Source organism: Proteus myxofaciens ATCC 19692 (genome assembly GCF_001654855.1).
GTDB classification, from domain to species: Bacteria; Pseudomonadota; Gammaproteobacteria; order Enterobacterales; family Enterobacteriaceae; genus Proteus; species Proteus myxofaciens.
In genome coordinates this window covers 1-51,285 of sequence record NZ_LXEN01000041.1, presented here as the reverse complement: position 1 = coordinate 51,285, position 51,285 = coordinate 1, and the positions used below count along the sequence as shown (strand labels likewise).

Annotated in this window: 45 protein-coding genes, 1 tRNA gene and 1 pseudogene; 17 read left to right on the top strand and 30 right to left on the bottom strand. The window is 34.9% G+C overall.

All coding sequences use genetic code 11. The features are described from left to right. Positions 1–197: 197 nt before the first annotated feature. Positions 198–3,161, bottom strand: a complete 2,964-nt coding sequence (copA, locus tag M983_RS05070) for a copper-exporting P-type ATPase CopA (RefSeq protein WP_066748017.1) — start codon at positions 3,159–3,161, stop codon at positions 198–200. A gap of 136 nt (positions 3,162–3,297) precedes the next feature. Here copA and cueR point away from each other — a divergent pair, with 136 nt between their 5' ends. Continuing rightward, a complete protein-coding gene (gene cueR / locus M983_RS05065; protein WP_066748015.1) occupies positions 3,298–3,711 on the top strand; it encodes a Cu(I)-responsive transcriptional regulator in 414 nt (137 codons plus the stop codon). Here cueR and M983_RS05060 read toward each other — a convergent pair. From M983_RS05060 to tesA, 5 genes are all read right to left on the bottom strand, one after another. Then, entirely contained in the window at positions 3,704–4,153 is a 450-nt protein-coding gene (locus tag M983_RS05060) for an NfeD family protein (RefSeq protein WP_066748012.1), read from the bottom strand. The genes cueR and M983_RS05060 overlap by 8 nt on opposite strands. A 2-nt stretch (positions 4,154–4,155) precedes the next feature. Continuing rightward, the gene (locus tag M983_RS05055) at positions 4,156–5,079 is read right to left on the bottom strand and encodes an SPFH domain-containing protein (RefSeq protein ID WP_066748009.1); all 924 of its coding nucleotides are present in this window, start codon (positions 5,077–5,079) and stop codon (positions 4,156–4,158) included. A 41-nt stretch (positions 5,080–5,120) separates the two neighbouring features. After that, positions 5,121–5,978 (bottom strand): co-chaperone YbbN, encoded by an 858-nt coding sequence (locus tag M983_RS05050; RefSeq protein WP_066748006.1) that lies wholly within the window; start codon positions 5,976–5,978, stop codon positions 5,121–5,123. 81 nt (positions 5,979–6,059) lie between these two features. Then, on the bottom strand, positions 6,060–6,845 hold the full coding sequence (locus M983_RS05045) for an SDR family oxidoreductase (RefSeq protein WP_066747997.1): 786 nt from the start codon (positions 6,843–6,845) through the stop codon (positions 6,060–6,062). A gap of 82 nt (positions 6,846–6,927) precedes the next feature. After that, positions 6,928–7,557 carry a multifunctional acyl-CoA thioesterase I/protease I/lysophospholipase L1 gene (gene tesA, locus M983_RS05040; protein ID WP_066747995.1) on the bottom strand — a complete coding sequence of 210 codons (630 nt, stop codon included), beginning with the start codon at positions 7,555–7,557 and terminating at the stop codon, positions 6,928–6,930. On the opposite strand from tesA, the gene ybbA reads away from it, so the two are divergent. Continuing rightward, a complete protein-coding gene (gene ybbA / locus M983_RS05035) occupies positions 7,528–8,214 on the top strand; it encodes a putative ABC transporter ATP-binding protein YbbA (RefSeq protein WP_066747993.1) in 687 nt (228 codons plus the stop codon). The genes tesA and ybbA overlap by 30 nt on opposite strands. Next, positions 8,211–10,652, top strand: coding sequence for a putative ABC transporter permease subunit YbbP (gene ybbP, locus M983_RS05030; RefSeq protein ID WP_066747991.1), 2,442 nt, complete (start codon positions 8,211–8,213; stop codon positions 10,650–10,652). The genes ybbA and ybbP overlap by 4 nt, the downstream gene beginning before the upstream one ends. Before the next feature lie 100 nt (positions 10,653–10,752). On the opposite strand, the gene M983_RS05025 is transcribed toward ybbP, so the two are convergent. From M983_RS05025 to ppiB, 7 genes are all read right to left on the bottom strand, one after another. Continuing rightward, complete coding sequence (locus tag M983_RS05025; RefSeq protein WP_066747988.1) at positions 10,753–12,909, bottom strand: ornithine decarboxylase; 2,157 nt, start codon at positions 12,907–12,909, stop codon at positions 10,753–10,755. 205 nt (positions 12,910–13,114) lie between these two features. Next, entirely contained in the window at positions 13,115–14,143 is a 1,029-nt protein-coding gene (locus M983_RS05020; protein ID WP_066747985.1) for a mechanosensitive ion channel family protein, read from the bottom strand. 40 nt (positions 14,144–14,183) lie between these two features. Further along, positions 14,184–15,443, bottom strand: coding sequence for an MFS transporter (locus M983_RS05015; RefSeq protein WP_066747982.1), 1,260 nt, complete (start codon positions 15,441–15,443; stop codon positions 14,184–14,186). A 122-nt stretch (positions 15,444–15,565) separates the two neighbouring features. Then, positions 15,566–16,633 carry a 5-(carboxyamino)imidazole ribonucleotide synthase gene (gene purK, locus M983_RS05010; RefSeq protein ID WP_066747979.1) on the bottom strand — a complete coding sequence of 356 codons (1,068 nt, stop codon included), beginning with the start codon at positions 16,631–16,633 and terminating at the stop codon, positions 15,566–15,568. Continuing rightward, on the bottom strand, positions 16,630–17,151 hold the full coding sequence (purE, locus tag M983_RS05005) for a 5-(carboxyamino)imidazole ribonucleotide mutase (protein WP_066747976.1): 522 nt from the start codon (positions 17,149–17,151) through the stop codon (positions 16,630–16,632). Before purE ends, purK begins: the two co-directional genes overlap by 4 nt. A 128-nt stretch (positions 17,152–17,279) precedes the next feature. Further along, a complete protein-coding gene (gene lpxH / locus M983_RS05000; protein WP_066747973.1) occupies positions 17,280–18,002 on the bottom strand; it encodes a UDP-2,3-diacylglucosamine diphosphatase in 723 nt (240 codons plus the stop codon). Between the two features lie 11 nt (positions 18,003–18,013). Continuing rightward, the gene (gene ppiB / locus M983_RS04995) at positions 18,014–18,508 is read right to left on the bottom strand and encodes a peptidylprolyl isomerase B (protein WP_066747970.1); all 495 of its coding nucleotides are present in this window, start codon (positions 18,506–18,508) and stop codon (positions 18,014–18,016) included. 381 nt (positions 18,509–18,889) lie between these two features. Between ppiB and cysS the strand changes: the two genes are divergently transcribed. After that, positions 18,890–20,281 carry a cysteine--tRNA ligase gene (cysS, locus tag M983_RS04990; RefSeq protein ID WP_066747967.1) on the top strand — a complete coding sequence of 464 codons (1,392 nt, stop codon included), beginning with the start codon at positions 18,890–18,892 and terminating at the stop codon, positions 20,279–20,281. Between the two features lie 88 nt (positions 20,282–20,369). On the opposite strand, the gene fruK is transcribed toward cysS, so the two are convergent. From fruK to folD, 3 genes are all read right to left on the bottom strand, one after another. After that, positions 20,370–21,311 (bottom strand): 1-phosphofructokinase, encoded by a 942-nt coding sequence (fruK, locus tag M983_RS04985; protein ID WP_066747965.1) that lies wholly within the window; start codon positions 21,309–21,311, stop codon positions 20,370–20,372. A 522-nt stretch (positions 21,312–21,833) separates the two neighbouring features. Further along, the gene (gene ybcJ, locus M983_RS04980; protein WP_066747961.1) at positions 21,834–22,046 is read right to left on the bottom strand and encodes a ribosome-associated protein YbcJ; all 213 of its coding nucleotides are present in this window, start codon (positions 22,044–22,046) and stop codon (positions 21,834–21,836) included. Positions 22,047–22,049: 3 nt separating this feature from the next. Continuing rightward, entirely contained in the window at positions 22,050–22,922 is an 873-nt protein-coding gene (gene folD, locus M983_RS04975) for a bifunctional methylenetetrahydrofolate dehydrogenase/methenyltetrahydrofolate cyclohydrolase FolD (protein ID WP_066747958.1), read from the bottom strand. A gap of 185 nt (positions 22,923–23,107) precedes the next feature. Between folD and M983_RS04970 the strand changes: the two genes are divergently transcribed. After that, a tRNA-Arg gene (locus M983_RS04970) sits at positions 23,108–23,184 on the top strand. Between the two features lie 15 nt (positions 23,185–23,199). Here M983_RS04970 and M983_RS16990 read toward each other — a convergent pair. Next, positions 23,200–23,373: pseudogene (locus tag M983_RS16990) on the bottom strand (integrase); the annotation flags it as partial. 866 nt (positions 23,374–24,239) lie between these two features. Between M983_RS16990 and M983_RS04965 the strand changes: the two are divergent. From M983_RS04965 to M983_RS04910, 12 genes are all read left to right on the top strand, one after another. Then, positions 24,240–24,965: a S24 family peptidase gene (locus M983_RS04965; protein ID WP_066747955.1), complete on the top strand. Its 726-nt coding sequence runs from the start codon at positions 24,240–24,242 to the stop codon at positions 24,963–24,965. Positions 24,966–25,383: 418 nt separating this feature from the next. After that, a complete protein-coding gene (locus M983_RS04960; RefSeq protein ID WP_066747953.1) occupies positions 25,384–26,514 on the top strand; it encodes a lipase family protein in 1,131 nt (376 codons plus the stop codon). Between the two features lie 380 nt (positions 26,515–26,894). Then, a complete protein-coding gene (locus M983_RS04955) occupies positions 26,895–27,671 on the top strand; it encodes an N-acetylmuramoyl-L-alanine amidase (protein WP_066747950.1) in 777 nt (258 codons plus the stop codon). A 333-nt stretch (positions 27,672–28,004) separates the two neighbouring features. Next, on the top strand, positions 28,005–28,520 hold the full coding sequence (locus tag M983_RS04950) for a lipocalin family protein (RefSeq protein WP_066747947.1): 516 nt from the start codon (positions 28,005–28,007) through the stop codon (positions 28,518–28,520). A 961-nt stretch (positions 28,521–29,481) separates the two neighbouring features. Continuing rightward, entirely contained in the window at positions 29,482–29,757 is a 276-nt protein-coding gene (locus M983_RS04945; protein ID WP_066747944.1) for a helix-turn-helix domain-containing protein, read from the top strand. A 185-nt stretch (positions 29,758–29,942) separates the two neighbouring features. After that, on the top strand, positions 29,943–30,488 hold the full coding sequence (gene fimA, locus M983_RS04940; protein WP_066747935.1) for a type 1 fimbrial major subunit FimA: 546 nt from the start codon (positions 29,943–29,945) through the stop codon (positions 30,486–30,488). A gap of 17 nt (positions 30,489–30,505) precedes the next feature. Beyond that, on the top strand, positions 30,506–31,039 hold the full coding sequence (locus tag M983_RS04935; RefSeq protein WP_066747933.1) for a fimbrial protein: 534 nt from the start codon (positions 30,506–30,508) through the stop codon (positions 31,037–31,039). Between the two features lie 19 nt (positions 31,040–31,058). After that, positions 31,059–31,757 carry a fimbrial biogenesis chaperone gene (locus M983_RS04930; RefSeq protein ID WP_066747931.1) on the top strand — a complete coding sequence of 233 codons (699 nt, stop codon included), beginning with the start codon at positions 31,059–31,061 and terminating at the stop codon, positions 31,755–31,757. Between the two features lie 33 nt (positions 31,758–31,790). Continuing rightward, positions 31,791–34,325 carry a fimbria/pilus outer membrane usher protein gene (locus M983_RS04925; RefSeq protein WP_066747928.1) on the top strand — a complete coding sequence of 845 codons (2,535 nt, stop codon included), beginning with the start codon at positions 31,791–31,793 and terminating at the stop codon, positions 34,323–34,325. Positions 34,326–34,345: 20 nt separating this feature from the next. After that, positions 34,346–34,873, top strand: coding sequence for a fimbrial protein (locus tag M983_RS04920; protein WP_167348672.1), 528 nt, complete (start codon positions 34,346–34,348; stop codon positions 34,871–34,873). Between the two features lie 11 nt (positions 34,874–34,884). Further along, positions 34,885–35,391 carry a fimbrial protein gene (locus M983_RS04915; protein WP_066747922.1) on the top strand — a complete coding sequence of 169 codons (507 nt, stop codon included), beginning with the start codon at positions 34,885–34,887 and terminating at the stop codon, positions 35,389–35,391. A 21-nt stretch (positions 35,392–35,412) separates the two neighbouring features. Beyond that, positions 35,413–36,432 (top strand): fimbrial protein, encoded by a 1,020-nt coding sequence (locus tag M983_RS04910; protein ID WP_066747919.1) that lies wholly within the window; start codon positions 35,413–35,415, stop codon positions 36,430–36,432. A gap of 310 nt (positions 36,433–36,742) precedes the next feature. Here the strand turns inward: M983_RS04910 and M983_RS04905 are convergent, their stop codons facing one another. From M983_RS04905 to ecpA, 13 genes are all read right to left on the bottom strand, one after another. Next, on the bottom strand, positions 36,743–37,684 hold the full coding sequence (locus M983_RS04905; protein ID WP_066747916.1) for a fimbrial protein: 942 nt from the start codon (positions 37,682–37,684) through the stop codon (positions 36,743–36,745). An 8-nt stretch (positions 37,685–37,692) separates the two neighbouring features. Continuing rightward, positions 37,693–38,175, bottom strand: a complete 483-nt coding sequence (gene fimG, locus M983_RS04900; RefSeq protein ID WP_245684013.1) for a type 1 fimbrial minor subunit FimG — start codon at positions 38,173–38,175, stop codon at positions 37,693–37,695. A gap of 42 nt (positions 38,176–38,217) precedes the next feature. Continuing rightward, positions 38,218–38,754, bottom strand: coding sequence for a type 1 fimbrial adaptor subunit FimF (gene fimF, locus M983_RS04895; protein WP_425415166.1), 537 nt, complete (start codon positions 38,752–38,754; stop codon positions 38,218–38,220). A gap of 10 nt (positions 38,755–38,764) precedes the next feature. Beyond that, positions 38,765–41,401, bottom strand: a complete 2,637-nt coding sequence (locus tag M983_RS04890; protein WP_066747911.1) for a fimbrial biogenesis usher protein — start codon at positions 41,399–41,401, stop codon at positions 38,765–38,767. An 85-nt stretch (positions 41,402–41,486) separates the two neighbouring features. Further along, complete coding sequence (locus M983_RS04885) at positions 41,487–42,212, bottom strand: fimbria/pilus periplasmic chaperone (RefSeq protein WP_245684012.1); 726 nt, start codon at positions 42,210–42,212, stop codon at positions 41,487–41,489. Between the two features lie 36 nt (positions 42,213–42,248). Next, positions 42,249–42,785, bottom strand: a complete 537-nt coding sequence (locus M983_RS04880) for a fimbrial protein (RefSeq protein WP_066747899.1) — start codon at positions 42,783–42,785, stop codon at positions 42,249–42,251. A gap of 80 nt (positions 42,786–42,865) precedes the next feature. After that, on the bottom strand, positions 42,866–43,414 hold the full coding sequence (gene fimA / locus M983_RS04875; RefSeq protein WP_066747896.1) for a type 1 fimbrial major subunit FimA: 549 nt from the start codon (positions 43,412–43,414) through the stop codon (positions 42,866–42,868). Between the two features lie 154 nt (positions 43,415–43,568). Then, positions 43,569–43,838 (bottom strand): helix-turn-helix domain-containing protein, encoded by a 270-nt coding sequence (locus tag M983_RS04870; protein ID WP_066748023.1) that lies wholly within the window; start codon positions 43,836–43,838, stop codon positions 43,569–43,571. Between the two features lie 1,019 nt (positions 43,839–44,857). Then, positions 44,858–45,535, bottom strand: a complete 678-nt coding sequence (locus M983_RS04865) for a fimbrial protein (RefSeq protein ID WP_066747894.1) — start codon at positions 45,533–45,535, stop codon at positions 44,858–44,860. Between the two features lie 96 nt (positions 45,536–45,631). Next, positions 45,632–47,248 carry a fimbrial protein gene (locus M983_RS04860; protein WP_066747892.1) on the bottom strand — a complete coding sequence of 539 codons (1,617 nt, stop codon included), beginning with the start codon at positions 47,246–47,248 and terminating at the stop codon, positions 45,632–45,634. A gap of 24 nt (positions 47,249–47,272) precedes the next feature. Further along, positions 47,273–49,768 (bottom strand): CS1-pili formation C-terminal domain-containing protein, encoded by a 2,496-nt coding sequence (locus tag M983_RS04855; protein WP_066747889.1) that lies wholly within the window; start codon positions 49,766–49,768, stop codon positions 47,273–47,275. Between the two features lie 19 nt (positions 49,769–49,787). Then, a complete protein-coding gene (locus M983_RS04850; RefSeq protein WP_066748020.1) occupies positions 49,788–50,471 on the bottom strand; it encodes an EcpB family pilus assembly chaperone in 684 nt (227 codons plus the stop codon). 92 nt (positions 50,472–50,563) lie between these two features. Continuing rightward, positions 50,564–51,178, bottom strand: coding sequence for a common pilus major fimbrillin subunit EcpA (gene ecpA / locus M983_RS04845; protein WP_066747886.1), 615 nt, complete (start codon positions 51,176–51,178; stop codon positions 50,564–50,566). Positions 51,179–51,285: the final 107 nt, after the last annotated feature.

Below are 51,285 nucleotides of genomic sequence, written 5' to 3'. Positions count from 1 at the left end.
ATAATATATTGTTATTCTAGGGTTAAGAGGGCAAAGTCATGACTCTCTTGTATAATGAAAAATTCCTCTTTGACTGGCCGATAGTGATATCGGCTATTTTTTTATCTAAAATTATAAAAATCAATAAGTTATTAATATAAAAAATCACTTTTACCTATGGATAAAAGTGATTTTAAGAAACTCATTATTTGTTTATGCTACTGTTTAGGTTTGAATCGTAATAAACGGTTTGCATTGCTGACCACCGTAATGGAAGACAATGCCATGGCAGCACCTGCAACTACAGGATTTAACAATGTACCCGTGAAGGGATATAAAATACCTGCTGCAATAGGAATACCTAAAGTGTTATAGATAAAAGCACCAAATAGATTTTGCTTCATATTGCGTAACGTCCCTTTGGAAATCTCTAGTGCATCAGCTACACCATGTAAACTATGGCGCATTAAAGTTATTGCCGCGGTTTCTATAGCAATATCACTCCCACCCCCCATCGCGATACCAACATCTGCTTTAGCAAGAGCAGGGGCATCATTTATCCCATCACCTATCATCGCAACACGGCGCCCCTCTGATTGCAATTGAGTAATCGCTTGAGCTTTGCCTTCTGGCATCACACCAGCAATAACCTGGTCTATACCCGCTTCTTTAGCAATTGCATTCGCAGTAATTGGATTATCACCCGTTAACATAACTAAGCGATAGCCTTGACGATGTAAGCGTTGTAATGCGCTGATAGTATCTTCTCTTAATGGATCGCGAATAGAAAGAATACCGGCTATTTTGCCTGATTGCGCTAATAATACTGGTGTAACACCTTTAGCGGCTTGTTTATCAATTAATGTTTTGGCTTCACTGATATCAATCCCTGATTCATCCATTAATTTAGGGTTACCTAAGAGTACTTTTTTACCCGCAATTTCACCACTTAAGCCCATCCCTGCTAAAGTACGGAATTGTTTTACTTCAGGTAAATCAAGGTGTTCAGCACGGCTTAAAATCGCTTTTGCTAATGGATGATTAGAGCCATTTTCAAGAGCAGCAGCAAGTGTTAATACGTCATCTTCACTAACTTGGTTAAAAATATGAATATCAGTTACTTGTGGCATGCCTTCTGTTAAGGTGCCCGTTTTATCAAACACTAATATATCAAGTTGACTTGCTTGTTGTAGCGCGTCAGCATCACGAACTAATACACCATATTCAGCAGCGCGCCCTACACCTGAAATAATAGACATTGGTGTTGCAAGGCCTAATGCACAAGGGCATGCAATAATAAGTACTGTTGTGATAATAACTAAAGCATAAGTAATTTGTGGAGCAGGTCCCCATATATACCAAATAGCACCCGAAATTAAGGCAATTATAACGACAACGGGTACAAATATACTTGAGATTTTATCAGCAATTTGACCTATTTCAGGTTTACTACTTTGTGCTTGTCGCACTAGTTTGATGATGCGTGCTAAGGTTGTTTGACTACCTACTGCGGCTGCTTTAAATAAGATAGAACCGTCTTGAACGGTAGTCCCTGCGTGAATAGTATCACCCTGAGATTTTTGTTGTGGAATTGGCTCACCAGTCAGCATTGCCTCATCCATCCACACTTCACCTTGCGTTATTTCACCATCAACAGGCACTTTATCACCTGTTGCTAAACGTAAAATCATGCCTCGCTTAACATCAGCAAGTGGCATTTCAACTTCACCGTTATCAGTAACAACCCTAGCTGTTGGTGGAGTGAGATCTAACAAGCGCTCTAGTGCTTTTGAAGAGCGTTGTCTTGCTCTTTGTTCAAGCATATGACCTAGGTTAATTAAACCAATAATCATCGCACTGGCTTCATAATAAAGGTGCCTGGCTTGCGATGGGAAGATATCAGGCCATAAGTTTACGGTAATTGAATAGATCCAAGCAGCACCTGTACCTAGTGCAACTAAGGTATCCATGGTTGCGCTACCGTTTTTTAAGCTTTTCCATGCACTGCGGTAAAAGTGACCACCCGCGATAATCATAACAGCCAATGTTACCATACCAATGGTTAACCAGATATTATGATTAGACTCACTGAGCATCATATTATCGCCAAGCATTCCCCAAATCATTACAGGAATACCCACGGCTAAGGCGAGTATTGCTTGCCAGCGAAAACGCTTCATATTAGCAACAGCAACTTCTTGTTGGCGCTCACGACGTTTAGTATCATCTTGAATGATTTCAGCCCCGTAACCCGCTTTTTCGACAGCACTAACAAGGGCATCATGAGAAACATCACCAGTGACTAATGCACTGCGTTCAGCAAGATTAACGCGTGCATTTTCAACACCATCAACGCTTTGTAATGCCTTTTGTACTTTGCTCACACAGCTCGCACAGGTCATGCCATCGATTAATAACTGAACGCTACCATCATCATTGATGTCCATATTGGTATCTGTGTCATTATTTAACGTAACTTTATCAACTGGAATATCACATACAGCCGCTGACGATGCTTCCAGTTGAGTATTATCTTGCGTCAGCGGCTTAGTTTTTGGGGAGTCACCACTTGCTAATTCAGCTTCATAACCCGCTTCTTCAATTGCAGTAATAAGCGTTTGCACATCAGTAGAGCCTATTACTTTTGCATGCGTTAATTCAACCACAGCGTTTTCAACACCATCAATCTTATCAAGTGCATTTTTTACAGATTGAATACAATGCCCACAGCTTAAGCCAGAAAGTGTTAACTCAATGGGTTTATTCGTTGGTGTATCATTTTTAGCTGATAAGCTTGCATGAAAACCTTGAGCTTCAATAGCGCTAATCAAAGGTTCTGCGGTCACATCACCAAAAATTTCCGCTGATTCTTTTGTAACATTGACATCTATAACACCATCAACGGCTAAAAGTGCTTTTTGTGTTTTCTCTACACATTTCATGCAATTTAGTCCATTAAGGTTTAATTTAACATCAGGTTGTGTTGCAATACTGGCTTCATAGCCAGCCTCTTTAATAGTATCAATCAAGCTTTGTGCAGTTGCATCACTTTCAATTTTAGCGTATTGAATAGTGACAGCTGAGTGTTCTACGTCATTGCGCGCATCCAATGATTTTTTTACACTGTTAATACAGTGGGAGCATGAAAGCCCTTGTAACGCGAGTAGTGTAGTTTTTGCCATAATTATTTATCTCCAAGATAAAAAAGCGATTATCTCTATTATTGCTCAATATTGGATAACTTGCTTTCCTTAAAGGTTTTTTCTTATATGAGACAAAGGCTAAACCTTTCCGCAAGGGGAAGGTCAAGGGGGAATTTTGAATATTAGTGAAATTGCAAATAAAACAGGTTTAACAGCGAAAGCTATTCGATTTTATGAAGAAAAAGATTTAATCACACCACCTCAACGTGGTGAGAACGGCTATCGTTATTATCAACCTCAACATATTGAAGAGTTGACATTATTGCGTCAAGCACGTGAAGTCGGTTTTAATATTGAAGAGTGTCGTTCTTTATTAATGCTATTTAGAAATCCTTCTCGTCATAGTGCCGATGTAAAAGAGGCGACATTAAAAAAAGTGGCAGAAATAGAAAAGACTATTAATGAATTAAATGCGATTCGTCAGCGTCTTCTCTCATTGGCAAATGAGTGTCCTGGTGATGATGGCGCAGATTGCCCCATCATCAATCATTTATCAGGATGTTGTCACCACGATAAGCAGTCTATATAGCGGGCACAACCGTTAATGTGATGCCATCAATAGCAATAACTTGTACTTTATCACCGGCTTTTAATGGCGTGTCTGAATAAACACGCCAGCTACCATCAGCAAGCTTTATTCGGCTAAAGCCATTTTCCGTATCTGAGAGCAAAATAGCTTTTGTTCCAATAAGCTGGTGGCTTCTTTGGTTTAAATTTTCTGCTTCTTTTGACAATTTTTTGCGTTTTAGCCAAATACGCCAAAGAATCGCACTGATAACCGTCAAAATGGCAAATAAAATACCTTGAAGAGGCCAGCCAATGGGTAAAAGCCATGCAATTAATGAAACACACAGTGCTGCCATTCCTGACCACAATAGGTAACCTGCTGTTCCTAGCATTTCAGCAATTAACAGCAAGCCACCAAGACATAGCCAGAAAAGCACGGGTTGAGCACTAATCCATTCAATCATGATTAATTACTCTTTTTGCTAGAGCCACTATTTTTGCTATTAAGAAGTTCAGAAATACCACCAATAGCACCCATTAAGTTACTGGCTTCTAATGGCATCATGACAACTTTACTATTTTCAGCTGAACCAATTTGTGATAAGGCTTCTGTATATTTTTGTGCAACAAAGTAATTAATCGCTTGCATATCGCCTTTTGCAATTGCTTCTGAAACCATTTGTGTTGCTTTCGCTTCAGCTTCTGCTGCACGCTCACGGGCTTCAGCTTGTAAGAAAGCCGATTGACGCTCACCTTCTGCTTTAAGAATTTGAGATTGTTTATCGCCTTCTGCTCTTAAAATTGCCGCTTGGCGAACACCTTCCGCTTCAAGGATATCAGCACGTTTAGTTCGCTCAGCTTTCATTTGCGCATTCATTGCCGAAATTAGCTCTTGTGGTGGGCGAACATCACGAATTTCAATACGAGTGATTTTGATACCCCAAGGGTTAGTTGCATCATCTATAATTGTTAATAGACGACCATTAATCTGATCACGCTGAGACAAAATTTCATCAAGCTCCATAGAACCTAATACAGTACGAATATTTGTCAGCGTTAAGTTAATAATCGCAAGCTCAAGATTGTTAACTTCATAAGCTGTTTTTACAGGATCGATAACTTGAATAAAACAGACTGCATCAATACTAACATTCGCATTATCCCGTGAGATAACTTCTTGAGATGGAATATCGAGAACTTGTTCCATCATATTGATACGACGACCAACACGATCAACAAAAGGTACTAATAGTTGAAGACCTGGAGTCAGTGTACGGGTATAACGACCAAAGCGCTCAACAGTCCATTGATAACCTTGTGGAACAGTTTTTACGCCACTAAAGACGACGATAATAGCAAATAAAATAATTACACCAATGACAATTTCCATATCTCTGTCCTAAGTCTGTTTTAAACAAGAAAATGTATCGATTAATAGAGTAAAGAATACATTAAACGACGATATTTAGATGCCAAGCTATCATGAGTTCCTAATGCAGATAAGATATCCATAAAGGTTTTCTTAACTTGCCCATCTCCAGCATTCAGATCTTTTTTAATGAAGCTAAACAGTATTTCAAGCGCTTCTTCATTTCTTGCTACTTCATGTAATTTAAGTGCAAGTTGAATAGCAAGTTCGCTATTTTCAGGTTGTTGATTAAAATCGTTTTGTAATTGCTGAATTTCAGGTGTATCAGCAGCCTGTTTTTGCAATTCTATTTTGGCTATCAAACTATGGTAGTAGCTATCTTGATCTTGTAGTGGAACTATTGAAAGTAACTCCTGAGCTTCATCGTATTGATTTAATGCAATTAATGCATCTGATAATGCTAAGGTAATTTCACTATTTTGAGGCGCAAGTTGGTGAGCCTCTTTGAGTAAAGGAAGTGCTTCGCTTGCTTTGCCTTCAGCGAGAAGTTCTGCACCTTTAGCGGCTTTTAGTTCTTCAGGTCTTGGTAAGACATTTGCTAAAATTTGGCGAATAGCTCTTTCAGGTTGAAAACCTTGAAAACCGTCAACAGGACGACCTTCTTGCAAAAGATAAACAGTAGGTAGTGCTTCTATGCGAAACTGTGAAGCAATCATTTGTTGTGTATCACAATCGAGTTTAGCTAAAACAAACTGATCTGCAAACTCAGCCGCTAATTTATCTAAGGTTGTGCTTAGTTCTGCACAACGTGGCTCTCGCTCTGAATAGAAGTAAATCATGACAGGTTTTGTCATGGATTGTTCTATAATTTGCTGAATATTCGATTCATTTACATCGACAATATGTGCAGTTGCTAACATTAGCGTGTCCCTTTGAGAGTATTAAAATAAATGGCAAATATTAATCTATATTATCAATAAATAAGGATAAAACCTCAAGATTCAAGCCTTACCACTTTGGCGACTTAAAATTGCATCCATAAGTCTATCAGGTAAAAAACGTTTTAATACTTTGACGACATGTGTGAGTAGGGTTACGGGATAACGTATCTTAGGTTTTGTGCTTTCTAAAGCATGAATCAGTGTTTTCACAACATCATCAGGCGTTAATGTGAAACGACTCGCAATACCCGGATTTTTTACAGGCTTATCACTTTCTGCTTGAGCAACATTATCGGTAAAATGTGTATGTATTGGTCCTGGTTCTATCAAGCTTACCTTGATACCCGTTTGTTTAAGCTCCATTCTGAGCGCGTCAGACCATGCCTCGACAGCATATTTACTCGCTGCATAAGCACCTCTACCTGGAGTGGAAATAATCCCCATAACAGAACTTGTTTGAATAATTCTGCCTTCATGATGCGGTAGCATTGCCGGTAATAATAGTGTCGTTAGTTGATGCATTCCAAAAAAATTAGTGGAAAATTGCTTTTCCATTTTTTGACGATCAATAGCGCCTAACGCGCCATAAACGCCAAAGCCACCATTATTAAATAATCCATATAAATGGCCGTTAGTGAGACGAATAACCTCTAATGCTGCTTTTTCTACACTTTCAGGATCATCAAGATCGAGTTTTATAGGTTCTAATCCTAGTGTTTTCACATGTTGTAGGTCTTCATCTTTACGACAAGCCGCAAGAACTCTATACCCTCTTTTATGTAATGTTATTGCTGCACAAAGGCCAATTCCACTCGAACTTCCTGTAATCAATACCGTTTTTTGCATAATTTTACAATTAATCTCGTATAATCTAGGTTAATTACTGTCAGAATAGTTTGATTAGCTAAATATTTAATATATTAACCGTTTAATGTGTTAAGTAAGGAGATAACGTTTTATCCATCCATTGTGCAATAAATGGTTGTGCATCTTCGTTGGGATGAATACTGTCGTTTTGCATCCACTGTGGTTTATCTGCTATTTGTTCCATGTAAAATGGAATTAAAGGTAGAGCATTATCTTCTGCAAGTTTAGGATAAATAGCTGAAAATGATTGTGTATAACGCTTACCATAATTAGGTGAAATCATAATCTGCATAAAAAGAGGTGTTGCGCCCGCTTCCTTAACTTGAGTAATGATGTTTTGTAATGAAGTTTGAGTTTGTGCAACAGGATAGCCTTGCAAACCATCGTTTGCACCCAACTCAATCAATACCCAGCGAGGTTGATGCTGTTTTAATAAATCCGGTAATCTATTTTGACCTTGGAATGCCGTTTCGCCACTGATACTGGCATTTACCACATTGATATCAGGATAAGTTGCTTTCCATTTATCTGCAAGACGTTGTGGCCAAGCTGTTTCAGATGAAAGCCGATATCCAGCACTTAAGCTGTCACCGAAGATCAAAAAAGTATCCGTTGCTGTGGCCTTAAAGCTAAACACCATCATAACGATAAGGAAAAATGTATGTCGAAGGAAAAGGTTCTTGAAGTTCATGAGTTAACCAAAAAAGTAGGACAAGGTGATAGTCAGATCTCTATATTGCAGGGTGTTGAGCTTGTTGTCGAGTCTGCACAAACAATTGCGCTAATTGGTGAGTCTGGATCAGGGAAATCAACCTTACTTGGTATTATTGCTGGATTAGATGATGGGGGAGCTGGTCAAGTTAAATTAATGGGACAAGATCTGACTAAAATGAATGAAGAAGAGCGAGCCATTTTACGGGCTCAGCATGTCGGTTTTGTTTTCCAATCATTTATGTTAATTCCTACATTGAATGCACTTGAAAATGTGCAGCTTCCCGCATTATTAAAAGGTGAGTCAGAAAAACAGAGCCATTCACGTGCTATTGAATTATTAAAACAGTTAGGATTGTCAGAGCGTTTGTATCATATGCCTGCTCAATTATCAGGTGGCGAGCAACAACGAGTCGCGCTTGCTAGAGCTTTTTGTACACAACCAGCCATTCTTTTTGCTGATGAGCCTACGGGTAATCTTGATCGTAAAACTGGTGATAAAATTGCTGATTTACTGTTTTCACTTAATCGTGATTATGCAACAACGCTTATTCTTGTTACCCATGATAATGAGTTAGCAGCCCGCTGTCAGAGACGCTTACGGTTAGTTGATGGCAAACTTAAGGAGGAGTCATGATTTGGCGTTGGTTTTGGCGTGAGTGGCGCTCTCCTGCATTACTTATTGTTTGGTTTTCACTCGCTTTAGCGGTTGCTTGTGTTCTTGCATTAGGTCGCATTGGCGATAGAATTGATAAAAGTATTTATGCACAAAGCCGTGATTTAATCGCAGGTGATTTGGTTTTACGTGCAGCCTATCCCGTTGATGAAAATTGGTTGTTAGATGCTCAAAAACAAGGTTTATCACTTAGCCGTCAAATACAATTTACGACGATGTCTTATGCCCCTGAAGGGGATACACCACAATTAGCGTTAGTAAAAGCTGTTGATAATTTATATCCACTTTATGGTGAGTTAGAAACACAGCCTGCGAGTATGAAGCCTGAAAAAGGGCATGCATTAGTTGGTGAACGATTACTTGAGTTGTTAGATATTAAAGTTGGTGACCAAATCGATGTTGGTGACGCAACACTAACTATCAGTGGCGTACTTGTTCAAGAACCCGATAGTGGATTTAACCCCTTTCAAATAGCGCCCCGTGTTTTAATGAGTCTTGATGATGTAGATGCAACAGGTGCAGTACAGCCAGGAAGTCGATTAATTTACCGCTATATGCTTGCTGGTAATGAATCAGCAATTGAGGATTATCAACAAAAATATGATCCGTTATTAAAGCCTGATCAACGCTGGAGTAGCTTAAAGCAGGATAACGGCATTCTTTCCCAATCGATGGAAAGAGCAAAAAACTTTTTACTTCTTTGTGCATTACTGACGTTATTATTGGCAATATCTGCGGTGGCGGTATCAATGACACATTATTGTCGTAGCCGTCATACATTAGTGGCTGTTTTAAAAACATTAGGTGCAGATAAACGCGCACTACGGAAATGGATAATAGGGCAATGGGGCGTTATTATTCTAGCTGCTATTATTGTTGGTTCACTAATTGGGTTACTCTTTGAAACGATCCTTTTACAGATATTAGCACCCGTTTTACCGAAACGTTTACCTGATGCGAGTTTCTTGCCTTGGGTATGGTCTGTTGGTTCTTTATTGTTAATTGCATTATTAACAGGAATTAGACCTTATCATCAATTAATGTCCACACAGCCTTCAAGAGTGTTACGACATGATACAACAGCGTCTATTTGGCCTCTTCGCTATTACCTCCCGATTACAGCGCTTATCGTTGTTGGAACTTTAACCCTATTTGCGGGTACTGGTGTTTTATTATGGTCAATTTTATTAGGCGTAGTTGTGATAGCCTTTTTATTAGGCATTATTGGCTGGGGTGGGCTTTGGATTTTAAAACAGTTTAAATTTCGCCAATTAAGTGCGCGTCTAGCGGTAACCCGCCTATTGAGACAACCATTTCAAACAATGACTCAATTAGCAGCATTTGCATTATCGTTTATGCTATTAACACTGTTAGTACTTATTCAAGGTGATTTATTAGATAAATGGCAACAGCAATTACCGCAAGATAGTCCTAATTATTTCCTTATTAATATGTCAAAGTCGCAAGTTGCTGATATTAATTCGCTACTCGCAAAATATGATGTTACGCCAACAGATGCTTATCCTGTAGTGTTAGCACGTTTAACACAGATTAATGGCAATAATGCTAAAGAGTGGGCTGATGAGCATGATAACGGTAATAATACGGTACGTCGTGAGCTCAATCTGACATGGCATAGCGAATTACCAAAAGATAATGTGATTATTGAAGGGAGTTGGCCGCCTGTTGGTAATGGTGTTTCAATAGATCAAGGTGTTGCTGAAAAATTAGCGATACGTTTAGGTGATAAACTGACCTTTGTGGGCGATACACGTGAATTTAGCTCAGAAGTAACCAGTATTCGCCATGTAGATTGGGAAAATTTACGTCCTAATTTCTTTTTTATTTTTTCAGAAGAAGGACTAAGTAATCAGCCTGAAAAATGGATGAGTAGTTTTTATTATGATGGAAATGGTGAATTAATTACCACACTTAATCGTCAATTCCCGACTGTAAGTGTATTAGATACAGGCGCTTTAATTCAGCAAGTACAGCAAATTTTACAGCAAGTCAGTAGAGCTTTGGAAATCATGGTGGGATTAGTCATTATTTGTGGTGGCTTATTACTTATTTCCCAAATTCAAGTTGGCATGACACAACGGCGTATTGAGCTGGTGGTTTATCGCACATTAGGGGCTAGCAAATCATTATTACGACGTACTCTTTGGGCTGAGTTTGCTTTACTGGGGTTAATGGCTGGAGTGGCTGCGGCAATTGGCGCTGAAGTTGCTTTAAGTTTATTACAAAAATCGGTGTTTAATTTTCCTTGGCAACCACAATGGAAAATGTGGATATTAGTTCCTATCCTAGGGGCACTGCTATTGTCATTTTGTGGTACGGTATTAGGTGTGCGTTTATTACAAGATAAAGGACAATATCGCCGAATTCAGGGTGAATAATCAATATCTAATTTAAAAATAAAATGCTGATATTTTTATATCAGCATTTTTTTCGGCAAACGAAAATAACGGTATATAGTGTAGGAGTTATTTCTTTGGTTCACTCTTTTACCACATACGCATAAATTTGTTTTTTACCTTCGTTATTATCATAAATATAGACACCTTGAAGCTCTGTTGAAAACCCCGGGAGTTGATTCAACGTTATTTCGAGCGCTTGAAAATAACGTAAAACAGCACCATCCCAAATTTCACCAGGAACGGCGCACAATACACCTGGTGGATAAGGTAAAGCACCTTCTGCGGCTATACGCCCTGGTAATTGATGTAGCGGTAATAGCTCTATATTACCGCGAACAAATTCAATATTCGCTTGTTGTGGGCTTAATGCTCTTTTAGGAAAATGGCTTTTTCTAAACATTTGCTTTTGCAGTAATTTAATATTTTGCTTTATGCAAATATCATGCATTTCCTGACATAGTTGACGTAACGTATAGCTTTGATAACGTTCTTGATAGCGACGATAGAGAGACGGTAATACGAGTTCTAATGGTGTATCTTCAATTAGTTGTTTTTCAAATCTGGCAATTAAAGAAATAAGGTGTTGATATTTTTCATCCGTTTCCGCAGGCGTTAAGAGAAATAGTAAAGAATTTAGATCACTTTTTTCAGGAATAACGCCGTGCTCCCGTAAATAATTAGCCAAAACAGAAGCTGGAACACCAAAATCTTCATATTCTCCAGTATGAGGATCAATACCCGGAGTGGTGAGCATTAATTTACAGGGATCAACAAAATACTGATTATTAGCGTAACCTTCAAAAGCGTGCCAATGTTCATTAGGAATAAAATTAAAGAATCGCTTATCTTGTGCGATTTCATTTGTGTCATATTCTTGCCAAAGTACGCCATCAATTCGTTCTGGAATAAAAGGTTTAATAAATTGGCACTGTTTTAATAACGTCTTACGTGCCTCTATTCCTTGTTTAACACACGTCATCCACATTGCTTCACCACTTTTACCAGAATGTATTTTTGCATTGACATCTAATGCTGCAAATAAAGGATAAAAAGGGCTAGTTGAAGCATGCATCATAAAGGCATTATTCATTCGTTTATGATTTACATAACGTAGCTGTTGTTTGATATGTGCATCTTTTTTATGTATTTGTGAGGTTTGAGAAAAACCCGCTAATTGTTTATGTACTGATTGGGTAACCAGAATACCAGGATCATTTTCATTTAGAGTCAGTAGTAGGGGAGAGCACTGTTTCATCATTGGAATAAACTGCTCATAACCCACCCATGCTGAATCAAATAAAATGTAATCACAAAGATGACCTATTTTATCAACTACTTGTTTTGCATTATAAATAGTTCCGTCATACGTACCTAGCTGTATTATTGCTAAGCGAAAAGGACGCTTCTCATTTTGGCGCTCAGGGGCAATTTCTGCTATTTGCTCACGTAAATAAACCTCTTCAAAACAATGCGCATCAATACCACCAATAAATCCAAAAGGATTACGTGCTGTTTCTAAATAAATCGGTGTTGCGCCTGCTTGAATTAATGCGCCGTGATGGTTTGATTTATGATTATTTCTATCGAAGAGCACTAAATCATTTGGTGCTAATAATGCATTAAGGACTACTTTATTTGATGATGATGTGCCATTTAATACAAAGTAGGTTTTATCCGCATTAAAGACTTTGGCTGCAAATGATTGAGCATCATGAGGTGCACCTTCATGAATAAGTAAATCACCCATATCCACATCCGCATTACAAAGATCCGCTTTGAAGATATTTTCTCCAAAATATTGATAGAATTGCTCACCGGTAGGATGACGACGAAAAAATTCACCGCCTTGATGTCCAGGACAATCAAATGCCACATTTTTTTGCGCAACATAATTAACTAAGCGTGAGAAAAACGGTGTTTTTAGGCCTTCTTCATATTCTGTTGCTGCATTATTGATAAGTTCGCTGTTTTTTAGATATGCGCTTTCTTCTGTAATAACAATACCGGTTATTTGATTAAGTAAGTGAGCGGGTAAAGTGTCGTTAAGATTAACAGCAATAAATACGGGTAATTGAAAACCAGTTTGTAAAATGCGTTCTAAATTCGCAACCTCGTTGAGTGAAAGCACAATAGCAGAAACATGAACTAGATTTGCTTTCTCAATATCAACAATGGGGCGCTGAGTAGAAAAATAGTGTGAGATATTAGGGTTACACGCCAACGTCATTTTATTCATTCGTCTTGCTTTCTATCAATCGGATAAATTAGACAAATAATATACTTGCTTGTGCCTACGATTGATACATCTTAAAACTAAAGTTTGTTTTATGCTGATTATATGAATAATTATTTTATAGGAAGACGAGAGATTACTGAGATTTTATGATTAATAGATAGACTTTTATTAAGATAAAGCCTATCTATTTCATGATTACTCTTGATTATTGTGGGGTGACAGGTGAGGATTTTTCAACATAAATAGTCTGAGAAGGGAACGCAAAATCAGCACCATGTTTATGGACTATTTCAATCATATTTAAATAAACTTCTTGTTGTGCTGCTAACCATTCTGCCCATACAGTTGTTTTGGTAAAACAATACACCATAATATTTAAAGAAGAATCTGCAAATTGATTAAAATAGACTAACATTGTTTGTTGAGTATCTATTTTGGGGTTTTGCGCTAGCATTGTGCGAATATCTTCAACAATAGCACCTACTTTATCTGAATCTTCATAACGCAGACCCAGTTCTGTTTCAATCCGCCTATTTGTCATCCTGCCTGGGTTTTCAACACTAATTGAAGAAAAAACTGAATTAGGAATATATAGTGGGCGATGGTCAAAGGTTATGATTTTGGTAATACGCCAGCCAATTTCAACAACGGTACCCTCAATATTTCTATCAGGAGAACGAACCCAATCGCCAATATTAAAAGGGCGATCAAAATAGAGCATGACTCCGGAAAAGAGATTGCTCATCACGTCTTTACTTGCCATACCAATAGCGATACCGCCTAAACCACCAAATGTCATTAATCCTGATAAGCTCATCCCGAAATGCTCACCAAATAATAAAAGAATAATAACGAATAAAGAGATTTTAAATATGCGGGAAATAATGCGGGCCGATGTGGGATCGCTGCCCTTTTTAATTTGACTTTGCTCTAATCGGTTAATGAGTAAAAAACATTTACGCATAACAATTAATGCAATAGCAGCGTAAGTGATGAAATTAACCCAAGTAAAAGAAATAAAATGGAGTTTAAAATCAACTATCGCCATATCAACATATTGGCTTAGGATAATAACTAGGCTACAGAGTAAAAAAGCTTGGCTAATATGAATAATAATACTTCTGCGACGTCTGGCTTTTTTATGCTGAAAAAAAGAGACAATACAAAAGCAAATAAAACAGGCGAGAGCGATACCCACACCTATAATGTATTTCATTAGCAATTCATCATTCATCTGTTCACATTTTCCTTATATATCACTGGCATAATGCACTTTATTTCTGTTTTTTACTTGCATGCTGAAAATTAGGATAAACAGGTGGTTTCATAAAAAGTGTTACCGCCAAAATCAATAAAACAGGTACTGCTAATAGCAAGAATGCAGGGGTGAAACTTCCCGTCATGTCTTTAATTGCCCCTGCAAAGAAAGGCGCTAAACAGGCCAGTGTTGAAATTAAATTCATAACAGAAAAGAGTTCGAGATAAGGTGAACGGCCAAAATAGTTAGCCAATAAAACACTTGAGGCTAAAAATGTCATGCCATATCCAATACCAACACATACTGTAAATAAAATAAGATAGAACCAAGATGTTGCCATACTTAGCGATAGTAATCCGATAATAATGATACTTAAGCTCGCAATCAGTAATTTTTTAGGTTCTAGCCACTCACCAATAGCCCCACCGGCTAAACGAGAAAAAGCGTTAATAAATGCCATCGTGCTGAGTAATGTAGCAGCAATCGTTTCACCAAAGCCATTTTCAATCACATGTGCAACAGCAAAGCTATTTACGGTAATTCCACACCATAAAAATGCGGTATAAGTTGCTGCAATAACATAAAACTGCCATGTTTTTAATGCATGACGAGCAGTCCAAATTTCTTTGGTTTGGTAAATTCGTTTTGTTGATTGTAAACGGCTTATCTTATCCGCATGTTCTCTTTCTTTACTGCCTTCACGTAAACATAAAATGGTTGTTAATGTGATAACTGAAAGTGTGATAGCGGAAATTAACCAATGCATACGCCATGTATGCCAAAGATGATTAGCTAAAAAGTAGATCCATGGTCCTGCTACGCCACCTAATCCGCCTATTGTAAAATAGACACCAAAAGCAAATGATTGCTTTTCAAATAAGCGCGAAATGACATAGGTTCCTGGAACTGTAGCGAGTAGCGTAAAGCCAATACCTAACAACGCTGTACCTAAAAAATAACGCGTGATAGTGTAAGTTTCATATAAAAAATAGAAACCACTTACGAATATAAGTAGTCCAATAAGTAGCGTTAATCGTACATTTAATTTGCGTATCAATAAGGTAGGCAAAAAACTAGCAAGGCCACACGTTAAACCTAATAAGGTAAAACCTAGACCCGCTTGTGTCCAATTCCACTCTAATTCACTTATCATACTAGGCAGAACAACACCTAGAGAGGTAAACGTGGTTGCAGTCGCTAAAAAATAAACCAATCCCAATAATATCAGCATACTCCACTGATAAATGGGACTAAAAATGTGTTGCGTGGTTTGCATCCTGACTCCATAGAACGGGTGCAGTAACCTGAATTATCAGGAGAAAATGGCGAAAAGTAGACCTTTATTTAAAGGTCTACCGATTTAATGGGTATCATTCTCTAACTTTATGAGTCGGACTGCTAGCTTAATTTTTCTAAAGCCCAATTGATAGGCGCTTGATAACTTTCATCAAGCAGGGGGCTTAATGAAGTTAATGTGCGTTGAAGAGAGGTTTTATCGCTATGAACGAGGTTTAGATGTCCAACTTTACGCGCTGGGCGCACTTCTTTTTCATACCAATGCAAATGCACTAAAGGTAAAGAGAGCCACTGAGGTTCAATATCACTTCCAATTAAATTGACCATAACACTAGGTTGGCAAACATCAGGCGTTGGCATTGGTAAACCTGAGATAGCACGTAAGTGTAATTCAAATTGGCTAATTGATGCGCCATTTTGTGTCCAATGACCACTATTGTGAACACGAGGCGCTAATTCGTTGATTAACAGCTTATTACCGACAATAAAACATTCCATTGCCATTACACCAACATAATTAAGCTTATTTAAAATTGCGCTTAGCATCTTTTCAGCAGATTGTTGTAATGTTGGCATTGTCTCAGGTAATGCGACACTCATGCGTAAAATACCGTCTTGGTGAAGATTATGTGTTAAAGGGTAAAAAACACAGTCACCTTGGCTATTTCTTGCTCCGATTAACGAAACTTCACCTGAAAAAGGAATACCCTGCTCAACAATACATTCGCCATAAATTTCATCAGGTAATTGGTGTTCTTCGCTTGGCTTAATTCGCCATTGCCCTCGACCGTCATAACCACCGATACGACGCTTTACAATAATAAAATCCCCTAAGCGCGCGAAAATAGCAGGCCATTCATCAGGTGAGGTTAAAGGTTGCCAAGGCGCTGTTGCTATTTGGAGATCATCAAGAAGTTGCTTTTGAGGAAGTCTATCAGCAAGCAGTGAGAATATTTCTCGGTTAACAAAATTGGTATTTTGCGCCAATTCTTTTGTTAATGGTGTTTCTGGCCAGCGTTCAATTTCAGCCGTTATTATGCTCTTTTGATAAGGCACAGCCTCTGGTTCAGCATCAATACCAATAGGGTATACAGTAATACCTAAAGGCTCGCCAGCTTGTCGTAGCATTCTACCCAATTGACCATTACCTAGCACACAAACCGGTTTCATAGTGCCTCTCTAGGATCAGGATTATTTAACACATCATCAGTTTGAGATTTTCGCCATGCACTCAGTGCATTAAAAATAGCAGGTGAATGTAATGCTAATATTTGAGCTGCTAATAATGCTGCGTTTGCAGCACCGGCTTTACCGATGGCTAATGTACCCACTGGAATGCCTTTGGGCATTTGTACAATAGAATAGAGACTATCAATACCACTTAATGCCGCACTTTGCACAGGAACACCTAAAACAGGAACTAATGTTTTTGCTGCTAACATGCCTGGTAAATGAGCGGCCCCACCAGCACCTGCAATAATTACGTCAAAACCGTTTTCTTTTGCATTTTCAGCAAAGTTAAACAGTTTATCTGGCGTACGATGAGCAGAAACAATTTCAACATGGTAAGGGATTTTAAGTGTATTGAGTACTTCTGCCGCATGAGACATTGTTGCCCAGTCACTTTTAGAACCCATTACGATAGCGATACGTGCTGAGGTGTTATTGAGACCAACTTGAGAAGACATTACTTAACTGCTCCTGTAAGCATAAGAATAGATCTTGATAGACTGAGCATGATAATATCACGCTCACATAGCAAGGAAAACGTTTGCGTAAAGAAAAAAGCTTATCGGGATGATAAATTACAGTAGCTCTAAAACGGGAATTGAATAAATTCGATGTTATCTTCAGTGACTTTAAACATGGAGCCTTCTGTATGCCATGCTCCTAATACACCACGATAATGAGTTTCACCATCTATATCTACAGTGTGAATAGCAGGGCGGTGAGTATGACCGTGGATCATCCATTTGGTCTTGAATTGTTTAAACGTATCAATGACTGCTTGAGAGTTAACATCCATAATCATTTCAGATTTATATTGATTAGCATGCTGACTTTTAGCTCGCATTTTATCGGCAATACGCAGTCTTATAAACAGCGGTAGCATTAAGAATAGGCGCTGAATAAATTTATTATGAACCTTTTTGCGGTATCGTTGGTAAGCATCATCATCAATACACAGCGTATCACCATGTAAGATTAATATACTGTGTTGATAGATTTCTAGAATATTTTCTTGTGGAAGAATGGTGATACCACTTTCTTTTGCAAAGCGCGAACCAATTAAAAAATCACGATTGCCATGAAGAAAGTAGCAGGCGACACCTGATTGCTTTAATGTCATTAGCGCTTGTGCAACTTGGTGATGTAGTGGGTTAGGATCATCATCACCTACCCAAAAATCAAAAAAGTCACCTAAGATATAGAGTGCTTTTGCATAAATGGCTTGTTCTTTTAAAAAGCGAAGAAAACCGGCAGTAATTGCCGGTTCGTGTTCACTTAGATGCAAATCTGCAATAAAAAGTGTCGTCATTAGTGAAAAGCTTATTCGCTAACAGTGACGCTTTTAATGACAACATCTTCACGAGGAACATCTTGGTGGAAACCACTGTTACCAGTAGAAACTGCTTTGATTTTATCCACAACATCCATGCCTTCAACCACTTCAGCAAAGACACAATATCCCCAACCATTAGCATTTTCAGCACGGAAGTTTAAGAAATCGTTATCAGCAACGTTAATGAAAAATTGTGCTGTTGCTGAATGAGGGTCGTTAGTACGTGCCATCGCTAATGTACCACGATTATTAGCAAGACCGTTGTTCGCTTCATTTTTGACTGGCGCTTTAGTTGCTTTTTGGTTCATACCAGGCTCAAAACCACCACCTTGGATCATAAAACCGTTGATAACACGGTGGAAAATAGTGTTATCGTAAAAGCCTTCTTTACAGTAGTTTAAAAAGTTTTCTACTGTTGCAGGCGCTTTGTCTGCAAATGTTTTAATCACGATATCGCCATAATTGGTATGAAAAGTAACCATATTAAGATCCTAATATTATTTTAGCTTTACCCAGAGTTGGGCTGAAACAATTGTGTTGTTTTTATATCATAGTTACCTTATTTAGTCAGTATTCATCTTTTTTCATGATGCATTTCGTTTGTTATTGAGCTAAAAAATAGGCAAAAGGCGCCTTTAAGCCTATTTTATTGAATAACGGTGATTTGATTACATGCTAATGATGATTGAACAGTGAAAATAAGGACAGAGCAGAGTAATATAGTCAGTCATTATCTTGCATTTTTTCAAGATCAAATAACCATACAAAAATCATGTTATATTAAGATTTAATTGTAGATATCGTATTATCGCTATTTTATACACGTAATAAACACGTACAGTTGAAAACGGGAACGTCCTCTGATGCTAAAGATTTATAATACTCTCACTCGCCAAAAAGAAGAATTTAAACCTATCCATGCTGGAAAAATAGGTATGTACGTGTGTGGCATCACTATTTATGACTTATGTCATATTGGTCATGGACGTACGTTTGTGGCATTTGATGCTATAACCCGCTATTTGCGCTATTTAGGGTATGATGTTAATTATGTCCGTAATGTCACAGATGTTGATGATAAAATTATCAAACGTGCTATTGAAAATAATGAGACATGCGATCAATTAACAACTCGTATGTTAGCTGAAATGCATAAAGATTTTGATGCGCTTAATATTTTGCGCCCAAATTCAGAGCCGAGAGCAACACACCATATCGCTGAAATTATTGCATTAACAGAAACACTCATTCAGCGTAATCATGCTTATGTTGCTGATAACGGTGATGTTATGTTTTCGATTGATACCGATGCAGATTATGGCTTGCTTTCTCGTCAAGATTTAGAACAATTACAAGCAGGTGCTCGTGTCGAGATTGCCAATGTAAAACGCAACCCAATGGATTTCGTCTTATGGAAAATGTCTAAACCTGGTGAACCAAGCTGGGAATCACCTTGGGGCCCTGGTCGCCCTGGTTGGCATATCGAGTGTTCTGCGATGAACAGTAAAGAGCTAGGACATCATTTTGACATTCACGGTGGTGGTTCTGATTTAATGTTCCCACATCATGAAAATGAAATTGCACAATCCACCTGTGCACATGATGGTCCTTATGTGAATTACTGGATGCATTCCGGCATGGTGATGGTCGATAAAGAAAAAATGTCTAAATCACTGAATAACTTTTTTACTATTCGTGATGTTTTAGCATATTACGATGCTGAAACTATTCGTTATTTCTTATTATCAGGCCATTATCGTAGCCAACTTAATTATACTGAAGATAATTTAAAACAAGCTCGTACAGCCTTAGAACGTTTATATACTTCATTACGTGGTACAGATAAAAAGGCTAAACCAGTTGGTGGCGAGGCATTTGAAGCTAAATTTGTTGAATCAATGAATGATGATTTCAATACACCAGAAGCGTATTCTGTTTTATTTGATTTAGCACGAGAAGTAAATCGTCTAAAAAATGTTGATATGGATAAAGCAAATGGGTTAGCAGCAGTTTTGCGCAAACTCGCAAAAGTACTTGGTCTTTTAGAGCAAGATCCTGAGCACTTTTTACAAAGTGGTGCCAATTCAGAAGATGATGGCGAGGTTGAACAAATAGAACAATTGATCCAACAGCGTAATGATGCTCGTAAAAATAAAGATTGGGCAGCCGCAGATGTAGCTCGTGATGCGTTAACAGCGATGGGTATTGTGCTTGAAGATGGTCCTCAGGGGACAACATGGCGTCGCAATAATTAAGACAAATACTTTTAACAAGCTATAAAAAAATATCGGATAATCATTATCCGATATTTTTTATCTTGAGAAAATGGAACTCTTTTTTTCACTAAATTTTTAATGGAATTAATTCAACTTCATTCATCATTTGAGCGAGCTTTTCTCTATCAGTAACGCCGACATTGGTTTGGCTTACTGCAAGTGCTGAAACAGCTGTTGCAAGACGTAATGTATGTTCACTGGTTTGGCGCATCATTAAACCATAAATCAGGCCACCAACCATAGAATCACCTGCACCTACTGTACTGACTACATCACATTTAGGCGGCTTTGCCATCCAAGCTCCAGATGCATTAACCCACATTGCACCTTGTTCACCTAATGAAATGACCACATGAGCAATACCTTGTTGACGTAATTCTTGAGCTGCTTTAACTATGTCAGAAAGCTCTGGTAATGGTCTACCAGCCCAAATTTCTAATTCCTGATGATTTGGTTTGACTAACCAAGGTGATGCTCTGAGACCTGCAACAAAAGCATCACGACTACTATCAAAAATCAAACACATACATTCGCTACGTAAGCGAGTCATCCATGATGTAAAATCATCTAAGTTAATACTCGGTGGCACACTACCACTGACACAAATCATATCAAATTGGCCAGCCCAACTTAGCGTATCATTGACAAAACGAGCCCAATCTTGCTTGGTAATTTCAAAGCCAGAAAAGTTAAAATCGGTCACTTTACCGTTTGGTTCAGTCAGTTTGACATTAATACGTGTTCGGCCTTCAACCATTTGAAAACGATTTGCGATGCCATATTCACTAAACTCTTTTTGAAAACCGTCTTGATTCTCTTTACCCAAAAAACCACCTACAGTGACATCGATACCAAGACTTTTTAAAACTTTTGCAACATTAATGCCTTTACCTGCGGCATGAAATCCCGCTGTTTTTACTCGATTCACTTCACCTAATTCTATTGGTTGTGTTAAACCGACCAGATCATAAGCAGGATTAAGCGTAATTGTTGCCACTTTATGTTTCATGCTAACCCCTTAATTAAAATAATAGGTATTATTTTTTGCTGGTGCTGAGCAATAAGATAAGTACCTTGAGTAGGTAGGCTGAGCATAAAATCTCCTAGGTAAATAAAGGTAAGAATAAGATATGAACATACTAATAGTGTTTAAAATAATATCAATTAAGTTCTTTTAACTAACGAACACTGCATAAATTTAGAACAGCGTTACGTTTTAGCATATATAGATAATAATAAATAGTTAAAAATATTAGTGCAATAAATTACTGTTAATGCCTTTTAGTTAAAATTTTTATTTATTAATAAATCAATGGATTAAAAAATAATTGGCGATATTGAAGATGCGTAATTATTACTGTGTATTTTTAATTAGAGACTATTTATTTCAAGTTTATAATAAATTAATTTTAAGACTCTTTTTTGATATGAAAAGATGAAGAAATAAAAAAGTAATTTAAAAATGTTTATCACAAAAGCGCTACTAGGGTAGTAACGCTTTTATTTTACGAGCAATAAATCGTTTAGTTGATTATTTGCTGACACTGACAGTAAAGTCACCAAAAGTAACTACTTTGCCAGCAACGATTTTACAACGTTTACGTGTTTCAATTTCACCATCAACGCTAACTAATCCTTCAGCAATCATATTCTTAGCGGCAGCTCCGCTTTCAGTCCAGCCTTGAAGCTTTAAGAGATCGCAAAGTTCAACATAATCGTGTTCTTCTAAATGAAATGTTTCCATTAACTAATTATTTCCTGTATCTGTGTCATGATATTCTTCACATGCTTGTAAAGTATTTTGGATTAATGTCGCTACTGTCATTGGGCCAACACCACCTGGAACGGGTGAAATCCAAGATGCACGCTCAGAGGCTTTTGCAAACTCAACATCACCGACTACTTTACCATTTTCAAGGCGATTAATTCCTACATCGATAACGATAGCACCTGGTTTTATCCACTCACCAGGAATAAAATTAGGTTTACCTACTGCAACAACAAGTAAATCTGCATTTTCAACATGAAAACGTAGATCTTGTGTAAATCGATGAGTAATTGTGGTTGTACAACCTGCTAATAAAAGTTCTAGCCCCATTGGTCGGCCAACAATATTGGAAGCCCCTACAATAACGGCATTTAAACCATATAAATCGATATTATAACGCTCTAGTAGTGTCACGATACCACGAGGTGTACAAGGGCGTAATTTAGGTGCCCGCTGGCATAAACGACCAACATTATAAGGATGAAAGCCATCAACATCTTTATCTGGATGAATACGCTCTAGCACTTTAACGTTGTCAATTCCTTCTGGAAGTGGCAGTTGAACTAAAATACCATCAATTTCATTATCGTTATTGAGTTTATCGATAAGCTTTAATAAATCTACTTCACTCGTTGTATCAGGTAAATCATAAGAGCGAGAAATAAAGCCAACTTCATCACAAGCGCGACGTTTACTAGTAACATAAATTTCTGATGCAGGATCATCTCCAACTAAAATAACGGCTAATCCAGGAGCACGTTTTCCTGCATTAATTCGCTGTTTTACTTTTTCTGCAACTTCGCTTCTGATGGTCTGCGCAATCGATTTCCCATCTATAATTTTTGCTGACATCTACACATCCAATTTTTTAATTACGGTATGGGCGTTATTTTGTCAGATCATAAGCAATCTGTCAGTCGAATAGTTGCCATATTTTAACCATTCAGTTTGATTACGTCGAAAAATCGTTGACTCTCAGAATGTTAAACGTATAATTCACTCCCGTTATCAGCATGATAGCTGATGCCTTCCTCAAGGCGCCCTTAGCTCAGTTGGATAGAGCAACGGCCTTCTAAGCCGTAGGTCACAGGTTCGAATCCTGTAGGGCGTACCATTTAAAATCAATGAGTTATGCTAATTTTAATCCAACTTGGTTTTTGCTTTTTGTCGTATTTGTGTCGTTATCATTAAAAACGTCATCAATTTTACGTGCATGTTCTGTCAAATGATTCGGTGCTAGATGAGCATACCTTCTAACCATTTCTATACTTTCCCAACCTCCCATTTCTTGTAGTGCTAATAGTCATTATTTACTAGTTTCGTATATAAAACGTTGTCTAGTACGTTTCATTATTATTCCCTGCATTCTGAGTAACAGTTATTTTTTATTAGTTAGAACTCACCGCACGACTTAGCAAGTCAATTGAGCAAGAAGATTTGCATCTCAGATAAGTGATTGTCGAAAATGAACAGCAAACTTTGTATTTGTACAATGACATTAGAACGGAGTATTTACAAAGGCCTACTCTGAACTGATTAAAGGCGCTTATTTAGAAATAGACAAGAAAGCAATACAGGAAATTGAAAAATAGTTAAAAAAATGCCTAGCAAGGAAAGCTAGGCTAAATAGGCACAAAAACGAACCTTCATATATAAACAACATTTTGAGACATTTATATTTTAATATTTAACTTAAAAATAACTAATTGGTATTACTAACTATTGAAATAGTTAAATCAATTAAATTTATAGGAATAAAAGCGTAGCATTATCGCTGTCTAGTATGTTAATTATGACCTGTACTTACTCGCTGTGTGCGTATACCGAGAATCAAAAATACATAGCGCATAAAATTAAATAAGATAAACATGACTATTTTATTGCCTTTGCTTATCGTGATGCATGGCAACGAATAGATGTGTAATATATTTACATATATTATTTTGGAGTCCTCCTAACTTGATTTTTTACTATACAAACTAACAATATAGAAGAAATAACTGCTTTCAAAGAATTTAACCACTGCTCATTATCCTCAGTCTGCCCATTTTTATTTATCTTTGCTATATTAAAAGATATGAAACTTTATCTTTTTGATAAACTTATCGGAAAAATTAATGTTTTATATTAACTTTTTATCATTTTGATATTAATTTCGAGTATCTATCTATGGAAACTAAAGATATAAGACGCATGAATTTGCGTTCGTTGATTAGTGAATATGCAAGAAAAGGGATTAACAAGGCAATATTTGCAGAGCGTGCAGGCTTGAATCCTGCTCAATTAAGTCAAATAAGTGGCGATAATCCATCAAGAAATATTGGAGATTTAATTGCACGTAGAATTGAACTTTCATTAGAATTAACAAACGGATGGCTTGATAATATTCATCAATCTGAACCCTCAAAAGTAATAAATAATAATTATTTATTGGAAAGTATTTCAAATAAAAATACTGATTGTATATACAGAATTGATCAGCTTGAAATGGAATACAGCTGTGGAGGTGGGAGATTGAATAATGATTATCTTAATGTAGTAAAAGCGGTTGAATTAGTACCTGAACATGCTAAGCGTTTATTTGGTGGCAGAAATGCTAACGCTTTACGCATAGTAACAGCGGTAGGAGATAGTATGAGTGGTACTATCGACCCTGGCACTTTAGTTATTGTTGATATAACAACGACAAAATTTATTAGTGATGGAATTTATGCATTTAGATTCGGTGAAGCTATGCATATAAAAAGATTACAATTATTAGGTGATAGGCTCTTAGTTATCAGTGATAACAAAGCATATGATAAGTGGGAGATTGATGCTAATAACGAAGACCAGTTTCAAATAAATGGGTTTGTTGTTGGAAAATGGGATATGCATTATACAAGACTAGGTTAAATATTTATCTCTCTAGCCAGCTTAATACTGATTTTTTATCTTTTTGGTAATGTTATTTTCTCTTATTTATCATTAAATTAACATTTTATGATGCTAATTGATAGATTTTTTATCAATTAGCAATTGCAATTAATTTATCTTTGAGGTAAATTTGATGAATCGAAAGCATGACGCTATCGATGAATACAATGAATGCTTTTTGATCACTAGTAACGCTTAGAATGAATTTTTAGCGAAATCACTGAATAATTTTGGATCAAAGTTAATACATCAAAATGTCAGTGATTATTTCTAAAGAGGCAATGCATTTTAGAAATGACAAGGTTAAAAAGTCAGTTGATATCAATAGTTAATAAATAATGAGTTATCATCTTAATTGTATTAAATGGAATTTAATCAATAATATAAGGAAATATATATGCAACTTTTCAATGAAAAATCATCACCTATCTCTTCAGTATCTATTCTCAACACTGTGAATGATAATCTCCCCGATGAATCAGGCTTAATCACTAATAAACAAGTGCTAGAACCAGATTTGGGATTAAGCGAAGCTTTTGAACAATATAAAGTTTCTTATACTTCCCGTGATAGTGTGAGAGGTGAAGTTATTCGAGAAGATACTGGCGCCGTATTTATCCCTAAAGCACAACCCCCTAAAGATGGCTGGCCTGTTATTGTTTGGAATCATGGAACCGTAGGTATTGCGCCTAGCTGTGCACCATCATTAGCACCTAAAAATAGTCGTGTATCTCAGTATTTAAATACGTGGTTATCACTTGGATTTACCATTGTTGCACCTGATTATCCTGGATTAGGCTCATCGGGATTGCACCATTATATGGATGAGAGAGCGACAGCATGGAGCGCTTTAGATAGTGCGAAAGCCGTACTTAAGGAGTTTCCATTAAGTAATAACTTTATTTTTATGGGGCAATCACAAGGCGCCCACGCAGCTTTCGCCTCTGTAGGCTATCAACCTGAATATGCACCAGAGTTGAATATACTCGGTGCAATTATTACAGGCACACCTTACTTTAGCGACAATCTACTTGAAAATTTTATCAGTGATGATATTCATGATGAAGGTGATAGAAAATTACCTTATGCAATTTATCTCTATCTTTCAGCTGCTGATAAAAATGATGCTTTAAAAGCGGAAGATTATTTCCAAGAATTAGCGTTGCCTTATGTTGAAAAAGCGAAAACGCTGTGTATTAGCCCATTAAGTCAACTAGTTATGGATAATAAGTTAAATTCTTCTAACAGCCTAAAGCCTAAGTTTAAAGAATTATTAGAGCAAGAATCTGCGAGTTTAAATTATAAAAAACTTCTTGTTAATAAACCTGTATTTATTGGAATTGGGTTATCTGATATTCATGTATTAACAATTTGGCAGCAAGAGTTTGCAGCTGACGTATTAAAAGCCGGGACAATTGCTGAAGTACATGAATATGCAGATATAGGTCATTTAGATGTGTACAATGTTTCTTTACGTGATTCAGTGCCATTTGTTTTAGAATTAATGAAAAAAGAAAATAAAAAATAATAATCTTAGGGGTTCGCTAATATAGATAGTTCTTTGTTTTAGAGGACTATTCGAACAAGTGATAACGCTATAGTTTTCTTTTACTGATTATTTTACATTATTTATAAATTGACAAATCTATCTACATATAATAGTAAATAATTTTTTTAATGATTTTATTAAGTTAATTTGTTGAAATTTATTAAGTTTTAATCTTTTATTTAAATTTAAAATCTTAATTAAAATAATGGAGTATAAAGATTTTACTTTCGTTTAATCATTTATTTGAAAATATAGAACATACAAATATTATTAATATAAATCTGATAGTAGATTTATATGACCTATGTTAAGAATTATTACGGTTTAGTTTTTATTCTACAGACTTAGAAGGATCTATTATGTTAAAAATTAATTATGACTCTTATCGTTCAATAAAAGGATTTAATCGCAGAGTTCGGTTTTTAGTTATGCATTATACTGCATTAAATTTTAAAAACTCTGTGAATGCGCTATCAGGTAATGGTGGTGTTAGTGCTCATTATTTAGTACCAGATCCAACTGACAAAACATATAAAGAAGCCGGGTTTAATGACATGCAAGTTTTTAACCTTGTTGATGAAAATGATAGAGCTTGGCATGCTGGTGTCAGTTATTGGGCTGGTAGATCTAATCTTAATGATACCTCTATAGGGATTGAGATTGTTAACCAGGCGAGTGATAATAATGGGCAATTCACTTTTCCTCCTTATAACGCTAATCAAATTGAAGCAATTAAGCAGCTAGCTGCGAATATTATTGCCCGATATCCAGATATTTCTCCGACTAATGTTGTTGGACATTCGGATATTTCGCCTGATGGGCGTAAGAGTGACCCTGGCGCAGCTTTTCCATGGAAACAGCTTTATGATGTAGGTATTGGTGCTTGGTACGATGAAGAGACAAAATTAAGGTGTTTTAAAGCATTAATGCAGTCTAATCAATTACCACCGAAACAAGATATTTTAGCTAAATTGAAAAAATATGGTTATGACACTTCGGGAGCACAAACTGAATATGGTTATAAAATGTTAATTCGGGCTTTTCAACTTCATTTTAGGCCTACTAATTATGATGGCCATGTTGACTTTGAAACGGTGTCTATTCTTGATGCATTGGTGCTTAAATATTTTCCTTAACTTTTAGATAAATAATTGTATATCAGAGCCTCGCTATAGCGGGGCTTTTTTGTATCTAAGGATATATTTTTGTGGATAAACCGTAAATTTAAGCAAATAGCAATTTATTAGTAATAACCTCTAGAATTACCACTCTGCGAGCTAATTGATTAAGGAAGAATTACTCATCATTATAAAAGATGAATATAAAATGAAATATGCTTGCTAATAGTCAGGTGATAGACGAAATAGTAGAGTGTAGATTGATTATTAATACTTAATAAATTGAATATATCGCTCAGTGGTCTTTTTTATGAGAAAGTACCTTATCGATGAATATTCAGTGAGGTCACAATGCAAATAAAATCTATTTTCATGTTTTTAAGTATGCTTCTACTTAACGGATGCAGTGTTAAAGTACCAGATGATATATCGCCAGTTAAGAATTTGGACTTATCGCGTTATCTTGGCGAATGGTATGAAGTCGCTAGAATAGATAATCGGTTTGAAAAAGGATTAAGCAAAGTTACTGCTAATTATTCTCTTCGTGATGATGGTGGGGTAAAGGTAGTAAACAGAGGATGGAATGCAAATAACAAAAAATGGAAAGAAAGTATAGGGAAAGCCTATTTTGTTGGTTTCTCTAATTTTGGTGCTTTGAAAGTCTCATTCTTTGGTCCTTTTTATGGTGGCTATAATATTATAAAGCTTGATGATGATTATCAATATTCATTAGTTGTTGGTCCTAATAAAGACTATTTGTGGATATTATCTCGTACACCAACAATGCCATCAGAGCTATTAAATGAATATATTGATTTTGCAAGCAATTACGGTTTTGATAGACAAAGGATATTGATATTTCAGTAAAATTATAGCGCATTTATCTTTTTACATCGATGATGGGAATATAAAAAATTTACTACACGAAAATAATAGCCCGCTTAATGCGGGCTTTTTATTAGATTGATAAATAAATCATGAATAATAGCCTAATTTATAATCAAATTTTCAAAGTGAAAAATATCTGAGGGGTATACTACCTGTCCATAAATATGATAGGTAAGCTTGAACTACGATCTTTCTTATTTATGTTTAGCATAATTTATTAGAGATAGAGTAATTTTATAACAATGCGATAAGTAAGTTTACTTATTTTTTGTGTGTTATATGCAATTTTCATTTATTTATATGTTTTATTAAAATATTTTATTTTTATAATTAAATTGAGTGTGAGAAATTTATCAAATAGTAATTTATCTATAAAACAGACTATTTTTCTTAATGTCTAAATTTAAGTGTAGTGTTTTATTTCAAAGTTATATCAATATTCATGTCGATAATTCTTTATGTGAGTGAAAATAAATTTATCATTACCTTTTTAAAGTAACGATAAAAATTAAATTTATTTCTTTATGTTTCTTTATGTTTTTTTAATGAAATTTTTATGTTGGATACATTATTTCTATTTAAATATTCCTATTTTTGTAACAAATTATTTTAATAAATATGTGTTGTTAAAATATTGATAATTATTTGAAAATAAATATATAAAAAAATAATAAATTTGTTTTTCATATATGATAAAAAATTTGTTATAAATCAGGTGATTATAATTTATATATTTTATTAAGTTGCTACATTGATATGTTTTTCCGATCGTTACTGTGTTTTTGATAGGCGTAACCTATTAAATTTTAGTTAACGATCGATATTATCGTCTTTAAAGATAATTTTTTATTGTATATAGTTTTACTCAAGTTAAACACGTGGATATATATTCCATTATTCTATTTGTTAATAAAGTAGAACTAGTATCGAGGAGGTTTAAATGAATAACAATATTAATAATGTTATTAGCTTAAATGCCAAAACAGGTGCTTTTATAAAAAAGCATCGTATCGATAAAGGATTGACTGGGGTATTGTTTGGTAATTTACTTTTTATTAGTCAACAGCAGGTTTCTAGATATGAAACAGGTAAAAATGTTTTATCTATTACCATGTTAAATCATTGTTTAAATGTTTTAGGATTAACTTGGGAAGATTATATTAAAGAGGTCATTTATAAAAATACTATAGTGGAAAATATAGATTTAACTAGCTAATTATCAAAATTAAAAATAAATATATTATTTACTATTCATTTAGTATGGGAATTCTATTCTTTAAATTTTATCGTAGTGACGTATTCATAATACTACATATATAAAATTATTGAATTTTATATATGTAGTGGTGTTTTTCTCTAGTAAAAAATAATATTTATTTATAACTAATAAAAGGTGTCAAAATGAAATTATTTAAAATATCTGGTTTAGCTGCAGTATTAACTATGGCATTTGCTGGATATGCTAATGCTGCAACGGTGACAGTAAGTGGTGGTACGGTTCATTTTGTTGGACAAATCGTTGCTGCTGGTTGTTCTGTAGATAGTGAATCAATGAATCAAACTGTTGAAATGGGGCAAGTAAGAACTTCAGCCTTTGGTGCTAAAGGGGATAAATCAGATGCTAAAGATTTCAATATTACTTTAAATAACTGTGATACGACTATTGCCAAAAATGCTGCTTTTTCATTTTTAGGCCAAACATCGACGGCGAGTGATATTTTAGCGCTTTCTGGTAATACTGATGGCTCAGCAAAAAATATTGGTATCAATATTGTTGATCAAAGTGGTGCTAATTTTAAGGTTGATGGTAGTACTTTTGGTGCAAAAACCTCACTTGTTGATGGTAAAAACGTTATTCCTTTAACTGCACGCTATATCTCTACTGGAGACACAGTTGTTGCGGGGCAAGCAAACGCAGTTGCTACATTTAACGTTCAGTATGATTAATTGAAAGTAAAGCAGATATGAGGATCTTGATTTTCATATGTGCATTAGCTTTACCACTTTTAGTAAATGCTAAAAGTGGTAATCTCAATGCAAAGATTAGTGGGTTTACTTTCTTTAATGGAAGTATTGTTAATTCTACTTGCCAACTAGATATTAGCGGAGATTACCAAAATAGAAATCTTGATCGAATTATTAATTCAGATATACCACAAGAAAAAAAGATTATAAATTTATTAAAATATACATTTATATTCAAGGGATGTAAAAGATATATCTCTGATGGAGTAATTGTTTCCTTTAATAAAGTATCTTCTATAAATAAAGAGTTGCTAATGATTAATTATGAAGGAAATATAAAGCAACATACAGGTATTGTTTTATTTGATCATAATGAAAATATACTTATTGTTAATTCAGATTTTGATCCTAATTATCAGTCAAATGATGATTCAGTTGAGTTTTATTTGATTGCAAAATATCGTCTAATTAAAAAAGAAAAGAAAAATCTTATTCCTGAGATTACAGCTAACTTACTTGTTAGTTATCAATAAAATAAATTTGGAAGCTTAAATGATATTAAAAAATAAAATAATCAGCACTATAGTATTAATTGTAGGCGTGATAAGTGTCTCATTATCGGTGCAAGCTGGAGTATCTTTAGGTACTACGAGAGTTATTTTTCCAATAGATAAAGAACAAGTTATCTTACCTATTAGTACTAGTTTAGATGAAGATGCTTATCTTATTCAATCATGGGTAGAAAATAAAGATGGAGGGAAAAGCGAACAATTTATGATTACTCCTCCTTTGTTTATGATGCAAGGAAAAAAAGAGAATAATTTATTAATTTTAGATAAAAAGAATACACAATTACCTACAGATAGAGAATCTTTATTTTGGGTAAATGTAAAATCAATCCCTGCTTCTGATAAAAAAGATGCAGATAAAAATATACTTCAATTCTCTATTACAAATAGAATTAAAATGTTTTATAGACCAGAGGGATTATTAAAATCATTAGAAGAAGCACCTAGTAAACTCGAATTTACTCTTTCTAATGATAAATTAATTATCAAAAACCCTTCTTCTGTTTTTGTAACCCTTGTTCAACTGAAATTAAATAATGATGAGCTAATGAATATTATGGTTGCACCTTTTGGTGAGACTAATGTTCCTATTAAAGCTACTTCAAAAGTAAGTAATGAAATCAGTTATGAAACCATTAATGACTATGGTTCTATGACACCAAGGATCACAAAGAAAATATAAAATTTCTATATTTCTATATGGACTGAATGCATTATGAGAGAAGATCACAAATTTAATAAGAGTAGGAAGTATAGTATTACTTCTGCTTTTCTTGTTTCCATTGTCAGTTTTAATTCATTGGCACAAGATTTATGGTTTAATCCTTTACTTTTATCTGATGATGTCGAAAATATTGCTGATCTATCAAATTTTGAGAAAGGTCAAGAAATTCCAGATGGTTTTTATAAAGTTGATGTCTATATCAATAATAATTTTTTATCAACATTAACCTTGGATTTTAAGTTTAATAATGATAAAAGAAGAATGCAGCCCTATTTTAATGAAAATGAAATTGGCCTTATGCCAATTAAACAGGAATATCTTCCTAAAGAAATAAAAACAACAACGATAGATGAACTCTTTCCTGATGCGAAAACTGATTTAGATATTGGTAAATTACGTTTAAATATATCAATACCACAGTTATATATTGATAATAAAGCTAGAGGGTATATTCCTCCTAGTCAATGGAATAGTGGGATTACGAGTGCCATTATTAATTATGCTTATTCAGGTGGTAACTACGATTATAAAGGAAGTTCTTCTAATCGACAGTATTTAAACTTAAGATCAGGACTAAATATTGGTGCATGGAGATTAAGAGACTACTCAACATGGAATTATAATAGCAGTAAACAAGGAGCTAAAAGCGATTTTAATCATGTGAATACAACTTTATCTCGTGATTTAGGTGAATGGCGTTCACGATTAGTTTTAGGCGATACATATACCTCGTCAAATTTATATGATGGTGTTAGTTTCAGAGGTATTAAACTTACTTCTGAAGAATCAATGTTACCTGATAGTTTACGTAATTTTGCACCCGTAGTAAGAGGCATTGCGAAAGGAACTGCAGTTGTTTCTATTAAACAAAGTGGCTATGAAATTTATCAAGAAACTGTTCCAGCAGGACCCTTTGAGATAAATGACTTAAATTCAGTGGGCTCTGGTGGTGATTTATATGTAACAATAAAAGAAGCAGACGGTAGTACTCAATCATTTACGGTTCCATGGTCTTCTTTACCAAATATGCAGCGTGAAGGTGGCTTTCAGTATGCTATTAATTTGGGTGAAGTAAGAAATGGAGGTGCTGAGGTTGAAAAAAATAAATTTGTAATGGGGGAATTCTATTATGGATTAAAAAGTGACTTAACTCTTTTTAGTGGTACTCAATTATCCAAAAATTATAATAGCTTTACATTAGGTAGTGCAAAAAATTTAGGCACATTAGGTGCGGTTTCACTTTCTGTGACGCAGGCACATTCTAAGCTTGCTGATAATAGCTCTCATGATGGACAACAATTTGAAATATCTTATCAAAAGAACTTAGAAAAAACTGATACTGATATTCATTTTGCCGGTTACCGTTATTCTACTAGTGGTTATTATGATTTTAATGATACTAACTACAAATACATGAACCAGGATAAATATGATAATAATGATAATTATTACTATGATTTAAATTTTAAGACTAAAGGAAAAACAAGTATTAATATTTCCCAGCCTATAGGGATCGGTTCTGTTTATTTAAGCGGTGAAAATAAAACATTTTGGAATACCTCTAAAAAAGAAACGTTAGTACAGATGGGATATTCAACCAGTTATAACGGAATTTCTTTTAGTACCAATTATTCTAATAATAAAACGCTATGGAGCGATAAAAATGATCAAATGTTATCATTTAATATATCCGCTCCGATGAGTTTGTTTTTATCACCAGATAGTACAGCTATTTATAAAAATAGTTATATTAGTAACTCTTTTGTTTCCGATTTAAATGGCTCTCTTAATGATCAGATGACATTAAGTGGCAATTTACTTGAGAATGATGCATTAAGTTATAATATATCACAAGGATATAATAAAAATGAGAGAACATTATATCAGAGCAGTGTTTCAGGAACTTATTATTCACCTAAAGTACTTTCTACTGCGGGTTATTCTTATAATAAAGATAGTTCTCAACTTTATTATAGTTTAACAGGTGGTGCGTTAATTCACTCTGGGGGGATAACGTTAGGACAGTCTTTAAATCAAACGGCAATTTTGGTTAAAGCACCGGGAGCTCGCGATATACCAATAAGTGGGCATCGTGGTATTTCAACCGATAGCAACGGATATGCACTTATTCCTTATGCCTCTAATTATCGAGTTAATAGAGTGGAATTAGATATCACTAAACTGCCTAAAAATGTGGAAGTTGAAAATGCTATTGTAAGTGTTGTACCCGATAATGGCGCTGTTGTGCTTGCTAGTTTTGAACCTCAAGTAGGTTATAAAGCTTTTATTAATATTAGCTATAAAGGAGCTCCAATACCTTTCGGTGCTATCGCAACGATAGAAGATAGAAATATTTCATCTTTTATTGGGGATGCAGGACAAGCTTATATTACAGGTCTTAATGACAAAGGAATAATTAATGTGAAATGGGGCAATCAAGCAGATCAAGCTTGCGCTTTCACATATGATTTATCAGATACTGAGAAAAATAAGTCTGTTATTAATTTCTCAGCCCAATGTCAATGAAGTGAAGGTTAATAATGAAAATGAATAAACCACTTTATATTTTACCGATAATTTTACTTTTATCTTGTATATCAATGATGGCTAAAGCGGTAGATACAAATTTAATTATTAAAGGACAGGTTTGGTCTAATTCTTGTGATATAGCGATAGGTAGCCAAAACTTTACGGTTGATCTAGGGGCTAATGCCAGTAAAAACTTTTTAGACTTAAATCGAAGAGGGCCTAAAAAGAGCTTTAATATTATATTGAGTCGATGTGGAGAAACAGCTAAAGGTGCTTATTTAAGTTTTAACGGTCAACAAGACCCTTTTAATCATGATTTATTAAAATTAAATAATGAACCAGAGTCTGCAACAGGAGTCGCTATTATGATAACTGATATTAACGATACCTTATTACCAATTAATAAAAATAGAGCTATTATGGTTGAACTCCAACCTAGTGTCAGTAATGTTATTAATTTAAATGCGGAATTAGTTTCTGTTCGTTTGCCTATCACTATGGGAAAATTTACAGCAAACTCAAACTTTGTACTTGAATACTTATAAAGAAGGTTTGTATGATTAAATATATATCTATCATTATGTTATGTTTATTCAATTTTCCTTCATTGACATATGCACAAACAATTAAGACTTCAAATGTGACTATTAATGGAAGTGTATTAGCAAAGCCATGTACTATTATTCCATCAGATAAAATAGTTGATTTAGGAGATATATTTACTTATAAAATGAATCCTTATTCAGATTGGGTAGATTTTGATATCACAATGATTAATTGTCCTAATGTAACAAATAATGTTTCTGCGGCATTTGTTGGTGATTTTAATACGCAAGGCGATTATTTTATTAATAAAGGAACCTCAACGAATATAGGAATACAAATTCAAAATAAGGATAATTCAGCATTTATTCGTTCAGGTAGTGTTATAAATAAAACAATCAGTAATGTAGACAATAGTAACGTGGTATTTAATCTTTCAGCAAGAGTTATTAAATTAAATGGACCCACTTTATCTGGAACATTACAATCAATTATTAACGTTACATATACGTGGGCTTAGCCAATTATAGAGAGTTTTATTATGAAATATAAGTTATTAATTCTAACATTTGCTTTATTTTCTGTAAGTAATTACTCCTATGCGGATTGGAAAGTTTATTGTGGTCAAGCTAGCCCTTCTATATCCTATGAGGCTGCGCGAACTGAAGGAGTTAGTTCTGGAAGTACTTTACCTAATTCACAGGCACTTTATATAGTAGGATTACCTTCTATTATTTCACCAACCACGGGAAAGGACGGAGTATCGGGCAATGTAGAAGTGAAATGTACACTTGCTCAATCAAAAGAAATAAGGAGTTTTAAGACTAATGATAGATGGCAAAATTACAATGTCTCTGGTGTATGGTCACCTAGAGTTGCCCTAGATTCACTAAATCAAGAATATTTATTGCCTTATACAGGAGGTCACGATAACTCTGATATTGGCGGTGTATATACTGGCTCAATTAGGCATCCAAATGGCAACAATAAATGGTATAAGATAGCAAATAGCCAAAGTACACCTAATGTATTTAGATTTAAGCCTACTGCTGGCATCATTCCTGCTGGAGCTGAACTATTTAAAATGGAGCTAAGGGGAAGAGCTGACCTTCCAGGGTCTGATGAGGCTTTTAATGTTCATGTTCCAGTAATAACATCTAGTGAGATACGAGTATTAGAGCCAACCTGTAATTTCTCTACGCAAGATGTGATTGTAAACTTAAAGCCTTATAATGTAGGTGGATCTACATCACAGCAAGTACCTCTATCAATTATTTGTAATTTTGGAAATAAAGTCGATATTACATTAAGAGGACCAGCAGAGAGTAGCGACTCTTCTATTTTACAAAATACATCAAATAGCAATCCAGCAAAAGGAATTGGTTTTCGAATAACGGATTTAACTGGATATAAATTGAGGGTTAATATACCTAAGACTTACACGTTTGAATCTGATAAAAGTCAATCTTTATTTACTGTAGATTATGCCCCTATTGGATCATCCACAGTAAAAGCAGGTAATGTTCAAAGTATTGTAAATATTGAGATTAAATACAATTAATTAGAATGATATAAATGTTTTTATTACTTGATGTGAAAATTAAATATTAGTATTAATAATAATTCAAATAAGCTTAAATTATAAATGCGGATTTATCTATTTTTATAAAATACTAAGATTAATAAAAATAGTATGATACGCGCTTATAAGAGATTATTCGCGATGGTTATACTACAACTAATACAGAATTAGATGAGTATAGCTATCGCGAAATAAAAATATTTAAAGGTAATGTTTATCTTATTACTAATAATATGACTATATTTAATCTAGTTATTATCTAAAGTCTTATCTATAGACTTATTTTATATTAATCATACATAAAGGTAACACCAATAATAGATTGTACTTTTCCTGCTGTAACTTGCCCTTTTGTTCGAGCATAGCGCGCACTTAATCCTAAACTCGCTGAAGACGTTCCTACTTGGCCTAATGCCACATTTTGATTCGCTGGAATGGCATTACCATTACGAACTATTTCAATACCCACACCCTGTGCTGTATTTGAACCTGAAAATGTATTTGCAAAGATAGAAGTGCTGGTATCTGTTTGTCCTGTTAAATAATAAGAGATATTTTGATTTGATGAACAATAAATAGATAAAGGAACAGGCTGAGCACTACCAGGATATTCAGGGAGTGTGACAGAGACATTACGTGATGACACATTACAGCCACCGGTAGGAATAACAACGTCATTGTTTGCATATAAATTCCATGTAAATGTTGCTGTATGCACATTACCACCACCAATAATATTAGAACCTACTTGGTACATCACTAATGAGGCAAAGAGTGCTCCTTTATTGATAACAACGCCACCCGCAGCTGAAACAGGTGTAAGATAAAGTTGCGTATTCCAGGGCGTATAACTACTTGAGGTAAAATTTTGCTGATGAGTTGGAGAACCCAGCGGAAATGTATAACTTGTTCCATAATACCGTAGTGAGCCTCTAAATTGAGAAAGGGCTCCGCCATAGGCAGATCCTTTTATCATATTTACTAAATCGTTTCGTACTGTGGGATCATCATTTCGACACGATATTGACTGAGAAAGATCAACAACTAAGTTTTGTCCTGTTCCCAAATTGGGTTGAAGATTTACATAAACGCTTGCTGTTGCTGTACCTGAAGCACTATTTAAGGTAAACCCTGTTGCATCTTTGCAAGTAAACGCATTGGCAGAAGAAATACTCGCTAAATAAATAACTAAGTTCACTGATAGTAATTTAACAAAATTTTTTATATTCATGATTAAACTCACTGATAAGTATAGGTGACATCAATAACAGCTTGTATGCTTCCCTGTGTTGCGCCACCTTTAACGGTCAGCGCTCTTACCTGTAAGGGGAAACTGGTTGATGATGTGGTCTCGCTAACGGGAAGTTTTTTTTGTGATCCATTATTTAGGTTATTCCCAGCAGTATCTTGTAATTGAAGTTGAATATTGCTTGCGGTTCCTTGGTTTTTATAATATCCCGTTGTATCCGCGGTTCCTTTAAATGTTGCAGTAACCGCAGAGGTTCCAATTGGGCAATTAACTAAATCCAATGAAACCGAATGCCATTCTGAAGCAGACCCCGGCGTTACTAGATTAAATGTATACAGATCACCCAAATCAATATTGGTTGTTTTTGTTGCAACAGTACAAGGTTTAGCGACAACGCTACCATTAACGGTAACTGTGACATCCGCGGCATAGGTTGATGTTATTTGCATAGTCAATATGCCAAATATTAGCATCAACGTTATCTTCCACTTTTTATTTTTCATGACATCCTCTACTTACTGAAATTCAAGCGTAAAAGTGGCAGTTGCGCGAATATGACCTGGAACAATAGGTAGTTTAGAAGCCATTAAGCGTGCATAAAAACGCAGTGTATTACTTTGTCCTGCAACCAAAGATGTCCACATAATATTGTTACTATCTGAATTCAATGGGAGAGGGATTTTATGGCTATCTAAAATTTGTATCCCAACACCAGAGGCATTAGCGCTACCAGACTCTAAGGCAAGTAGCGATTTATTATTGGTATCAGCTATTCCTACAAATCCTACTTTGACAGCGGTTACAGCGGTGCCACAAGGGGTTAACTCAATATTAAAAGGTACAAATGGCGTGACTTCTCCTGGTGAGTGAAGTTGTCTCACGGCATTAACTAATAAATCAACAACTTGATTTTGAGAGCCAGGTGCAACAGCACAGGTGTTATCTTTCACATTGCCTTTAATATTAATCGTACTATCGGCTGCAAATGCATTTTGAGATAGCAACATGAATGTCAGCATAGCGGCAGAAAGAACTTTTATTTTATCAAACACTATTGACTCCTTAGTTGCATTCCGCAGTATATCTGCTGAGTATTTCTTGCTGGCTTTGTTCTGGCAAAGTGTAATTAACATGGCATTGAGCATCAGCACTATCACCCCAACGAACAGTCAATTTTCCTGTAAGTGGTAAACCTGTTAAGTAAACTTGACCTTCATCAGCCACAATACTATTACCGCTATTTTCAGCAGAAGAAACCATTGCGCCAAAAGGTACGGGTTTGCCATTTTTCATTAAAGTCATCAGTACTTTTATTCCAACTTTAGGTTCAAAGGTTGCACGTACCACTGCTCCACGAGTTGGAACTACACTGACAACAGGATCTTCAAGATCGACATTGTTTGCTAACGAATTAGTATCGAGCGCAATACGGTTTTCACGATATTCAGTGGCGTAAGGTAAAACTGCATAACCACGCCAATCCGTTTCAACACCGGTTTGGTTCTCAACTTTGACATGTTCAGCACCTGGGGCTTTTACTAAAACAACAGTGTCATTCATTGGCTGACTTAATGTGACACCATTCGCATGAGCGACAACTCCACCACTAAGCCCATAATAAGCTTGTCGATAATTATCGGTATAGCTGTAACCAATGTTCGCGTTACCATATGCACCACGATAATTCAGCGCGGTATATGCAGATCCAGTCGAATCTCCTTTTCCACCATCAGCATGGCCTGCTTGAACGCTATAACTTAAGTTATTATCGTCAAGTAATGTGCCATACACTCCCGCTGTGTTATTCATACGGCCTTTTAGATCATGTGATACGTTGTAGCTAGCACTTGCGTTACGCCATATAGATTGGCTATCTGAACGAAGCCAGTTACTAAATGGCATATTCATATTCAATGACAACATTTGGTCATTACCTTCCTGCCAAGAATTCTTAGATAAGCTATAATTCATTCCCCAATTAATTCCTTTAATCAGAGTATTTATACCTATCTGTAATTGCTTATCAGATTTACTGGTATTCCAGTAGGTTTCATGACTTCCTGTCACATACATTGTTGATTGCTCACCTAATTGTTGAGTCACGCTTAACTGGATTTTTTCACGTTTGCTATACGCTAAATTATAATAATCGGTAAGTTGTGGAGTAACGTTTATCACGCCATCTTGCGTTGCTAGGTTATATCCATTCATTCGTTTATAGGTTGTATCAGCAAATGAGTAATATCCCTTTGTTGAATAGCGATAACCTGCCAATTGAATGGTTGTACCTGTTTCATTCATCGATTTGTTATAAAGGAAACGTATTGATTGTCCTTCATGATTAGAATCATCAGGTAATTTAGAATTTGCATGAGTGATATCTATCGATAACGCCCCAAATGCACCAATATTTTTACCAACACCCGCATTAACAGATTGATATCGATTAGCAACCTGTGTTCCACCATAAACAGTCCAACCATTTGATAAACCATGGATTAATGTACCTTGTAAAAAGGTAGGATGCTCTTGTTGGCCATTACCTGAACGATAGTTCCCAAGTGTCACTGCATATTGTGTATGTCCTTCACGTTGCAATAAAGGAACTGAAGAGTAGGGTACGGTGAAGCTTTTTGTTGAACCATCAGATTCTGTAATGGTGACGTGAAGATCGCCACTGCTGCCTGATGCATAGAGATCGTTAATAACAAAAGGGCCAGGTGGAAAAGTATTGCGATAAATTTCATAGCCATTTTGTTTAATAGAAACGTCAGCGGTACCACGAGCAACACCACGAATAACAGGCGCAAAACCTCGCTGACTTTCAGGCAGCATATTGTCGTCAGACGCTAATTGCACACCACGGAAATTAAAGCTATCGAATATGTCACTTGGTGTGTAACTATCACCAAGAGTTAAGCGTGAGCGTAGCTTATTGATTCCACGTTCAATATAAGTATTAATATGCTTCCAACGTGTTTCATTATTTGAGCTACCAGAGCTATGGCTCCATGTTGAGTTATCACGTATACGCCAGGCACCAAGATTGACGCCACTTTGCAAATTCAAATAAGTGTAGCTACTATTTTTTCCGTCTTGGTTACGAGCATTACTCCCAGTCAGGCTATAGTTTAAAATCGCCGCTAAAATTCCTGAATCCCATAGCTCTGGTGGAATAAAGTCTCTTACTCTATTCTTCATATACATTTGAGGAATGGTGATACTTAAGCGTTGTAATCCCACATCAAAGTTTGCTGTTGAATCTGTAATAAATGATGTTAGCGGTTCACATGTTTCTTTAGGGTGCTTATTAATATCAGGAATAGCGAGTGTATTAACACCCATTTTAGCTAACTCACTTTGAGTCAGGCATGGCAATAATTCTTTATTTTTATTATTGCTAATGAAAGGTACATCTCGTGTAAATAAATAACCGTCATTAAGATAAACATCTACACGATAAGTACCTTCAGGAACTTCTTGGCCTTTTTCAAATGCAGATAAATCGGCAACTGCGGAAGGATCATCTGCTAAAAAGCGAGGATTAAAATATAATTCTGCTACTGCCCAAGTTGGATACAAGCTTACACCAATAAAAAAAGCCAATGAAATTAAGGGAAAACGGCGCTCAGATATGCATCCAAAAGACTTCCTTTTTTCCAAAACTAACTGCCCTTTTTTAGATGCTAGATATGACATATTCCCTCCGTGTTTATTGACTAAGTCACACAGTAAAGTATTTAATTAAAAAGGCTTGTGCGCTTTTATATGAGTAAAAACAGCCTTACTGAGTTTTCCCGATCATTTCTGGAGTTAATGCGCCATAGTCATTAATAGTTTGATAGCGTATTTCACCATTTGTATTTGCAGGCATATTAATAGAAGCTTCGCCAAATGGAGCAACTAGGGTATTTTCTAATTTTGCTGAACCCACAGATAATTTTGTGATTGTTGCGTAATATGGCGTTGGATTGATGATGGTGAGTCCGTTAGCTTGACGTGTGAAGCGTAACTCTTCAGCAACTTTATCAGGTGAAATCGATAATTTTGTTGGGCGATAATATAATTTGATACGACTTATAATGGCTAATTGTAAGGTATTATCATTCAGATTCGCTTTATCCATAGCGGGTATCGCTTTGACATTTAACCAAAATAAGCTCTCTCTATCTTTTGGTAATTGATTATTTGTTGCATCAATAATTCGTAAGGTATTTTCTTTTTTACCTTTCATTGAAAATAATGGCGGTGTAATAGCGAATTGATTATCTTTTTGTCCATGCTCGTTTTCTATCCATGATTGAATAAGAAAAACACCTTTTTCGTCATTATTTGTCACAGAAAGTTGAACTTGTTTTTGGTCAGCAGGATAAATAACACGTGTTGCACCTAATGCAACGCCTGCATATATCTGAGTGGATATACTTGAACAGAGTAATATTAATAAAGCAGTAAGTAGCTTATGAGTTATTTTTGTTTTCATGTTTACATCTGTCCTTTTGTTACTCAAAAAATTTAAAATAGACGTGATCATTTTTTCGACATTTTATTCATAAGTGAGTGAGAATAATGCTTGCGCATTTGCCTTACCGCCTGTAATTTCATAGCTTGTCGCGCGATATTTGGCCACAAAATGTAACGTCATATCACCATCTCTAATTGGTGCTATTTTTCGTGGTTTACTATTAAGCGGAATTAAGGTGTTTTTTGAATCAAAAATAGCTAACCCCACTCCTTGCGCTGTATTTGGGCCATCACCAAGAGAATAGATTTCTGGATTTTTATTATTTGCAATACCAGAAAAAGTAATGGCTACATATTCACTAACGGCTTGACTACATTCTCGAAGGTGAATATCAAAGGCAACAGGAGGTGAATCTTCACCAGGAGCATTTAACATATTGCTACGCAATTGCCCCATATTGACCGTTAAGGTTTGGTCTGATGTTTCAACGCTACAAGCTTCTGCGATTAATTCTCCTTGAAAACGCATGCCTCCACCTGGAAGTTGAACTTTCCATTTATTTCCAGCTTGAAGAAACGGAGAAATTAGAAGTAGTAAACCAAACACCGGCCATCTCATGAATTTTCACCTTTTTAATTTCGTTTATAAAAAACCGTCCCTGGCTTATCGAATTCAATGCGCTTAATGCGGCTTAGTGATTATTCGTATTGAACAGCGAACGTTGCATCAGCATTTGCGATACCCGCTGTTGTTGCACCTAAAGCGTAATAACGAGCTTGGAAAGGCAGAACGTTAGCACCGTCGTTTAGCGTGATCGCATTACCAAACGTCGCACCATCAAGGCTTAATGGAACATTTTTATTGTCTAAAATTTGGATACCAACGTTAGTCGCAGAACCCGCAGCAGAAGAAGCTACAGATAATACAGTTGGGTTAGCCGCATTAGCAGATACACCTGTAAATGCCACTTTTGCTGTAGTTGCAACGGTTGTATCACAGTCTTTAAGTTGGATATTAAAACCAACATTACCGCTGGTATCCCCTGCTTTAGCTAATCTAGCTGTACGAACTTGGCCTAAACGGACTGTTTGTTCTATAGAACCAGCATCAACAGCACACGCCGCGTTTACCAGCTCACCTTGAAAATGCACAGTACCGCCATTAACTTTTACAGCGTCAGCAAGAGCTGCTCCTGAAGTTAAAGACAGAGCTGAAACGACAACAAGTGCTAATGATTTAGTTTTCATAAAGTTTCCTTATGTTTATTTATTGTAAAAAATACAGATAATCAAAGAGGATAAATATCGTTTTAATAACCCATAGTTAGAACGAGCGAACTTAATAGAATTGAAATTTGTCATTCAATTCCACGTAAAATATATTTTTAATATTTTTATTTCTTTATTTTGTATTTTTATATTCGGCAGAATCTACAAGACATTTTATTTTTTCAAAGAAAATATCGATATCGTAGCGATTCATCTCAAGAGCATTAAATAGTGTTATCAACTTATCAAAAGTTATATTATTAATTCCATTTTCATAACGAGATATTTGTTGTTGACTAACATTAATTCGTTTTGCTAGTTCATCTCCGGTTAATCCGGTTCTTCTTCGATAAAACTTTAGCATCTTGCCAATATTATTTGATAAAGGATTATTCTCTTGCATTCTAAACCTCTCGAATATTTTTTGCCGACTCATTTCATGTACTTTTTTTATATAAAATATTGTCAACGCATATAAGGTATAGAATTGTATTTTGACTTAGAAATTGTTTTTTCCGATCAAAAACGTCCATTTGATAGGTATTGGCTATCAAGAAGTTGTATTTTGATCGGTTTTCTCGATCAAAGTTGATGTGAGATAAAAAAATATCGTTATTAATTAGCTAGCTAACTAAAGCGAAATTTAATTTTAATAATAGTATTTATAATTGAACAAATAATAAAAAATGATGATTACACGAAAAGCGTGTATTACTGAAACAATTATTTACAAAAAATGAGTAATTATTATTTGATACAAGTTTAATTTTTAAAAAAATTAAGTTTCACTTAAGATAAAAACAGTTTCATAAAGTAAAACACCAATTACGTGTTATTATGAAATAATATTTTTCTTGTAAGATAAATATTTTAATTTTATTTTTTTATAAGAGTGAATAAGGGTTTTATCTATGGCGCTAGAGCATTATTTGGATATTTATTTCATTGTTAAATTATATCTTACGGAATCTAACTTTATTTTTTCTAATGTAGATTAAGTAATTTTTGTATCTTTATCTTGGTTGCAAAATAACTAGTATGACCTTAATTAGATGCTCACAAGTATAGTGACAACTCTTCATTAAATTTAGAAAAGAGAACATTCATTAAAATAGTTAATTTATTTTGTTGTGGAAGTATGTTGAGGGTATTAATGGTTTCAATTTTATGCCGTAATTGAGGCTATCTTTTTTATGAAGAGATGTTACAGGTGGGTTTTTACGTAGTTAAATATAAATAGGAAAGGTTATCTACTGAATTTATTTATAGTATAATAAATTCAGTTAGTTACGTTGGTTTGGAGCTGACTTTTTCCTTGTGTACTGATATGTCGATAATCCAATTTCTTACTTTAATGACAAATTCATCTTTTCAGCATCTAAAATAAGAGACTTTATTTTATGAAAGCCTCTTACTTATTTGTTATTCACAGTTTCCTACTGAATAAAATTTGTCAAATATAACAATATACTTACGCGTTTTTTTCTTTAAACGTGGGTCCTTAATTTCTTGATTAGGGAGTAAATAAAACATATAAGGCTCTGAATCATCATTAGTATTACAACTTTCGTGTAGTAAGACTCGAAAATAGGTGTTTCCAGTATTTTTAAGTATGCCTTCATTTGGATTTAAAGAGTATTTGAAGTCTGGATTTTTAGGTCTTACAACAAAATAAGTTTCTAGACTAATTGTAGGGTAAAATAGCGGTTGCTTCTTTTTTCCGTCATCATTACGCATATCTAGAGGCGTTTCGCTAATGATAATTTTATAATAGCGTTCAATTTCATCGGCTTGTCCTCGATAAAAAATTTTAAAATATTCCTGTTCTCCAGGTAATAAAATTTTCTTTAATGGTGTGAAGATAATTTCACCATTATGAATAGGGGTTCCATGTTCTTGATTACCAGGCCTATCAATTTTATAGGCACTAAAGTTATACAAATTCGTTTTTTGGGTATCATTTATATAAGGCTTAGAAAAAAATTCTTTTCCTGAATCTATAGAAGAGATATCAGAATTAATATATAACGCATATGCATTGCTGTTGAACGAAGATAGCAAAATCATAAATAGGATTTTAAGCAAAAAAAAGAGTCTCATATTAAAAATCCAATATTGAATTGAAAAGGGAATTTGCTTCAATAAAAAGCTACTTACATTTTTTTTTGTAAGTAGCTGAAATATAATCGTTAGTAATTACTGAATATCTGGTCCTGTCCAAATTGCTTTGACGGTTATTGTTCCACTTGCCGAAACGGTTCCTAACCAATCAATTCCATCTAGGGTAAAAAATGAATTGGAATCATTCATCGGGAATAACAAATCTAAATTAGTACGATAAAAAGAGCCTAAATCCTCATTGGGTTTATCCCAAGGAGTTTCTGTCCATAATGCATTTTTTAATGAAATCTCATTACTATCACAACTTGCTCGATATGATTCCTTCACGCCTTTTTCATTTTTAAATGAAAGATAAGCAGAAAAGGGGACATTAAATTTGCTATCACTTGATGTAAATAAACAGTATGACTGATTCTTAAGTGTTGTTTGAGGCCCTTCAACTTTGGCTGTAATAGAGTCAGCTTGTCTTGGTCCACTTGTGGTAACAATATAATTAAATTCTATTGGTGGCTCTTCATTACCTACTTTACCGGTTTTCGATGGATTAGGATTAAAATCAGCAGGGATAATACTAATTCCATAATCTCTTGGTTTAATAACTAAATAGTTTGATGGTGTAAACTCATAGAATCCGGATTGAGGAAGTGGTGACTGAAAAGCAAATGTATAAACACTATCAGCTAATGTAACGTTTGAGTTTGGCGATGCATCTACAAGAGATTTTAAATAGGTATTTGATAGAAAAACCTCAATATTTTGTGATCCGTTATTAAAAATCTCAGACATATTTGTTGTTGACGACCAATTTGTCCAACGGGAGCTATTTGTTCCTTTATATTTTATTGATGAAGCACTAGGCGCTCTTGATAAGCCTAATTTGGCGCTATCAATATACATACGTACAGTAAATGATCCGCTAATTGATGAACCTTTTGTTTCTAATTCTACCAATTTACAAATAACACCAGAGTCATTTCCTACAATACCTGTCGAGCAAAAATTAGAACCAAGCCCAATAGTCGGATTACCATTACTATCGACAAAGACTTCTTGTAAGGCCCCTGTACCTTTTAGAATAATATTACCTTTTTTATTGGTGGGAATGTAATGTTGTTGCGTAGTTATTCTACCCCCACTCGTCATACACGTTGTATTCCCTAAATCATAATCATCACGGCTTGTACAAGTTCTTAAATCAAAAGTGTATTCTGTACCTGGTGATAATTCTGCTAACCAGCGATAAAACGATTCTGAGAGAATAGGTCTGGAATAACCTGATTCACCAGGTGTTCCAGTTTGTTGTATTTTATAGGCACCATTTTCACGTAATTGCTGAGCAGGCCAATAAGAGGTTGCAGGGCAATTTCGATTATTGGTCATACAACGGTTTCCAATAAAAGGTTGGTTTACTGGTGAGTTTTCTAACCAAATATCACCAGTATTATAACTTGAACTAAAAGGTGAACCACTATAGCCCATATAACCTAAACTTAATTGACTATTACGCTGATATTTTGTGAAAACATTTGAACCAGAAAAACGAGGATCAACTCTATTGGCAACAATAAAGAATTCATTATCAATTTGGTTTTCAACAATGACATATTCTTGTAATGGTGCTGTAGCTGAAAAAGATTTTGGCGTTAAAACAGCAAATGAAAGTGAGAGTGCTATTATCGGTAATAATCGCATATTAAATTCGCCTCTAAGAGATACTTAACGTTTAGCAAATGCTTTCTGAGGCGAACAAGTCACCTCGCCAACCCACAATGCACCACGTGCACCTTGAAGGTTTAAATCTGCTTCACAAATTGTTTGTTGGTCATCTTGTAATAACGAGATCACAGGATATCGAACATCAACGTCCATTGAGAATTCGCCATTTTGATCTGTTTTAGTTCGACCGATATGATTACGAATTGAGGCATATTTTATATATTCACCATCAGGTGATTTTAGGCGTCCAAATACGGTTATTAATTGCCTTACCTCTGGTTGATAAAGAGCAATATTTCCTGGATATAATGTGACAGCTTTATTTCGACCAGAGACAATATCAAAACTGTCTTTTGATTTACCGTCATTCATTAATTGGATGTCATAATCAGAAAAGGGGGATAGTGGAATAAAAGTATTTTTACCACTAATAGGATAATTTTGACCATTTACTTTGGCGACCATACTACCAGTGCCTTCAATCTCAGAGTTAATAATCACCCCAGATTTACCTTGTTGTCCACTTGGTGTGATCATTCCGCCACTATATGCTACTGAGCCACGTGATGTTAAATTGCCATTGAGTCTATTATTATCTGGTCTATTGACAGTGATTGTACCTGAATTATATTTCGTATCGTAAGATGCATAGCCCAGAGTTGAAAAATTAGATTCGCCATTATCTTTATCACGTATTAATTTTGAAACCGAAATACCAGCATTGGTGATAACTGAATCATTAAAGTTTTTATTCGCGTAAATATTTGCTTTCACGTTTCCATTTGTTGTAGAAACACCGGTACTTAACCAAGTAGAAAGTGGCAAAGAGAAATCGAGATTAATATATTTTTCATTAGTGCTATTTTGATTATCATAATGATAACGTTGAACACCAGCTCTTAATCCCACTGTTCCATAACGGCCTGAAAATAATGTATTGGCATATTCATAGTTAATAGAATCACTGCCAACACGGCGATCTTTTGTATTACTGATAGTTAATGAACCAGTTCTCGCAATAAGTTTGTCAAAATTAATTGTGGCGCCATAGGAATAACTATCAGCGTCATAAAGAGGTAAATCACCTTTTACGATGGTCTTTTCTTTAGAAGCCCATAATGAACCATAGCCTTCTGGAATATTGATAGAAAAAGTTCCTATATTACGATGGCTACCATGGTTTTCTAACAAGCCTTGCCAAGCTACAGAAATATAGTTATTTAATGCAATATTGAGGCTAGTTTCTTGTACTGCAAATTTATCAAATCCATAATTGGACATTTGCAAACGAACACCAGATAACAGAAGGAAGTTATATGCAAAGGAAATTCCGGCTAAATAACTTTGCCCAGGTGTTTGGCTTTGTGAATTTTCACCTCTTATAAAATGGCGTTTATCAAAATCTATATAACCGCCATAAATTTCCCAAGTGAGTTTATTGTAATCACCATGTCCAGTACCAAAAGATTTGTTAATAGTTTGATGTTGTGTTGTTACAACTTTACCATCAATAACAGTTTCAATCGTAACTTCGTAAATACCATAAGGTAAAATACTAGTATCAACTTCAAAATTACCCATTGGGAAATTTTGAATATTTAATAATTTACCTTGACGATAAATGCGAACTTCACCTGGACTATTTAAAAAAGCATAAATAGGCGTTAATGACTGTTGTTTATTAACCACCATACTTGAAGAATTATTTCCAATTGAAGCGGCATAAATCTTGCTACTACTGAGCGCTGTCAAACTGGCAATTGATTGTAAATTCCATGTACTCATTAAACCTACGGCAAAGCGAAGCCCATCGAAATCGCGTTCATACATTGCACGATAAAGTTCAACATTTGAGTTAGATTTCCCAATGCCATAAGCTGATGCATTAACATTAAAATGATGTTCAGCTACTGCAAATAAGGTATCTAAATTAAAATAGCTACTCGAAGAATTCTTAGAATCTTTGACCCGACTTTGAAATACGCCTAAATCATAGTTAGCAACAGCTGATAATGAATTAACTGAAGAATATCCTAACACTGATTGTCTGGTAAATTCTTTTGGCGAAAAAGCAGCTTTATCAACGTCTAATGATAAATTGAATGATGAAATATTTAATTGAAGAACTGCATTATTATCAATAACGATACTATTATTTTCATTAAAAATAACATTTTTCTTATTTTCAAGATTATCAACTAATAAATTATTTAGCTTTGCACCTTGATTATTTTCAATAAGATGAATGCTTGATAATTTTATTTTATCTTTATCAATAACAATGATTGCATCAGCAATTTTACTTTCACTTTGATTTTTCTTAGTATCATCATTTAGTCGTAAAAAAACAGGAACAGACATTCCTTCTTCCAAGGCATTAACAAATGCAGGAGGAATAATATATCCACCAATTTTAATACTATTTATTTCGTTAGCATTAATCGAGCATGAAAAAATAATACTAAATATTGATAAAGCAATAGCACTTTTACGCATGATTTAAATCCATTATTCATTATTTAACAACAATGAACTCTCCTTTGTGCCAAATACCTACACTTGATTTTTTATTTGAGAGATCGACAAATTGTAATTTAACGGCAAGATGTGGCATCAAGTAATAACGTTCACGGCAAATTCCATCTACACTGTATTTTTGTTTTTCTTCTAAACAAGGCCCTGAAGCAACAACTCTAAATGAACTATTTCCAATATTAGAAACTTGAGCATTTGAATATTGATAATTAAATTTTTCTATCCTAGGTGCGACAACTAATATTGTACTAATTGTTGCAGATGTTGTTGCGGATGCTGATTTTGAACTTTTCGTTATCCCCGTTTCACCGATAGGATCATCTTTCCAATTTAATCGGTAATAACGTTCCTTATCATCTTCTGGGCCTTGATATATTATTTTAAATATATCCGTTGCATTACCTGGTAGAATGATATTCGCAGGTGTTGATAATATTTCATTAGGATCAGTTATTGAAATAACTTTCCCATTTTCAAGAGGAGAATCTATTTTTTCTATCGTTAAATTTACTAATCTTGCCGTACTTACTGTATTTTCAATTTCTTTAGCTAGTGTGTTTTCATTTGATGGAATTATCTCAGTAATATTTCCTACATTTACAGCAAAACTATTTTTTATGGGTAACCATGATAATAAAATTAGCGCTAAAGTTATTTTTTTCATAATCATCATTTTTAAAATAAGAATGACGATAAAGATATTATTTCCATATAGTATCTTTATCGTAGATATTTATTTATCTAATATAGGAATAATTAAGGTGCTGGAGCTGGAGTAAAATCACCATCCCAACTAGCAGTGAATTGCACTTTTACATCACCATCCCATGTACCATCGGTTAATTCTTTAAAGTCAGCCGCTTCACCTGCTTTTTCAGCATTTGCGATAACAAAGGTAAATTCACCACGGTCTGTTGCTCGCTCAGAACCATTGTAAATACCATCAGCTGCTAAATTATCTAAACCAGATGTTAAGCCTTTTGATGTATCAACTAAAACAACATCAGTATTTTTATTTAAATCTTGGCCATTCCATTTAACACCAACCGTTAATTTAGAATCATCAGTTGTTCTTGCTAAAGTATTAGCAACAATTTTTGAAGCTAATTTAAAATCTGTTGCTCCTGCTTGGCCTTGGATAGCAATATCGAATGCACCATTTTGTTGATTAAAGCTTTTTTGGCCTTCAGCATAATTAAAAGTTAAACTTTTCAATGGAGTAACAACTAGCATACTTGTTGTATCTTTAATTGCAGTAGCTTGCCATGTTGCTGTTGCTTGAGCGGTACGCGTATCTGCATTAGCAACAGTAGCAAAAGAAGCAGCAATAACAGTTGATAGCAAAACAGAAGCCATTTTTTTATTTAACATATTATTCTCTCTAATTTAAACTTATATCAAAAAATAATTACATAATATAAAAAACACGTTATCTGTGTTTTTTATAAAATATAATCAATAAAATAATCAGTTTTCAT

Bases quoted from the DNA above. Each gene is read 5' to 3' on its own strand.
- folD (WP_066747958.1), bottom strand. From the start codon at position 22,922: ATGTCAGCAAAAATTATAGATGGGAAATCGATTGCGCAGACCATCAGA.
- M983_RS04880 (WP_066747899.1), bottom strand. From the start codon at position 42,785: ATGAGATGGCCGGTGTTTGGTTTACTACTTCTAATTTCTCCGTTTCTT.
- M983_RS04855 (WP_066747889.1), bottom strand. From the start codon at position 49,768: ATGCGTAAAAGTGCTATTGCTTTATCAATATTTAGTATTATTTTTTCA.
- M983_RS04945 (WP_066747944.1), top strand. From the start codon at position 29,482: ATGAATAACAATATTAATAATGTTATTAGCTTAAATGCCAAAACAGGT.
- lpxH (WP_066747973.1), bottom strand. From the start codon at position 18,002: ATGACGACACTTTTTATTGCAGATTTGCATCTAAGTGAACACGAACCG.
- M983_RS04950 (WP_066747947.1), top strand. From the start codon at position 28,005: ATGCAAATAAAATCTATTTTCATGTTTTTAAGTATGCTTCTACTTAAC.
- purE (WP_066747976.1), bottom strand. From the start codon at position 17,151: ATGTCTTCTCAAGTTGGTCTCAATAACACCTCAGCACGTATCGCTATC.
- ybbA (WP_066747993.1), top strand. From the start codon at position 7,528: ATGTCGAAGGAAAAGGTTCTTGAAGTTCATGAGTTAACCAAAAAAGTA.
- M983_RS04915 (WP_066747922.1), top strand. From the start codon at position 34,885: ATGATTAAATATATATCTATCATTATGTTATGTTTATTCAATTTTCCT.
- M983_RS04865 (WP_066747894.1), bottom strand. From the start codon at position 45,535: ATGAGACTCTTTTTTTTGCTTAAAATCCTATTTATGATTTTGCTATCT.
- M983_RS04955 (WP_066747950.1), top strand. From the start codon at position 26,895: ATGTTAAAAATTAATTATGACTCTTATCGTTCAATAAAAGGATTTAAT.
- M983_RS04870 (WP_066748023.1), bottom strand. From the start codon at position 43,838: ATGCAAGAGAATAATCCTTTATCAAATAATATTGGCAAGATGCTAAAG.
- M983_RS04905 (WP_066747916.1), bottom strand. From the start codon at position 37,684: ATGAATATAAAAAATTTTGTTAAATTACTATCAGTGAACTTAGTTATT.
- M983_RS05015 (WP_066747982.1), bottom strand. From the start codon at position 15,443: ATGCAAACCACGCAACACATTTTTAGTCCCATTTATCAGTGGAGTATG.
- copA (WP_066748017.1), bottom strand. From the start codon at position 3,161: ATGGCAAAAACTACACTACTCGCGTTACAAGGGCTTTCATGCTCCCAC.
- M983_RS04910 (WP_066747919.1), top strand. From the start codon at position 35,413: ATGAAATATAAGTTATTAATTCTAACATTTGCTTTATTTTCTGTAAGT.
- M983_RS04850 (WP_066748020.1), bottom strand. From the start codon at position 50,471: ATGAAAAAAATAACTTTAGCGCTAATTTTATTATCATGGTTACCCATA.
- M983_RS04935 (WP_066747933.1), top strand. From the start codon at position 30,506: ATGAGGATCTTGATTTTCATATGTGCATTAGCTTTACCACTTTTAGTA.
- fimA (WP_066747896.1), bottom strand. From the start codon at position 43,414: ATGAAAACTAAATCATTAGCACTTGTTGTCGTTTCAGCTCTGTCTTTA.
- M983_RS05050 (WP_066748006.1), bottom strand. From the start codon at position 5,978: ATGTTAGCAACTGCACATATTGTCGATGTAAATGAATCGAATATTCAG.
- ecpA (WP_066747886.1), bottom strand. From the start codon at position 51,178: ATGTTAAATAAAAAAATGGCTTCTGTTTTGCTATCAACTGTTATTGCT.
- fruK (WP_066747965.1), bottom strand. From the start codon at position 21,311: ATGAAACATAAAGTGGCAACAATTACGCTTAATCCTGCTTATGATCTG.
- M983_RS04890 (WP_066747911.1), bottom strand. From the start codon at position 41,401: ATGTCATATCTAGCATCTAAAAAAGGGCAGTTAGTTTTGGAAAAAAGG.
- M983_RS04920 (WP_167348672.1), top strand. From the start codon at position 34,346: ATGAATAAACCACTTTATATTTTACCGATAATTTTACTTTTATCTTGT.
- M983_RS04930 (WP_066747931.1), top strand. From the start codon at position 31,059: ATGATATTAAAAAATAAAATAATCAGCACTATAGTATTAATTGTAGGC.
- ybcJ (WP_066747961.1), bottom strand. From the start codon at position 22,046: ATGGAAACATTTCATTTAGAAGAACACGATTATGTTGAACTTTGCGAT.
- M983_RS05025 (WP_066747988.1), bottom strand. From the start codon at position 12,909: ATGAATAAAATGACGTTGGCGTGTAACCCTAATATCTCACACTATTTT.
- M983_RS05060 (WP_066748012.1), bottom strand. From the start codon at position 4,153: ATGATTGAATGGATTAGTGCTCAACCCGTGCTTTTCTGGCTATGTCTT.
- M983_RS05020 (WP_066747985.1), bottom strand. From the start codon at position 14,143: ATGAATGATGAATTGCTAATGAAATACATTATAGGTGTGGGTATCGCT.
- ybbP (WP_066747991.1), top strand. From the start codon at position 8,211: ATGATTTGGCGTTGGTTTTGGCGTGAGTGGCGCTCTCCTGCATTACTT.
- purK (WP_066747979.1), bottom strand. From the start codon at position 16,633: ATGAAACCGGTTTGTGTGCTAGGTAATGGTCAATTGGGTAGAATGCTA.
- M983_RS05055 (WP_066748009.1), bottom strand. From the start codon at position 5,079: ATGGAAATTGTCATTGGTGTAATTATTTTATTTGCTATTATCGTCGTC.
- fimG (WP_245684013.1), bottom strand. From the start codon at position 38,175: ATGCTAATATTTGGCATATTGACTATGCAAATAACATCAACCTATGCC.
- M983_RS04960 (WP_066747953.1), top strand. From the start codon at position 25,384: ATGCAACTTTTCAATGAAAAATCATCACCTATCTCTTCAGTATCTATT.
- tesA (WP_066747995.1), bottom strand. From the start codon at position 7,557: ATGAACTTCAAGAACCTTTTCCTTCGACATACATTTTTCCTTATCGTT.
- fimA (WP_066747935.1), top strand. From the start codon at position 29,943: ATGAAATTATTTAAAATATCTGGTTTAGCTGCAGTATTAACTATGGCA.
- M983_RS04925 (WP_066747928.1), top strand. From the start codon at position 31,791: ATGAGAGAAGATCACAAATTTAATAAGAGTAGGAAGTATAGTATTACT.
- ppiB (WP_066747970.1), bottom strand. From the start codon at position 18,508: ATGGTTACTTTTCATACCAATTATGGCGATATCGTGATTAAAACATTT.
- cysS (WP_066747967.1), top strand. From the start codon at position 18,890: ATGCTAAAGATTTATAATACTCTCACTCGCCAAAAAGAAGAATTTAAA.
- M983_RS04860 (WP_066747892.1), bottom strand. From the start codon at position 47,248: ATGCGATTATTACCGATAATAGCACTCTCACTTTCATTTGCTGTTTTA.
- M983_RS05045 (WP_066747997.1), bottom strand. From the start codon at position 6,845: ATGCAAAAAACGGTATTGATTACAGGAAGTTCGAGTGGAATTGGCCTT.
- M983_RS04965 (WP_066747955.1), top strand. From the start codon at position 24,240: ATGGAAACTAAAGATATAAGACGCATGAATTTGCGTTCGTTGATTAGT.